The sequence below is a fragment of the Clostridiales bacterium genome, from assembly GCA_025757645.1.
Classification (GTDB): Bacteria; Bacillota; Clostridia; order Oscillospirales; family Oscillospiraceae; genus CAG-103.
On record CP107216.1, the window covers coordinates 2,130,344 to 2,188,014 of the forward strand.

Annotated in this window: 43 protein-coding genes, 1 pseudogene and 1 riboswitch (1 of these 45 cut by a window edge); of the genes and pseudogenes, 29 read left to right on the forward strand and 15 right to left on the reverse strand. The window is 61.6% G+C overall.

Features of this window, described 5'->3' with window-relative positions; all coding sequences use genetic code 11:
• The 3 genes in view from OGM61_10335 to OGM61_10345 are tightly spaced (at most 17 nt apart) and all read right to left on the reverse strand, a layout consistent with a single transcriptional unit that may run on beyond the window.
• Nucleotides 1-567, reverse strand: partial view of a hypothetical protein gene (locus OGM61_10335; protein UYI84232.1) — the 5' end (the start) only. 1,533 nt of this gene lie to the left of the window's left edge; only the first 567 of its 2,100 coding nucleotides appear in the window; the start codon lies at nt 565-567; its stop codon lies off the left edge, out of view.
• Nucleotides 554-1,879, reverse strand: coding sequence for an AAA family ATPase (locus OGM61_10340; protein ID UYI84233.1), 1,326 nt, complete (start codon nt 1,877-1,879; stop codon nt 554-556). The genes OGM61_10335 and OGM61_10340 overlap by 14 nt, the downstream gene beginning before the upstream one ends.
• 17 nt (nt 1,880-1,896) lie before the next feature.
• Nucleotides 1,897-2,772, reverse strand: a complete 876-nt coding sequence (locus OGM61_10345; protein ID UYI84234.1) for a leucine-rich repeat domain-containing protein — start codon at nt 2,770-2,772, stop codon at nt 1,897-1,899.
• Nucleotides 2,773-3,010: 238 nt separating this feature from the next.
• Between OGM61_10345 and ftsH the strand changes: the two genes are divergently transcribed.
• The 7 genes from ftsH to OGM61_10380 all read left to right on the forward strand — a co-directional run bounded on the left by ftsH (nt 3,011) and on the right by OGM61_10380 (nt 11,809).
• The gene (gene ftsH, locus OGM61_10350; GenBank protein ID UYI84235.1) at nt 3,011-4,825 is read left to right on the forward strand and encodes an ATP-dependent zinc metalloprotease FtsH; all 1,815 of its coding nucleotides are present in this window, start codon (nt 3,011-3,013) and stop codon (nt 4,823-4,825) included.
• 65 nt (nt 4,826-4,890) lie between these two features.
• Nucleotides 4,891-6,411 (forward strand): DUF1538 domain-containing protein, encoded by a 1,521-nt coding sequence (locus OGM61_10355; protein UYI84236.1) that lies wholly within the window; start codon nt 4,891-4,893, stop codon nt 6,409-6,411.
• A complete protein-coding gene (locus tag OGM61_10360; GenBank protein ID UYI84237.1) occupies nt 6,408-7,136 on the forward strand; it encodes a transcriptional regulator in 729 nt (242 codons plus the stop codon). The genes OGM61_10355 and OGM61_10360 overlap by 4 nt, the downstream gene beginning before the upstream one ends.
• 150 nt (nt 7,137-7,286) lie before the next feature.
• Complete coding sequence (locus OGM61_10365) at nt 7,287-8,060, forward strand: ABC transporter ATP-binding protein (GenBank protein UYI84238.1); 774 nt, start codon at nt 7,287-7,289, stop codon at nt 8,058-8,060.
• Nucleotides 8,050-10,104, forward strand: a complete 2,055-nt coding sequence (locus OGM61_10370) for an FtsX-like permease family protein (protein UYI84239.1) — start codon at nt 8,050-8,052, stop codon at nt 10,102-10,104. The genes OGM61_10365 and OGM61_10370 overlap by 11 nt, the downstream gene beginning before the upstream one ends.
• Nucleotides 10,105-10,128: 24 nt before the next feature.
• A complete protein-coding gene (locus OGM61_10375; protein ID UYI84240.1) occupies nt 10,129-10,806 on the forward strand; it encodes a response regulator transcription factor in 678 nt (225 codons plus the stop codon).
• Entirely contained in the window at nt 10,796-11,809 is a 1,014-nt protein-coding gene (locus OGM61_10380; GenBank protein UYI84241.1) for a sensor histidine kinase, read from the forward strand. Before OGM61_10375 ends, OGM61_10380 begins: the two co-directional genes overlap by 11 nt.
• A 145-nt stretch (nt 11,810-11,954) precedes the next feature.
• Here the strand turns inward: OGM61_10380 and OGM61_10385 are convergent, their stop codons facing one another.
• The 5 genes from OGM61_10385 to OGM61_10405 all read right to left on the reverse strand — a co-directional run bounded on the left by OGM61_10385 (nt 11,955) and on the right by OGM61_10405 (nt 18,712).
• On the reverse strand, nt 11,955-13,730 hold the full coding sequence (locus OGM61_10385) for an oleate hydratase (GenBank protein UYI84242.1): 1,776 nt from the start codon (nt 13,728-13,730) through the stop codon (nt 11,955-11,957).
• A 364-nt stretch (nt 13,731-14,094) separates the two neighbouring features.
• Nucleotides 14,095-14,826 carry a Crp/Fnr family transcriptional regulator gene (locus OGM61_10390; GenBank protein UYI84243.1) on the reverse strand — a complete coding sequence of 244 codons (732 nt, stop codon included), beginning with the start codon at nt 14,824-14,826 and terminating at the stop codon, nt 14,095-14,097.
• Between the two features lie 74 nt (nt 14,827-14,900).
• Nucleotides 14,901-15,569 carry a TetR/AcrR family transcriptional regulator gene (locus OGM61_10395; GenBank protein UYI84244.1) on the reverse strand — a complete coding sequence of 223 codons (669 nt, stop codon included), beginning with the start codon at nt 15,567-15,569 and terminating at the stop codon, nt 14,901-14,903.
• 889 nt (nt 15,570-16,458) lie between these two features.
• Nucleotides 16,459-18,189, reverse strand: a complete 1,731-nt coding sequence (locus tag OGM61_10400) for a carbon starvation protein A (protein UYI84245.1) — start codon at nt 18,187-18,189, stop codon at nt 16,459-16,461.
• Nucleotides 18,190-18,193: 4 nt separating this feature from the next.
• Complete coding sequence (locus OGM61_10405; protein ID UYI84246.1) at nt 18,194-18,712, reverse strand: hypothetical protein; 519 nt, start codon at nt 18,710-18,712, stop codon at nt 18,194-18,196.
• Between the two features lie 838 nt (nt 18,713-19,550).
• Here OGM61_10405 and OGM61_10410 point away from each other — a divergent pair.
• The 7 genes from OGM61_10410 to OGM61_10440 all read left to right on the forward strand — a co-directional run bounded on the left by OGM61_10410 (nt 19,551) and on the right by OGM61_10440 (nt 29,183).
• Entirely contained in the window at nt 19,551-20,669 is a 1,119-nt protein-coding gene (locus tag OGM61_10410; protein UYI84247.1) for an ABC transporter ATP-binding protein, read from the forward strand.
• Nucleotides 20,666-21,559: an ABC transporter permease gene (locus tag OGM61_10415; protein UYI84248.1), complete on the forward strand. Its 894-nt coding sequence runs from the start codon at nt 20,666-20,668 to the stop codon at nt 21,557-21,559. The genes OGM61_10410 and OGM61_10415 overlap by 4 nt, the downstream gene beginning before the upstream one ends.
• A gap of 1 nt (nt 21,560) precedes the next feature.
• Entirely contained in the window at nt 21,561-23,534 is a 1,974-nt protein-coding gene (locus OGM61_10420) for an extracellular solute-binding protein (GenBank protein ID UYI84249.1), read from the forward strand.
• 209 nt (nt 23,535-23,743) lie between these two features.
• Nucleotides 23,744-24,457 carry an ABC transporter ATP-binding protein gene (locus tag OGM61_10425; protein UYI84250.1) on the forward strand — a complete coding sequence of 238 codons (714 nt, stop codon included), beginning with the start codon at nt 23,744-23,746 and terminating at the stop codon, nt 24,455-24,457.
• A gap of 13 nt (nt 24,458-24,470) precedes the next feature.
• A complete protein-coding gene (locus tag OGM61_10430) occupies nt 24,471-27,170 on the forward strand; it encodes an ABC transporter permease (GenBank protein UYI84251.1) in 2,700 nt (899 codons plus the stop codon).
• A 205-nt stretch (nt 27,171-27,375) separates the two neighbouring features.
• Nucleotides 27,376-28,764, forward strand: a complete 1,389-nt coding sequence (locus OGM61_10435; GenBank protein ID UYI84252.1) for an MATE family efflux transporter — start codon at nt 27,376-27,378, stop codon at nt 28,762-28,764.
• Nucleotides 28,765-28,922: 158 nt separating this feature from the next.
• Nucleotides 28,923-29,183, forward strand: coding sequence for a hypothetical protein (locus tag OGM61_10440; protein ID UYI84253.1), 261 nt, complete (start codon nt 28,923-28,925; stop codon nt 29,181-29,183).
• Nucleotides 29,184-29,254: 71 nt separating this feature from the next.
• On the opposite strand, the gene OGM61_10445 is transcribed toward OGM61_10440, so the two are convergent.
• The 3 genes and pseudogenes from OGM61_10445 to ppdK form a co-directional block, all read right to left on the reverse strand.
• On the reverse strand, nt 29,255-29,473 hold the full coding sequence (locus OGM61_10445) for a hypothetical protein (protein ID UYI84254.1): 219 nt from the start codon (nt 29,471-29,473) through the stop codon (nt 29,255-29,257).
• A 29-nt stretch (nt 29,474-29,502) separates the two neighbouring features.
• A pseudogene (locus OGM61_10450) lies at nt 29,503-29,655 on the reverse strand (transposase).
• Nucleotides 29,656-29,867: 212 nt separating this feature from the next.
• Nucleotides 29,868-32,531, reverse strand: a complete 2,664-nt coding sequence (gene ppdK / locus OGM61_10455; GenBank protein UYI84255.1) for a pyruvate, phosphate dikinase — start codon at nt 32,529-32,531, stop codon at nt 29,868-29,870.
• Between the two features lie 496 nt (nt 32,532-33,027).
• On the opposite strand from ppdK, the gene OGM61_10460 reads away from it, so the two are divergent.
• The 4 genes from OGM61_10460 to OGM61_10475 all read left to right on the forward strand — a co-directional run bounded on the left by OGM61_10460 (nt 33,028) and on the right by OGM61_10475 (nt 40,157).
• The gene (locus tag OGM61_10460) at nt 33,028-34,887 is read left to right on the forward strand and encodes an S-layer homology domain-containing protein (protein UYI84256.1); all 1,860 of its coding nucleotides are present in this window, start codon (nt 33,028-33,030) and stop codon (nt 34,885-34,887) included.
• 235 nt (nt 34,888-35,122) lie between these two features.
• The gene (locus OGM61_10465; GenBank protein UYI84257.1) at nt 35,123-37,003 is read left to right on the forward strand and encodes an S-layer homology domain-containing protein; all 1,881 of its coding nucleotides are present in this window, start codon (nt 35,123-35,125) and stop codon (nt 37,001-37,003) included.
• 469 nt (nt 37,004-37,472) lie between these two features.
• Nucleotides 37,473-38,111: an RluA family pseudouridine synthase gene (locus OGM61_10470; protein ID UYI85590.1), complete on the forward strand. Its 639-nt coding sequence runs from the start codon at nt 37,473-37,475 to the stop codon at nt 38,109-38,111.
• Between the two features lie 159 nt (nt 38,112-38,270).
• Nucleotides 38,271-40,157 carry an S-layer homology domain-containing protein gene (locus OGM61_10475; GenBank protein UYI84258.1) on the forward strand — a complete coding sequence of 629 codons (1,887 nt, stop codon included), beginning with the start codon at nt 38,271-38,273 and terminating at the stop codon, nt 40,155-40,157.
• Nucleotides 40,158-40,266: 109 nt separating this feature from the next.
• Here the strand turns inward: OGM61_10475 and OGM61_10480 are convergent, their stop codons facing one another.
• Entirely contained in the window at nt 40,267-40,932 is a 666-nt protein-coding gene (locus tag OGM61_10480; GenBank protein ID UYI85591.1) for a response regulator, read from the reverse strand.
• A 387-nt stretch (nt 40,933-41,319) separates the two neighbouring features.
• On the opposite strand from OGM61_10480, the gene OGM61_10485 reads away from it, so the two are divergent.
• The 9 genes from OGM61_10485 (at nt 41,320) to OGM61_10525 (ending at nt 51,460) form a co-directional block, all read left to right on the forward strand.
• Nucleotides 41,320-41,781, forward strand: a complete 462-nt coding sequence (locus OGM61_10485) for a helix-turn-helix transcriptional regulator (protein UYI84259.1) — start codon at nt 41,320-41,322, stop codon at nt 41,779-41,781.
• Nucleotides 41,782-41,944: 163 nt separating this feature from the next.
• Nucleotides 41,945-43,378 carry an O-antigen ligase family protein gene (locus OGM61_10490; GenBank protein ID UYI84260.1) on the forward strand — a complete coding sequence of 478 codons (1,434 nt, stop codon included), beginning with the start codon at nt 41,945-41,947 and terminating at the stop codon, nt 43,376-43,378.
• 1 nt (nt 43,379) lies between these two features.
• Nucleotides 43,380-44,852, forward strand: a complete 1,473-nt coding sequence (locus OGM61_10495) for an O-antigen ligase family protein (protein ID UYI84261.1) — start codon at nt 43,380-43,382, stop codon at nt 44,850-44,852.
• On the forward strand, nt 44,849-45,832 hold the full coding sequence (locus tag OGM61_10500) for a glycosyltransferase family 2 protein (protein UYI84262.1): 984 nt from the start codon (nt 44,849-44,851) through the stop codon (nt 45,830-45,832). The genes OGM61_10495 and OGM61_10500 overlap by 4 nt, the downstream gene beginning before the upstream one ends.
• 21 nt (nt 45,833-45,853) lie before the next feature.
• Complete coding sequence (locus OGM61_10505; protein UYI84263.1) at nt 45,854-46,825, forward strand: glycosyltransferase; 972 nt, start codon at nt 45,854-45,856, stop codon at nt 46,823-46,825.
• A 4-nt stretch (nt 46,826-46,829) separates the two neighbouring features.
• On the forward strand, nt 46,830-48,362 hold the full coding sequence (locus OGM61_10510; protein ID UYI84264.1) for an oligosaccharide flippase family protein: 1,533 nt from the start codon (nt 46,830-46,832) through the stop codon (nt 48,360-48,362).
• On the forward strand, nt 48,359-49,507 hold the full coding sequence (locus OGM61_10515) for a CDP-glycerol glycerophosphotransferase family protein (GenBank protein UYI84265.1): 1,149 nt from the start codon (nt 48,359-48,361) through the stop codon (nt 49,505-49,507). Before OGM61_10510 ends, OGM61_10515 begins: the two co-directional genes overlap by 4 nt.
• Nucleotides 49,504-49,893: a glycerol-3-phosphate cytidylyltransferase gene (tagD, locus tag OGM61_10520; GenBank protein UYI84266.1), complete on the forward strand. Its 390-nt coding sequence runs from the start codon at nt 49,504-49,506 to the stop codon at nt 49,891-49,893. The genes OGM61_10515 and tagD overlap by 4 nt, the downstream gene beginning before the upstream one ends.
• 226 nt (nt 49,894-50,119) lie before the next feature.
• Nucleotides 50,120-51,460 carry an MATE family efflux transporter gene (locus OGM61_10525; GenBank protein UYI84267.1) on the forward strand — a complete coding sequence of 447 codons (1,341 nt, stop codon included), beginning with the start codon at nt 50,120-50,122 and terminating at the stop codon, nt 51,458-51,460.
• Between the two features lie 29 nt (nt 51,461-51,489).
• On the opposite strand, the gene OGM61_10530 is transcribed toward OGM61_10525, so the two are convergent.
• A complete protein-coding gene (locus OGM61_10530; GenBank protein ID UYI84268.1) occupies nt 51,490-52,245 on the reverse strand; it encodes an ECF transporter S component in 756 nt (251 codons plus the stop codon).
• Between the two features lie 74 nt (nt 52,246-52,319).
• A riboswitch (FMN riboswitch) is annotated at nt 52,320-52,436 on the reverse strand.
• A gap of 131 nt (nt 52,437-52,567) precedes the next feature.
• Here OGM61_10530 and OGM61_10535 point away from each other — a divergent pair.
• Nucleotides 52,568-53,092, forward strand: coding sequence for a DUF1273 domain-containing protein (locus OGM61_10535; GenBank protein UYI84269.1), 525 nt, complete (start codon nt 52,568-52,570; stop codon nt 53,090-53,092).
• A gap of 50 nt (nt 53,093-53,142) precedes the next feature.
• Here OGM61_10535 and OGM61_10540 read toward each other — a convergent pair whose 3' ends face one another.
• Both OGM61_10540 and OGM61_10545 read right to left on the reverse strand, forming a co-directional pair.
• A complete protein-coding gene (locus tag OGM61_10540; protein UYI84270.1) occupies nt 53,143-53,487 on the reverse strand; it encodes a hydrogenase maturation nickel metallochaperone HypA in 345 nt (114 codons plus the stop codon).
• Nucleotides 53,488-53,507: 20 nt separating this feature from the next.
• Nucleotides 53,508-56,234, reverse strand: a complete 2,727-nt coding sequence (locus OGM61_10545; protein UYI84271.1) for an FAD-dependent oxidoreductase — start codon at nt 56,232-56,234, stop codon at nt 53,508-53,510.
• A gap of 243 nt (nt 56,235-56,477) precedes the next feature.
• On the opposite strand from OGM61_10545, the gene OGM61_10550 reads away from it, so the two are divergent.
• A complete protein-coding gene (locus OGM61_10550; protein ID UYI84272.1) occupies nt 56,478-57,320 on the forward strand; it encodes an MBL fold metallo-hydrolase in 843 nt (280 codons plus the stop codon).
• Nucleotides 57,321-57,671: the final 351 nt, after the last annotated feature.

Here is a 57,671-nt window from a genome sequence, read left to right on the forward strand (position 1 = left end):
GAGCGCCGGAGTCCCGCACGGGATGCCCGTGAGCGCAAAAGCCTCCAGCTCATCGAGCAGCGCCGCGAGCGCGCTGCCGGGTGCGGCCGCCTCGAGCTGCGCATAACACACGAAGCGCAGCAGCGGCAGGTAGCCCGGAAAGCGGCGGCAGAGGATGTTATCCGTGCGCGCCTGCTCCAGAATGTTCAGTATCCGGTGCCCGAGCAGCGCCCCGGTCTCGGGCGCGAGGGCATAGTGCGCGTGAAAATATGTGCCGGCCTCCGCCGCGAACGCCGCGCAGACGTCCCGGTCGGAGCTGCTGTCGTGCTGGATCTCGCGCGCGAGCAGCACGCGCAGCGCGGCCGTCCAGTGGCGGGCGTCAAAATCCGTGCGCAGCAGATATTCCGCCCCGCCGACGGTGACGGCCGTGCCGTCCGTCGTGCAGCGCAGACTATCGTCCGCCGTGACGGTATCGACCCGGATATTCCCCGGGACGAGCAGTGCGAGGCTGCGCCGGAGCAGCGGCGTGATGGGATCATGCGCCAGAAACGCCCGGTAGCGCGCCAGCGCGGCGTCAAATCCGTCCATCCTGCGGCACCATGCTCTCAATGAGCTCGGTCAGCTGGAGGCGGGTGTAGGCGTCCTGCGGCTTGGAGGCCACGTTGTCGAGCAGACCCCAGCGCAGGCCCAGCAGGGGCTCCGCGCGCAGGGCGTCAATAAAGCCGCGGATCGTCATCGCGTCCGGCTCGAGCCCGCCGGCGCTGCGGATGCGGTCGCGGATGGCACAGTAAACATAGTCGCAGATATTCAGGCTGGCGGCGCTCGCCTCGGGCACGACGCGGTGCAGCACATCGACGATGCTCTCCGGCTCGGCGATGTGGATGGGCGTGAAGCGGTCGATCGTCGCCTCGTTCATGAAGTTCGTGCCGGCATAGTCCTCGTTCATCGTGATCGTGAACGCCGAGTGCGGGTGCATCTGCACGAGCCCGTAGCCGGGCACCTGGATCTGGCGCGCGGCGTCGGTCAACGAGTGGAGCACGTCGGCGCACTCGGGCTTTATGGTGTTGCCCTCGTCGAGCACGACGTCCGCGCCCGCCGCGAGATAGCGCAGCATATCGCTCAGGCGGTAGCGCATGGTGCCGTTTTCGATCGTCGGGCCGCCGAGCAGGTCGAGCTTGTCGAGCTCGGCATTGCCCTGCATGCGGTACTGCGGCACGTTGAGCAGCCAGTCGACTGTCTGGATGAGCGTATTCTTGCCGCAGCCCTTGCTGCCGACGAGGCGCAGGTGCATGCCCGAGAGCCGGTAGGCAAGGCAGCGCGTGAGCGCGCCGAAGCCGTCCGCCTGCACATAGCGCACCGGCGGATCGGGCACCAGCTCGGGGTATTCCGGCAGGGAGAACATCTCCGCGAACACGCGCAGGATGATCGGCTCCGGCACTGCCTGCTCGAGCAGATACTCGGCGCGCGCAGTCAGCGCTTCCGGGGACGCGCAGCCGCGCGCGGCCGCGCCGTCGATGGCCGCGCGCACCGCGCCGCTGAGCGGGTCGCCGCAGCGGTATTCGGCGAGAAAGCCCCAGACGTCCGGTGCGCCGCCGTCGCACGGCTCGCCCGCGGAATCGCACAGGGCCGTGACCCGCGCCCGCACGGGCGCGGTGCGCAGCAGCGCCGTGAGCGCCTCCGAGGGCGCTGTCACGATGCCGATGCGCGCAAATGGGTCGCCCGCCGCCGCCTCGGACAGGCAGCACACGGGCAGCGTCTCGCCCTCGACGCGGCAGAGCACGACCTCCGGCCACGCATGGCGCTCCTGCGCGCAGAGCGAGCGCAGGAAGTCGAGCTTCATCGGTGCTTTCAGATTGCTGCCGCCGCAGACGGCGGTCTCAAATTGCCGGGTAGGATGCATATCGGTTTCCGCCTTTCTCAGTTGCCCCGCGTCGCGCCCCAGGGAAAGCCCTTGGCGCTGCCGTGGTAGATCACGCGCCGCACATTCAAAAACGCGCAGCGGCCGATGCGCTCCACGCTGTCGGGGATGACGACCGTGTCCAGATTGCTGCACTGGTAAAATGCCTCGTCGTGGATCTCGCGCACGCTGTCCGGGATGACGATGCCCGTCAGACCGATGCAGCGCGAAAACATCCCCTCCGGAATGACGGCGAGACCGCGCGGCAGATTGGTACTGCGCAGGTGCACCTTATCATAAAATGCATAGGGCTCGGCCGTCTCGATGCTGTCCGGGAGGATGAGCGTGTCCAGATACGTATAGGAAACCATGGCGTAGGACGCCAGACGGCGCACGCGCACCCCGTCGACCGACGACGGCAGCTCGAGCACCGTGCCGCCGTTGAAGCAGCCGTCCGTGCCGATGCGGCCGGTCGCCGCGTCAAAGGCGAAATTCTGCTCCGCCGCCTGCGCCGCCGTCACGGGGTAGGTGTCCCACGGGCGGTCACGCAGCCAGGTCTGGATGTCCGCCTGCGTGCGCGCGCGCTTTTGTGTCAGGTAGTCCTGCATCTGCTGCAGGCCGCACTGCTGCGAAAAAAAGACTGCCAGATCCTCAGCCTCCAACGGAATGGAAAAGCCCTTCGGCAGTGTAAGCCTCAGCTGCATGGTCAGGATGCGGCGGACATCGCTGCACGCATCGTCATACCGCGAGAGCACCTTCTGATCGCAGACGAAGGGCACATCCAGCCGCGAGGCCTCGATGCCGCCGGCCGTCAAAAGCCCTGCAAAGCCGTGGGCGCGGTCCAGGATCTTTTTCACGTCACGAAACTGCGTGCTCTGGTAAAGAAGCATCTCCATACGAGGCCCTCCGTCAAATTGTTATAAAACTATCATACAGGTGCAAGGACCTTTCTTCTGTAACCTTTGCTGCACAGAAGGCGGTTTCCTTGTCTCTTTTCCGGCGCTTTGGGCAAATTTTGTACACGGTGTACATCGTTTATTCACTGGACAGTTCTTTCCTGTTGTGGTAAACTAAAGTTACGTTACACAAGTCCCAAAAGTGCACACATTTTATCAAGATAAAGGAAGCGTTCACATGAATGAAGTGAAAAGCCCCAAAAAGCCGTTGGTGTATTATTACGCCATCGTCATTCTCGTGATTCTGGCGCTCAACTTTCTGGCGGTGCCCTGGCTGAGCCAGCGGCAGGTCAAGGAGGTCGACTACGGCACGTTTATGACCATGACGGAAAATCAGGAGATCGGCCGTGTGGAGGTGCAAAATAACCAGATCCTCTTCACGAACAAAGACGACACGCAGGTATACAAGACCGGCCTGATGGACGATCCTGACCTCATCTACCGCCTGAAGGACTCCGGCGCGGAGTTCTCGAGCGAGATCGTCGAGCAGATGTCGCCGTTTCTGTCGTTTCTGCTGACGTGGCTGCTGCCGATCGTGTTTTTTGTCGCCCTCGGCCAGTTCATGCTCAAGCGCATGACGAACAAGGCCGGCGGGCCGAACTCCATGATGTTCGGGCTCGGCGGCTCGAGCGCGAAGGTCTATGTTAAGTCCGCCGAGGGCATCAAGTTCTCCGATGTCGCCGGTGAGGACGAGGCCAAGGAAAACCTGACCGAGATCGTCAACTACCTGCACGACCCGGCGAAGTATCAGGAGATCGGCGCATCCATGCCCAAGGGCGTTCTGCTCGTCGGCCCTCCGGGAACCGGCAAGACGATGCTGGCCAAGGCCGTCGCCGGCGAGGCGAACGTACCGTTTTTCTCCATGTCCGGCTCGGAATTCGTGGAGATGTTCGTCGGCATGGGCGCGAGCAAGGTGCGCGACCTGTTCCGTCAGGCCAAGGAGAAGGCGCCGTGCATCGTGTTCATCGACGAGATCGATGCCATCGGCAAAAAGCGTGACGGGCAAGTCGGCGGCAACGACGAGCGCGAGCAGACGCTCAACCAGCTGCTGACCGAGATGGACGGCTTCGAGGGAAACAACGGCGTCATCATCCTCGCCGCCACGAACCGGCCCGAGTCGCTCGACCCGGCGCTCACGCGCCCCGGCCGCTTTGACCGGCGCGTGCCCGTGGAGCTGCCCGATCTCAAGGGCCGTGAGGAGATCCTCAAGGTGCACGCCCGCAAGATCAAGGTCGCCGAGGACGTGGACTACAACAAGATCGCGCGCATGGCCTCCGGCGCATCGGGCGCGGAGCTGGCGAACATCGTCAACGAGGCCGCGCTGCGCGCCGTGCGCGACGGCCGCCGCTTTGCCACGCAGTCGGATCTCGAGGAGAGCATCGAGGTCGTCATCGCGGGCTATCAGAAGAAAAACGCCATTCTCACGGATCAGGAGAAATGGACGGTCGCCTACCACGAGATCGGCCACGCGCTCGTCGCCGCGCTGCAGACGCACTCCGCCCCCGTGCAGAAGATCACCATCATCCCCCGCACGTCCGGTGCGCTGGGCTACACGATGCAGGTTGAAGAGGGCAACCACTACCTCATGACGAAAGAGGAGCTGGAAAACAAGATAGCCACACTCACCGGCGGCCGCGCGGCCGAGGAGGTGCGCTTCGGCGTCATCTCCACCGGCGCGTCCAACGACATTGAGCAGGCAACAAAGCTCGCCCGCGGCATGATCACGCGCTACGGCATGAGCGAGGCGTTCGACATGGTCGCGCTCGAGACGGTCACGAACCAGTACCTCGGCGGCGACGCCTCCCTCGCCTGCTCGGCCGAAACGCAGACGCAGATCGACCATCAGGTCGTCGCACTCGTGAAAAAAGAGCACGCCAAGGCCGTCGGCATCCTCACGGAAAACCGTGCCAAGCTCGACGAGCTGGCCAAGTACCTCTATGAAAAGGAGACCATCACCGGCGAGGAGTTCATGGCCATTCTCAACCGCGCCTGACAGGCTGCGATGCGGTCGTGCAGCGATCCTGAATCACCCCGCGAAAGGAGGACCACCGCAACCGTATGAATGAAAAGCTGAAAGAAAAAGTCAAGGAATCTCTCTCGAGCGTGCTGCCCATCACCCTGATCGTGCTGGTGCTGAGCGTCACGCTCGTCCCGATGGAGATCGGCACGCTGGCGCTGTTTCTGACCGGCGCCGTGCTGCTGATCGTCGGCATGGGGTTTTTCCAGCTCGGCGCCGAGATGTCCATGACGCCGCTCGGCGAGGGCGTCGGCAAGACGCTGGCCAAGCGCGAAAAGGTGCTGCTGGTCGTACTCGTGGCGTTCGCGCTCGGGACGATCATCACCATCGCGGAGCCGGACCTGCAGGTGCTGGCAAACCAGGTCGCGTCGATCCCGAACAATGTGCTCATCTGGACGGTCGCCGTCGGCGTGGGCGTCTTTCTGGCGCTGGCCGTGCTGCGCATTTTGTTTCGCGTCTCGCTGGCAAAATGTCTGCTGGCCGCGTATGCGCTGCTGTTTGTGCTGACGCTGTTTTCCCCGAAGGAATTTCTCGCCGTCGCGTTCGATGCCGGCGGCGTCACGACCGGGCCCATCACCGTGCCGTTTATCATGGCGCTGGGCGTCGGCGTGTCGGCCATCCGCAGCACGCAGGGACACGACGACGACAGCTTCGGTCTCGTCGCGCTGTGCAGCATCGGGCCGATTTTGATGGTGCTGCTGCTCGGCATCTTCTACCACCCGACGGACGCGGCCTACTCCGCTGTGGAGATCGCGCCGGTCGTGACGACGCGCGACGTGGCGCGGCAGTTCGCGCTCGGCTTCCCGGGCTATGCCGAGGAAGTGCTGCTGAGCATCCTGCCGATCGTGGCGGTGTTCGTGCTGTTTCAGCTGCTGACGCGCTGCTACCGGCGGCGGCAGCTGCTGCGTACGGGCGTCGGCTTTCTGTACACGGTCATCGGCCTGATCCTGTTTCTGACCGGTGTGAACGTCGGCTTCACGCCCGTGGGCAACCTGCTCGGTTCGGGTCTGGCCGGCAGCGCGTACCGCTGGGTGCTCATCCCGATCGGCGCGCTCATCGGCTACTACATCGTCAAGGCCGAGCCCGCCGTGCAGGTGCTCAACAAGCAGGTCGAGGACGTCACCGGCGGCACCGTGTCACAGAGCATGATGAACACGGCGCTGTCCATCGGCGTCGCCTGCGCGGTGATGCTGTCCATGGTGCGTGTGCTGACCGGCATCAGCATCTACTGGATCCTCGTGCCCGGCTACGCGCTCGCGCTCATCCTCGCGCGGTTCGTGCCGTCCGTGTTCGTGGGCATCGCCTTCGACTCCGGCGGCGTCGCAAGCGGGCCCATGACCTCCACCTTCCTGCTGCCGCTGGCCATGGGCGCGTGCACCGCGCTCGGCGGCAACGTCGTCACGGACGCCTTCGGCGTCGTAGCGCTCGTCGCGCTCGCCCCGCCGGTGGCGATCCAGATCATGGGCGTTCTTTATGTACATAGATCCAAAGCCGTGGCACAAAACAAAGCTGACCTGCTGTCCGATGACGGCGTCATCGACCTGGAGGACGAAGAGATATGATACATGCCGAAAACCGACTCGCACCGCGCATGGTGCTCATCATTACGAATCATGAATACCGCCGCAAGCTCGAACAGACGTTTCAGAATTTCCGCATCCCGATCTATTATCAGTGCCAAGGGCACGGCACCGCGCCGTCGGAGATGCTCGACATCTTCGGCCTGAGCGGCAGCGGCCGCCTGCTCACGATCGGGCTGCTGCCGAAATTTCTCGTGCGCGACCTGCTCGACGCGCTGCAGCAGCGCATCCCGCTGCACAAACGCGGCGGCGGCATCGTGCTGACGATCCCGATCACGGGGCTGCAGCGGCCGATGCTGCAGCTCCTGAACGATCAGATGCGCGAGACGATAGAACAGAAGATCGAAGAAAGGGTGGATAGCGATATGTCCGATATGCAAACCAGCGCCGGTTACACCGCCATCTGGGTCGCGCTCAGCAACGGCTACAGCAGCGACGCGATCGACGCGGCCAGAAGCGCCGGCGCCATGGGCGGAACGATCCTCAAAGGCCGGCGGCAGAACTCCAAACGCATCAGCCAGAAGCTCGGCATCTCCATGCAGGAGGAAGAGGAGTTCGTCGTCATCGTCACGCCGCGCGAGAAAAAGGCCGCCGTCATGAACGCCATCAGCGACGCCTGCGGCCTGCGCACAGACGCGCACGGCATCATCCTCTCGCTCCCGGTGGACGAGGTCATCGGCCTTGAGACCGGAGAAAACACGCTGTAACATTCCGAATAAAAAGCGCAAATGCCGCAGGCAGCCGCCTGCGGCATTTGCGCATCCGCGCGCTTTTGCAAGATTCTTTCAGGCACTGTAAGTGGATTTTGTGCGCCGGGTGTTGTACCATGGCAGCAGAAAGCAAAGGAGGTACATGCAATGGAACCCATTCTCGAAATTGCAGCCCTGAAAAAATATTACGGCAAGGAGCAGAATCTGACCCGCGCGCTCGACGGCATCTCGTTTCAGGTCATGCCGGGCGAGTTTCTCGGCATCATGGGCAGCAGCGGCTCGGGCAAATCGACGCTGCTCAACTGCATTGCGACCGTCATCGCACCGACCGGCGGCGCCGTCGCCCTGCACGACAAGTGCATCACGACGCTGCACGGCAAGGCGCTCGCCGACTACCGCGGCAAGGAGATCGGCTACCTGTTTCAGAGCTTTGAGCTCATCGACAACCTCACCGGTCGGGAGAACATTCTCCTGCCGCTGGCGCTGCACGGCGTGTCCGAGGGCGAGAGCCGCGAGCGGCTGACAAAGCTCGCAGACTATCTGGAAGTGACGGACGTGCTCGACAAGTTCCCGGCGCAGATGTCCGGCGGGCAAAAGCAGCGCATCACGGCGGCGCGCGCGCTCATCCTCGGCCCCGAGATCGTGCTGGCCGACGAGCCGACCGGCGCGCTCGACTCGAAAAACGCGCGCTCGCTCATGGAAAAGCTCTCCGGCCTGAACGCGGACGCCGGCACGACCATCCTCATGGTCACGCACGACTGCAACGCGGCGAGCTACTGCAAGCGTATTCTCTTCATTCAGGACGGCGTGCTCTTCCACGAGCTGCGGCGCGACGTGCCGGACGAGACACAGCAGGAGTTCTATGGGCGCATCCTGGCCGTCATGGCGCAGCTGGGAGGGGGGAGTGCGAATGTTCTCTGAGCTTGTTGCGCGCAACAGCCGCCGCAGCCGCCGGGAAAACGGGCTGTTTTTCACATCGCTGGTCATCTCGATCATCGCGTTTTACATCATCCTCTCCCTGTCGCATCAGGACGTGATGATGTTTCTGCAGCGCATGGAGAGCAGCGCCGTAGACCGGCTGCTGTCGCTCGTCCCGGTGCTGTACGGGCTGACGCTGTTCATTTTGTTTTTCCTCGTATACTACGCCAACCGCTTTCAGCTCGCACGGCGGCGGCACGAATTCGGCGTGTACCTCATGCTGGGCATGCAGCGGCGCAAGCTCTTCGGCATGCTGCTGGCGGAGGATCTGCGCTCCAGCCTCATCGCGCTGGCCATCGGCCTGCCGGCGGCGCTGCTGATCTCAGAGGTCATCAGCCTCGTCACGGCGCGGCTCGTCGGCCTCGGCATCGTGGGGCACCAATTCACGCTCTCCCTGTCCGCCATCGGGTGGACGGCCGTGGGCTTTCTTGCGATCAAGCTGCTGGCCTCGCTCATCCTCAGCGGGAAGATCGTGCGCGAGGAGATCGGCGCGCTGCTCACGGAGACACCCGAGGGCACGAAAAAGCAGCGCCCCGCCGCTGTCTACGCTGCGGCGCTCGTGCTGGGCACGGCGCTGCTCGCCGGAGCGTACACGTTTGCCATCCTCGGGTATGCGTGGAGCGGCCTGCGCTATATGGCGGGCACGATCGCGCTCGGCGTGGCGGGCACGCTGCTGCTGTTTTACGGGCTGCGCGTCATCATCGACCGGCTGGCCCGGCGCGGAGACCGCGCGGGCAGGCTGCGGGTGTTCAACTTCCGTCAGGTCGAGGAGACGGTCATCCACCGCTCCGGCGCGCTGGCGATCTGCTCGCTGCTGATTCTGGCGGCGCTGTGCTGCTTCGGTGCAGGCGTAGCGACCGCGCGCACGTCCCGCGCCGAGACGCACACGCTCGACTACACCTTCCCCACTGACAGCAAAAGCGCCGACACCGTGCGCGAAACGCTGACGGCGCACGGGCTCGACAGCGCATTTTCCGACCTCTTTGAGATGCGCATCGGCCGCGTGCGCACGAGCACTGACTACCAAAACACCGTGAAATTCCCCGCCTTGCAGCGCTCCATCGATGCCATGCCCGTCTCCGACGAGCAGCAGCAGCTGCAATACACGCTGGAGGCCGTGGGCTACCCGTACCTCATCGCGCTCAGCAGCTACAACCGCCTGCTGACGACCGCCGGTCTGCCGGAGCTGACGCTCGCGGACAACGAGGCCGCCGTCTACTGCGACAGCGAGGTCTCCCTGGCCAGCCGCACGGCGCTGATCAACCGCCTGATCGCAGAGGGCTCGTCCATCACGATCGACGGCGCACCGTTCACGCTCTGTGGGCAGGTGCAGTCGGTGAGCGTCGTGACCGACCGGTCGATCACGATGTCGTTTGCGCTCATCGTGCCGGACGCGGTGTTCGACCACTACACGCAGGGCGACTATGACGTCTACCTCGACGGCGTGCTTGCCCCGTCCATGACGGAGGGCAAGAGCCTCATGAACGCCATCGCGGACATGAACGCGCTGCTCGATCCGCTCGGCCTGAAATACGAGAGCTACCTGCAAAATCTCGGCCGCGAGCTGTTTTACATCGTCGCGGCGAGCTACCTGACCATCTACCTCGCCATCATCTTCCTCGTCGTGGCCAACACCATCATCGGCGTGCAGTTTCTCATGGGCCAGCAGAAGGCCGCGCGCCGCTACCGGACGCTCGTGCGTCTCGGTGCGGAGCACGACACGCTCTGCCGCGCGGCAAAGGCGCAGATCAACTGGTATTTTGGTCTGCCGGTCGGCGTGGCGGCAGTCAGCAGCCTGTTTGGCGTGCGCGCGCTCTTTTCCGGCATTCTCTCCGGCAGCGCGCAGAGCGGCATGACGGAAATGATGATCGCCGCCAGTGCTATGATTTTGCTGCTGTGTGTGGTAGAATGGCTGTACATGGCGGCCGTCAAGCGGTCCAGCAGCCGGTATCTGCTGGGGCTGATGGCGCCGGAACGCGAAGAATAACGCATACGGAAAGGGGGCGGCGCGATGAAGCACATCGCCGTCGTGGAGGACGAGGCGCTCATGCGCGAGGAACTGGCGGATATGCTGCGCCGGGCGGGCTACGCCGTCACGGAGGTCACGGACTTTGCGGACGTGACCGGGCAGTTGCTCGCACTCGCCCCCGATCTGGTGCTGCTGGATCTGAACCTGCCGGAGGTGAGCGGATTTCAAATCTGCCGCGATCTCAAGCGGCGCAGCGCCCTGCCCGTGCTCGTGCTGACCTCGCGCGACCAGCTGCGCGACGAGGTGCACGCGCTCGAGCTCGGCGCGGACGAATACCTCACCAAGCCCTATCGGAAGGAGCGGCTGCTCGCGCGCATCGGAAACGTCCTCAAGCGCTACGAGGGGCGGCCGAACCTGCTCGAGGGGGCGGACTTTCTGCTCGACCGGCAGACCTACACGCTCTACATTCACAATCAGTCCGTCGTCCTGCCGCCGAATCAGGGCAAGCTGCTCGAGACGCTGCTGGCACACGGCGGGCAGACCGCCACGAAAGACGAGCTGAACCGCGCGCTTTGGGGCACGACGGAGTTCATCGACGAGAATGCGCTGCAGGTCAACCTCACGCGGCTGAAAAAGACGATGGCGTCCCTCGGCATGTGCCAGCAGCTCGTGTCCGTGCGCGGCGTCGGCTACCGGCTGGAGGTGGCGCATGAAGCGTAACGGAAGCTACCTGCGGCAGTACCTGCCGTGGCTGGGTCTGCTGCTGGGTGTGGACGCGCTCGCCGCGCTGCTGCTCTGGCTGGTGGACGCGCGGGCCTTCGCCGCCATGACGGCCGTGATCGTGCTGGCGACGGTGTTTCTGTTCGCCGGCGTGTGCGCGGTGCTCTGCGCGCGCTCGAAAAAGCGGGAGCGGGCCTTCACGGCCTTTCTGACCGCGCCGGACGCCGCGCACGAACAGGCGCTGTGCCGCCTGCTCTCGGCAAACGAGGCGCAGAGCGTGCACCTGCTCGGCGAGACGCTGCGCGCGCAGCAGCAGGCCATCGCGCAGTTACAGGCGCAGATGGACGACTACGAAAACTACGTGGAGCTCTGGGCGCATGAGGTGAAAACGCCGCTGGCGCTGCTGACGCTCGTGCTCGACAACCGGCGCGACACGCTGCCGGAGGCCGTGGGCTTCAAGCTCGACTACGTGCGCAACCGGATGCAGGCGTTCATCGACCAGATGCTCTACTACGCCCGTCTGCGCGGCGCGCGGCGCGACTATCGCTTTGAGCGGCTGACGCTGCGCGGCTGCATCGACGAGGTGCTCGACGATTACCGCCCGCTGCTGGAGGAAAAAGGCTTCCGGGTCGAGATCCGGCCGACGGACGAGACGGTCTTTGCCGACCGGCGCGGGCTGTGCTTCCTGCTCGGGCAGGTCGTGAGCAACAGCGTGAAGTATGCGCTCGAAAAGCCGGTGCTGACCTTTTCCCTGGAAAACGGCGGCACGGCGACCGTCCTGTCCATCCGCGACAACGGCCCGGGCGTACGCGCGTGCGACCTGCCGTACGTGTTTGAAAAAGGCTTCACCGGAGACTCCGGCCACGAGAAGAACAAAGCCACCGGCATGGGGCTCTATCTCGCGCGCGAGGTCGCAAAGGATCTGGGCCTCACGCTCACCGCCGCGTCCGACTGGGGCGCGGGGTTCGAGGTCCGGGTCACGTTCCCGGTCGTAGAAGAATGAATATTGAAGATCCGGCGCCGCTGTTCGCGGCGCCGGATTTTTTCTGCCATGCCTTCCCCCCTCGAACTCCCCCACCACGCAAAATGCCCCGGCAGCTTTTGCTGCCGGGGCAAAGGGGGGATGCGACATCTAACGGGATGGTACGTCAGACGATGTTATACTTCTTGAGCAGATCCACCACGACGTTGTTGACCAGCGGCTCCTTGACGAGGTCGAGCAGCGGCAGAACCGACGGGAGCAGGAACTCCAGCGGCTTCTTGCCGTCGAGCAGCTTGCTGGTGGCGTAGAGCAGGTCGCGGATATCATACACGCTGCCCCAGACTTCCGGCACGCCGCGGTCGACATTGCAGAGCGTGTAGACCGCTTCCATCGCGGTACGGATGGAGTACTCGGTGGTGAACACGGTGTCGCGCGGGGTATCGGCGAACTGGCCGACGAACGCGAGGTTGACGGAACCATCGGGCACGACCTTCGGGCGGTCGCCTTCGGCTCTGGGCTCAAAGAACGTGGTGACGTAAGGCATCATGCACGGCGTGGTGTTGCATTCGTTCGTGGCCAGATCCATGATCTGATCCTCGGGGATGCCGATGTGGTACAGCCACTCTGCCGCCAGCTCGATGCCGGTGCAGTCGCACATGTTCTTCTTGATGAAGTCGCCCTTGTCGTCCCAGCAGTTGAGGCCGTAGACCCAGATCAGGCAGTGATCCTTCGGCTGCTCCTGGAACTGGCCCTGACGGTTGATGGTCCAGCTGACGAGCCAGCTCGAATCGCGGCAGGTGACGATGCCGCCGGTAACGACCTTGCCGGACAGCGGGTCGCGCTTGCAGATCTTCTGGATGGCGTCGAGGATCTGCTTGTTGGCCGTGTCGACGGTCCAGGACTCCCAGCTGGTCTCCTTGATGTCCTTGAAGAACTTCTCGGGATGGCCGAACGCCGGATCCTGCGCGGCGAGCTTCTTCCACATCTCGATGGACGGGCCTTCGCCGTTCTTGACCTTGATGACCGGAGCGTGCGTCTGATCGCCGTAAGCGGACGCATCGCCCTGGCAGCCATTCGTGCAGATGACGAGATCGTTCTCGGTCAGCTCGATGACCTTTTCCACGCCGCCCTGGGTGTACTCGATCTTCTTGGCGACCTTCTTATCCTCGGTGCAGTCGCAGACGATGTTCGTGACCGTGGTGTCGAAGAGGACCTTTCCGCCGTGGTCGGTGATGTATTTGCACATCGGGAGGATCATGGACTCATACTGGTTGTAGCGGGTGAAACGCAGCGCGCTCAGATCCGGCAGGCCGTCGATGTGGTGGATGTAGCGCTGCAGGTAGAGCTTCATCTCGAGGGCGCTGTGCCACTTCTCGAACGCGAACATGGTCTGCCAGTAGGTCCAGAAGTTCGTGGCGTAGAACTCATCGTCGAACACGTCATCGATCTTCTTGTCCTCGAGGGACTTGTTGGTCGCCATGAACAGCTTCAGCAGCTGGGTGGCGGCGCCGGGCGTCAGGCCGTACTTACGGTCGGTGTGGGCGTCCTGGCCCTGCTTCTCGGTGACACGGCACAGGGAGAAGTTCGGGTCTTCCTTGTTGAGGTAGTAGTACTCGGAGAAGACCGTCTCGCCCGGGTTCACGATCGACGGGATGGACTTGAACAGATCCCACATGCACTCGAAGTGGTTATCCATCTCACGGCCGCCGCGCATGATGAAGCCCTTGGTCGCGTCGTAGATGCCGTCGCAGGAGCCGCCGGCCACCGGCAGGTGCTCAAAGAGCGTGATGTGCTCGCCGGGCATCTGTGCATCGCGGATCAGGAAGCAAGCCGCCGCCAGACCGGCCAGGCCGGTGCCGACGACATATGCCGACTTGTTGTCGATGCCTTCGGGTTTTTTCGGTGTTGCAAACGCCTCGTAGTTACCGCTGCTGTAATACATTCTGTGTACCTCCCATTCATGATGTGTTTTCCGTATTTTTTGTGCAGTCCGCTGCACGAGTTTCTTCTGTTATGGTCACTAACACTTGCCTCCAAAAAAAGAAGCAGCTTCGTTTGACAATTATCAATATAGCGTATTTCGCCGTCTTTACTGCACCATTTGTTACGCAAATGGCGATAATTAAACATAACCATTTGGTTTCGTTGAATGTCACTAAACTGACGATTTGCGATTGTGTATTTTGACCGTTTTTCGCCGAACGTCCAATCAAAATGCGTCAAATAGCACAAAAGAAAGCTGCCAAAAAGCGAAATTCGCTTTTTGACAGCTTCCAGTTTGGACATATATGGTCGTCAAGTGTGCCCTACAAGTTGGCCATGCCCTCCAGCGCAGGGCGGTCGAGCACATAGATCTTGCCGCGGCCGGTGCGCAGAAGGCCCATCTGACGCATCCCCTCCAGCTCCCTGCTGATGACCTCGCGCGTGGTGCCGAGGTGGTGGGAGATCTCCTCATGGGTGATGCGCGCAAAGCCATCCTCGGGGTGGGCATCGGCCTTTTCGAGCACGACGCGGGCGATGCAGCTGCGCAGAGGATGGAAAAAATAATACTCTATGTTATTGAGCACCGTCTGGACATTGCGCGCCTGCGTGCACTGCAAAAACTGCTGCACGACCGGCGATTCCGCGCACAGCGGGCGCAGGGCCACAATGTTGATGTAGGCAAACACGGCGTCGCTGGTCGCCTGCAGGATGGGGACCGTGTCACCCGGCGCTGCACTGTCGAGCGTATTGAGCATGCAGCAGCCGCCGCTGACGATCGACATGAGCGTGATCTCGCGGCCGGTGTCCGTCGCAATAAACACACGCACTCCGCCGGAGAGCACGAGAAACAGGCCGTTTTTTTCCGGCATGGAAAAGATCACGTCGTCCCCCGCGCGGTACGAGCGGACTATCGTATTCAGGCGCAGCATCTGCTGCTGAGAGCCCGTCAGCGAATCCCAGAACGGCAGGCACACCGTAAAGTCATAGGAACGTTTGTTTTTATCCGTGCTGCACACCTCCGCCGTTTTGGAATGATATGTTAGCGCCACTAACATATATGCGCAAAAAAAGAAACTTGCTGCTTCTTCTCACATCTTATCAAATTGACACGTCCGCACCGTATCATTTGTTACATATCTGACGCCTTTTCACGTTTTCCTGCCAGTACGGAGGCGTCTGGTTCATTCTTGATATAGCTCACGAGCAGCTCGCCGGTAAACTGGACGACATCGACCGGAGAAACGCCGAAGGACAGGTTCTCATAGATCGTCGTACCGGTATAAGCGTTGAGCAGACACTGATACACCGCGTAAATATTCACATCCGGGCGGATCGAGCCGTCGGCCACGCCTTCGCGCAGGGCCTTGAGCGCCGGGACGGGGATCTCCTTGTCGTAGTACTTCCAGAACACATTGTTGACGTCGCTGCCGGTGTTCTTCTCGGAATAGGCCGAAAACATCTCGCGCGTGTAGTCGTACCACTCCGGCTGGTCATCATAAATGCGGAAGTAAATGTGCATGCAGACGACGAACTTTTCATACCCCGTCGTACACGCTGCGGACTCTCGCTTGTACTGCTCCATAAAATCAGTAAAAAACGTAGCCAATGCGTCGCGCCAGGCGGCAAACACGAGCGCGTCCTTGTTGCGGAAATAGCGGTACAGCGACGTCGGCGTCAGGCCGGCCGCCTCGGCGATGCGGCTGATGGGCGTCGCGGCGATGCCGTCCGCGATGAACAGCGTCTGCGCCGTGTGGATCACCCGCCGGATGTTCTGTTCCCGTTCCTCACTGCGTTTCACGGTCTGCACCTCCCTGCGCAAAGTTGTTTACAGTATGCCATGTTTTCACGCCGTTTGCAACCGCAAATGTGCCGGGTGGAAACATTTGTGCCTTGCACGGCGCGGCGCAGCGTGGTATGCTCACGGCAGACAGAGAGATTCCTCCCCGCCGGAGCGGATGTCTTGGCCCCGACGGAAGTCGAGGCCTTTTTTTATGACCGGTTTCACCGGTCATAAAAAAAGACCGGATCTCATTCGAGGCGGGCCTTACCCCCTCGAGCTCCCCCGCGACGCTTTATCCGTTTCCCTGCCGCATCTTTCGAACGGCCGCGATAAACCCATTTTGACCGGTTTCACCGGTCATAAAAAAAGACCGGATCTCATTCGAGGCGGGCCTTACCCCCCTCGAGCTCCCCCGCGATGCTTTATCCGTTTCCCCGCCGCATCTTTCGAACGGCCGCGATAAACCCATTTTGACCGGTTTCACCGGTCATAAAAAGACCGGATCTCATTCGAGGCGGGTCTTGCCCCCTCGAGCTCCCCCGCGGCGCTTTATCCGTTTCCCTGCCGCATCTTTCGAACGGCCGTGATAAACCATTTGACCGATTTCACCGGTCATAAAAAAGACCGGATCGCATTCGAGGCGGGCCTTGTCCCCTCGAGCTCCCTAGCGACGCTTTATCCGTTTCCCTGCCGCATCTTTCGAACAGCCGCGATAAACCTATTTTGACCGGTTTCACCGGTCATAAAAAAGACCGGATCGCATTCGAGGCGGGCCTTGTCCCCTCGAGCTCCCTAGCGACACTTTATCCGTTTCCCTGCCGCATCTTGACGATAGACAGCAAAAAGAGCACGTTGCCAAAGCAGCGTGCTCTTTATATGGTTTGCGTTTTGGCTGGTTGGCGCCGAATCAGGCAGCCTTCTTCGCCTTGGCCTGCGCTGCGAGTGCCTTGCTGCCCTCGACGACGAGGTCAATGGCAAGGATGACCAGCAGGATGGCCAGGATCGCGCGGATGTAGCACCATGCAAGGCCGGTGCCGCCGGCGATGATCGCAGTGATCTGGGACTTGATGGTGAAGACCAGAGACGTCAGCGTCACGAGGATCATGAAGATCATCGGGAAGTAGAACATCTTGTTGTTTCTGCCCATCTTGCCGAGCCATGCGGCGACGGCCAGCAGGCCGAGGCCGGCCAGGAGCTGGTTGGCAGCGCCGAACAGGGGCCAGATCTTTGCGTAACCGGTCATGCCAAGGGCAATGCCGAGCACGACGGTGATTGCGGTGGAGACGTACGGATTGCAGAGGACCTTGCGAGCGCCGGTCACGGTCGGATCGCCGGCCTTCTCACCGGGCTTGAGCCAGAATTCCTGGAACATGTAGCGAGCCAGACGGGTCGCGGTATCCAGAGAGGTCAGGCAGAACACGGACACGGCCAGGACCATCAGCGTGTAGGTGACGGACACGGCGCCGGAGCCGAAGATCTTGCCGAGCATCTGGGACAGGCCGGTCGCGAACACGACGGTCGGGGTGACAGTCGTGCCGGCTTTGTAATCCTGCCAGATGTACGCAACCGCGCACAGGGAGACGAGCGCGAGCACACACTCAATGAGCATGCCGCCGTAGGCGATGGGCTGTGCGTCCTTCTCATTGTTGAGCTGCTTGGCCGTCGTGCCGGAACCAACGAGGGAGTGGAAGCCGGAGATGGCACCGCAGGCAATGGTGACGAACAGAGCCGGGAACATATAGCCAAGGGAGCTGCCCGTCGGGGCGATGGTGTCTTTGAAGCCGGTGAACGCAGGCATATCCAGCGTCGGGTGGCAGCCAATGACACCGACGATCGCGAGGATCATCATCGCATACAGCAGGAACGAGCTGAGGTAGTCACGCGGCTGGAGCAGGATCCAAACAGGCGTGACGGAAGCGACCAGAATGTAGATGCCGCAGATGATCATCCAGGTCTGGTAGCTCAGGTAGATCGGATGCCACTTGATGCCAAGCCACATCACCAAGGCAATGGCCACAACACCGATGATCGTGGACACGCCGATCGGCGCATTTCTGCGGTACACGAAGAAACCGAAGAAGATGGCCAGGACGATGAACAGCAGCGAGATGATCGCCGTCGTGGCGTTGGCCGCGGAAGCCGCCATATCCACAACACCATCCACATAGGTGGCCTTGAACGTGTTGGCAACGATGGACGCGAACGCGGCCACGACCAGGATCAGGGTCAGGTAAGAGAAGATGAGGAACAGGCGCTTGGCCTTCTTGCTGATGCTGGTCTCGACAACGGTGCCGATGGACTGGCCGTCATTGCGGACAGAGGCAAACAGCGCGCCGTAGTCATGCACACCACCGAAGAAGATGCCGCCGATGAGAACCCACAGCAGCACCGGAACCCAGCCGAAAACAGCGGCCTGGATCGGGCCGTTGATCGGGCCGGCGCCCGCGATGGAGGAGAAGTGGTGACCCATCAAAACAGGGGCCTTTGCAGGGCAGTAGTCCATGCCGTCTTCCAGCTCGTGAGCCGGCGTCGAGCGGGACGGGTCGATGCCCCACTGTTTGGACAGCCATCCGCCGTAGAAAACGTAGCCCAGGGCGAGAATGACAATGCCAACAATCAGAATTACAGCAGCATTCATTGAATTAACTCCCTTCTTTCATATTCTTAAACAGTGTTGTCTTCAACAACTGTGCTGTACTGCGTCCGCTGCCATTGGCAGCCGTTTTGCCGGTGCTGAGCTCCACGACGCCGGTGTGGTAATCCATCCAGCCGTGGAACGCAAGCTTGAAGCTCTTATAAATACGCGTGCGGCGCAGGGCGCGCAGCGCATCCGGCTCACAGGTGTCACACAAGAAGATCGCCGTGATATAAGAGCACATATGATTCGGGCCCGGCTCGATCCGCTGCATGCCGTCGGCACGCGCCTGCTCGCGGCACTGCTCGAAGATCTCCTTCGTGAGCACGGGGGCCGAGAAAATGTAGACATATTCGTTGTTGTCCGCTTCCCAGAGCTTGGCGGCCTTGACCAGCACATACTTCTCGGAGTGGATGTGCAGCCCGGCCTCTGCGACGAGATAACCCTTCGGTTCCTCGTGGCGCACAACATCAAAATATCCCGAATAACTGTGGCACAGTTTGTCGAGCGCTTCCTCGCGGGTCATACGCCGTCCTCCCTGTTTGATGCAAAATTTTCATGGTATGATTTCACCAATTTCATGAACAAACTAAGAACAAAGTGTAAACATACCGCTAGTGTTATGATAGCGCGCCACCCGGGATCTTTCAAGTGAAATTAATGACAAATATCCACATCCGTTTTTGTCAACTTTTCATAACGTACGCACAAAAATGTCGAAGAACTTGGAATTATGTAAATCATTTTCCGCAAGGAACAGACAAACGTTTCACCTGTGCGGACACTGATTTTTCAGCGAAAATGTGGCTGCGTTTTTTGCTTGACGATCTTTTCCTGCAGTAAAATATAATTATGTAAACCATCTTGCAAAGTCGCTCTGCCGCCCTCAGTGCAGGTACGGACGGCAAGTGCGATTCTTGTCGAAAAGTGATTGACAGGACGTGCAAATCTTGCTACAATGAATCGTCTCAATTGGAATGATGCCTAGAGTCTTTCCGAAGCAAGATGCGACCGCCGCCGCGCCCCGCGCGACGGCCAAGGCCATACGGACAGCCGGGTCGAATGCCGCAAACCGCACCGCGTGCGGTGGCAACTTCTGTTGCCTTATTGATTGAGTTAAAAGCTCGAGTTTTATAAGTTGGTCACTTAAAACCAGGCTGCTTTCAGCATCCAAACTTGTGAAATGGTCAATAAGAGTAGTAAAAGTAATCTTTGCTATATAGACTCTCAAGACACAACATCCTGTTGGGAACGGTGCGCACGGGCCGCGGACGGCCGCTGCGCGCCCAATGGCATATGTTTGTTCACAAGCGCCGCTGCTGATCTGCAGCGGCGTTTTTTGTGCACAAGGGGGAAACACAGCCATGAAAAAAGTCATTGAACTCCGCAACGTCAGCAAACAGTTTGACGGCGAGACCGTTCTCGACAGCATCAACCTCGACATTTACGACAACGAATTTCTGACGCTGCTCGGCCCGTCCGGCTGCGGCAAGACCACGACCCTGCGCATGATCGGCGGCTTTGAAACGCCGGACCAGGGCGACATCCTCTTTCTCGGTGAGCGCATCAACGACATTCCGCCGCACAAGCGCAACATCAACACCGTTTTCCAGCGCTACGCACTCTTCCCCCACCTGAACGTGTTTGAAAACGTGGCGTTTCCGCTGCGCGAGCAGAAGCTGCCGCGCAACGAGATCGAGCAGAAGGTCAACGAGATGCTCGCGCTCGTCAAGCTCACGGGCTTCGAGCGCCGCAACGTCACGCGTCTGTCCGGCGGACAGCAGCAGCGCGTCGCCATTGCGCGCGCGCTCGTGAGCCGGCCGCGCGTGCTGCTACTCGACGAGCCGCTCGCCGCGCTCGACCTGAAGCTGCGCAAGGACATGCAGCAGGAGCTCAAGAACATCCAGAAGGCCACCGGCATCACGTTCGTGTTCGTCACGCACGATCAGGAAGAAGCCCTGAGCATGTCCGACACGATCGTCGTCATGTCCGAGGGCAAGATCCAGCAGATCGGCACGCCGCTCGATATTTATAATGAGCCGCAGAATGCTTTCGTGGCGGATTTCATCGGCGAGAGCAACATTGTCGACGGCATTATGCGGCAGGACTTCCGCGTGACGTTCTCGGGCCATACGTTCACATGCGTGGACAAGGGCTTTGCCAAAAACGAGAACGTGGACGTCGTCATCCGCCCCGAGGATGTGGACATCGTGCCCATCGAAAAGGGCATGCTGCGCGGCACGGTCACGTCCGTCACGTTCATGGGCGTGCACTATGAGATCATCATCGACATCAACGGCTTCAAGTGGATGATCCAGACGACGGACTACGTCGACGAGGGCGCGGAGGTCGGCCTGTATATCGAGCCGGACGCCATCCACATCATGAAAAAGTCCGAGTATTCGGGCATGTACGGCGACTACTCCTCGTTCAGCAACGAGCTGGACGAGCTCTCGGACGCGGAAAGCGAGCCGGACGAATGAACAATCGCATCCATTCCGAAAACCGCCGCGCCTCGCTGGCGCATCGTCTGGCGCTCGCACCGTATTCCGTGTGGGCGGTCATCTTCGTGGCCGTGCCGCTCGTGTTCGTGGCCTACTATGCGTTCACGGACGAGAGCTTCCGGTTCACGACCGAAAACCTGACGAAGTTTTTCACCGCCGTGAGCACGATCACCGACGACAGCGGCGCTGCGCGCGAGGTGCATACGTACCTGCTCATCTTCTGGCGCTCGGTGAAGCTGGCCGTCATCTCCACGGCCATCTGCCTGCTCATGGGCTACCCCATCGCGTATATCATCGCCCGCGCCGCCCCGCGCACGCAGAAGACGATCATCACGCTCATCATGATCCCGATGTGGATGAACTTCCTCATCCGCACCTATGCGTGGATGACCATCCTGCAGGACTCTGGCCTGCTCAACATGCTCTTTTCCGCGCTGCACCTCGGCCAGGCGCACATCATCGGCACCGAGGGCGCCGTCGTCGTCGGCATGGTGTACGACTACTTCCCGTATATGATCCTGCCGATCTACTCGGTCATGGCCAAGATGGACACGCGCCTGATCGAGGCCGCGCGCGACCTCGGCTGCAACAGTCTCGGCGTGCTGCGGCGGGTCATCTTCCCGCTGAGCCTGCCGGGCGTCATGTCCGGCATCACGATGGTGCTCATCCCGTCGATCAGCACCTTTTATATCTCGCAGAAACTCGGCAACGGCAAGTTTTTCCTCATCGGAGACGCGATCGAGGGGCAGTACGTGGCCAATAACCTGCACTTTGCCGCCGCCATCGCCTTCATCCTCATGCTGATCCTGCTGGCCGCCATGGCCCTGATGAAACGCGGCACGAACAAGCGCGTCTACGGAGGTGTGTGACATGAAACGAGCTGCTAAGATCTATACCGCCCTCATCTTCGTGTTCCTGTTCGCGCCGATCGTGATCCTGCTGGTATTCTCGTTCAACGAGGCCAAGAGCCTGTCGGTGTTCTCCGGCTTCTCATTAAAATGGTATCAGGAGCTGTTCCGCGACGGGGAAACGCTCAACGCGCTCAAAAACACGCTCATCCTCGCCGTGATTGCCTCGGTCGTCTCGACCGCGATGGGCACGGCTGCCGCCGTGGGCATGAACCGGATGCGCAACAAATATCTGCGCGCCGCGCTCGACACGGCGACCGACATCCCCATGATGAATCCGGACATCATCACCGGCATTTCGCTGATGCTCATGTTCGTGTTCTTCGGCCGGCTGCTCGGCACGTCCACGAGTCTCGGCTTCTGGTCGATGCTCGCGGCGCACATCACGTTCTGCCTGCCGTATGTCATCATGCAGGTGCTGCCGAAGCTGCAGCAGATGGACCGCTCGCTGCCCGAGGCCGCGATGGATCTCGGCTGCACGCCGGTGCGTGCGTTTTTCCGCGTGGAAGTGCCGGAGATCCTGCCCGGCATCATCACCGGCATGATCATGGCCTTCACGCTCTCGCTTGATGACTTCGTCATCAGCTACTTCACGCAGGGCAGCGGCTTCCAGACGCTCCCGATCCGCATCTACAACATGACGAAAAAGACCGTCACGCCGAAAATGTACGCCCTGGCGACGATCATCTTCTTCGTCATTCTCGCGCTGCTGCTGCTGACGAACCTCGTCGACGAGGACGACACGCAGCGCATCCGCGACGCCCGCCGTGCCAAGCGCGCGGGCAAGCCCGCCCGCGCCAAGCGCAGCGGCAGCGGCCGCCGCCCCGTGCGCGCCGCCGTGGGCATCCTCACCGCCGCCGCGCTGCTCATCGCCGGCATCAGCATCTACAGCAGCCGGCAGGAGACGCGCGTGCTCAACGTCTACAACTGGGGCGAATATATCTCCGACGGCTCGGACGATTCGCTCGACACCATCGCCGCGTTCGAGGACTGGTACAAGGCGACCTACGGCGTGCCCGTCAAGGTCAACTATGACACCTACGCCAGCAACGAGGACATGTACGCCAAGCTCAAGAGCGGCGCCGTGAGCTACGACGTGGTCATCCCGTCTGACTACATGATCGCGCGCATGGAAGCCGAGGACATGCTCCTGCCGCTCAACTACGACAACATCCCGAACTATCAGTATATCTCCGAGGACTTCCGCGGCCTGTACTATGACCCCGACGACACCTACACCGTGCCGTACACCTACGGCATCGTGGGCGTGATCTACAACGCCAATGTCGTGGACGAGGCCGACACCGGCGGCTGGGATCTGATGTGGAACCCGAAATACGCAGGCAACATCCTGCAGTTCAACAACGCGCGCGACGCGCTCGGCACGGCCATGTACCGCGCCGGCATCGACGTCAACACGACCGACCACGCCGACTGGCAGCAGGCACTGCAGGCACTCGTCGACCAGCGCCCGCTCGTCAAGAGCTACGTCATGGATGAGATCTACAACATGATGGAGTCCGGCGAGGCCGCCGTGGCCGCCTACTACGCAGGCGACTACTTCACGATGTGCGACGCACAGGCCGACAGCGTGGATCTGCAGTTTTACTACCCCGAGAACACGAACTACTTCATTGACGCCATGTGCATCCCGACAAGCTGCCGGGATCAGGAGCTGGCCGAGTGCTTCATCAACTTCATGCTCAGCCGCGAGGCCGCCGTGGCCAACGCCGAGTATATCTACTACGCCTCGCCGAACCGGCTCGTGTATGACGACCCGGAGTATATCGACGACATGGGCGAGGACACGATGGCCATCCTCTACCCCGACATCGGTTCGTTCCGCGATGCATACAACCGCAGCGCCTACCGCAACCTCGACCAGGACACGCTGACCTATGTCAACAGTCTCTGGGAGACGCTCAAGATCAACTGACCCCTCCGTCATGGGCAGACACCGGGCACGGTGCCTGCCCATTTTTCTGCCATTTTGGGGCTTGCCATCCGCGGGCGGATATGCTATACTCTTTCACCGGTTAGTCTACTTTAACCATAAACATTGGTTAGATGTATCTAACGAAATACCACATGACAACACGCCGCTTCCCTCCGCATCCCGGCGCGCTTGCATAGAAAGAGGATGTCATGGCAGAAGAAAACAAATTTCTGGAGATCGTGGACCTGAAAAAGGGCTACGGCAGCGGTGAGACCCGGCAGGAGGTCCTGCGTGGGATGACGTTTTCGGTCGCGCGCGGCGAGATCTGCGTCCTGCTCGGCCCTTCCGGCTCGGGCAAGTCCACCCTGCTGAACATCATCGGCGGGATCGACAGCGCCGACGCGGGCTTCATCTCCATCGGCGGCGACAAGCTCGAGGACATGGGCGAGAAAGCGCTCACGCAGTACCGCCGCAAGCACCTGGGCTACGTCTTTCAGCTCTATAACCTGATCGCCAACCTGAACGTCAAGGAGAACATCGAGGTCGGCGCCTATCTCTCGGACGCGCCGCTGGATATTGACGAGCTGCTGCACACGCTCGGGCTCTACGAGCACCGGCACAAGCTGCCCAACCAGCTCTCCGGCGGCCAGCAGCAGCGCGTGTCCATCGGCCGCGCCATCGTGAAGAATCCGGACATTCTCCTCTGCGACGAGCCGACCGGCGCGCTGGACTATGCCACGTCCAAGGAGATCCTGCAGCTGATCGAAAACGTCAACAAAAAGTACGGCAACACCGTCATCATGGTCACGCACAACGAGGCCATCCGCAACATGGCCGACCACGTCATCAAGCTGCGCGACGGCACCGTGCGCAGCAACGAGAGCAACAGCCGCAGGATTCCGGCCGCCGAGCTCGAATGGTAAGGGGCGTGACAGGATGAAAAAGAGGACCAATCCCCTGACCCGGCGCATCCCGCGCGAGCTCGCCGGAGACTGGCGCAAGTATCTGGTCGTGTTCCTGTTTCTGGTGCTGACGATCGGCTTCGTGTCCGGCATGTACGTTGCCAACGAGAGCATGATGCGCGCATCCGTCGACGGTGTGACGACCTACAAGCTCGAGTACGGCCACTTCGAGCTCAGCCGCGCCGCGGACGATACGCTGCTCGCCGCGATCGAGACCGGCGACAAGGCGGACGTCCGGCAGTTTTACACCGACAAGGCGCGCCGGGAGCTCGACGAAAAATTCCCTGGGGAATTCCGCGGCCAGTTCGACAGCGAATTCCGCACGAAGTTTGACGCGGAGTTTCAAAACCAGGTGAAGCAGACGCTGCTCGCCGGCGGGCTTGACGCCGACACGGCCGCCGCCATGCTCGACACCGCCGTCGCGCAGGCGAAGGCGGACGGGACATACCAGAGCGCCTATTCCTCCGCCTACCAGAGCGCGTATACTTCCGCCTACAATGAGGCTTATAACGAGGCGTGGGCAAAGATCGCCGACGAGATCGACGAAAAGTATGCCGACGCGGAGGAAAAATACGACCTCAACGACCCGGATTTTCAGGCCGTGCCGGTGACGCTGTATGAAAACTTCTACCGCAACGAGGACGAGGATCACGACAACGACGGCACGTCGGACGGGACCATCCGCGTCTATACCCAGACGAACGATGTGAACCTCGCCTGCCTCATCGACGGCGCGTTCCCGGTGCGCGACGATGAGATTGCCATCGACCGCATGCACGCCGACAACGTCGGTCTGCGCACCGGCGACACGATCACCGTCGGCGGCAAGACCTACCGCATCTCCGGCCTGATCGCCTACGTCAACTACGCCACTCTGCACGAAAAGGCGACGGATCTCATGTTCGACGCGCTGAAGTTTGACGTCGCCATGGTCGCGCCCGGCGGCTTTGCCCGCCTGCAGAAGCCGGTGCACTATGTCTACGCCTGGCAGTATGCCGACGTGCCCGCGGACGAGACGGCCGAGAAGGCGCTGTCGGACGACTTTCTGCGCGCGCTGCTGACGCAAACGGTCGTGGCGGAAAATGATCTCGAGGACTACACGCCGCGCTACGCCAACCCCGCCATCAACTTCGCGCCCGACGACATGGGCTCGGACGAGGCGATGGGCGGCGTGCTGCTCGACATCCTCATCGTGATCATCGCCTTCATCTTCGCCGTCACGATCAACAACACCATCACGAAGGAAGCCTCCGCCATCGGCACGCTGCGCGCCTCCGGCTATACGCGCGGCGAGCTGGTGCGGCACTATCTGGCCATGCCCGTCATCGTGACGCTGGCCGCCGCCTGCGTCGGCAACGCGCTGGGCTACACGGTGTTCAAAAACGTCGTCGTGTCCATGTACTACAACAGCTACAGCCTGCCGACGTACAAGACCGTCTGGAATCCGGACGCTTTCCTGCGCACGACGCTGATCCCGGTCGTGCTGATGTTCGTGGTGAACTTTCTCATCATCACGCGCATGATGCGCCATACGCCGCTGCAGTTTCTGCGCCACGACCTGAAAAAGGCCCGGCGCAAAAAGGCGCTCCGCCTGCCAAACTGGAGCTTCTTCGCCCGCTTCCGGCTGCGCATCATCTACCAGAACATCGCAAACTACCTCATTTTGTTCGCCGGCGTGTTCTTCATCATGGTCATGCTGGCCATGGCCATCGGTATGCCCAGCACGCTCAAGTATTACCAGAGCCGGACGGCCGACATGATGTTTACAAACTACCAGTACGTGCTCAAATCCTGCGAGGACGAAAATGGCGACGCCGTCACGACGCAAAACCCGGACGCGGAAGCCTTCTGCATGACCTCCCTCGTGCGCAAGAGCGACGTGCTCGACGAGGAAGTCAGCGTCTACGGCATCGCGGACGGCAGCCGCTACGTGCAGATCGATAACCTCTCCGGGCTGGAAGGCAATAAGGTCTACATCTCCGCGCCCTATGCCGACAAATACCGTCTGGCCGTCGGCGACACGTTCACGCTGGACGAAAAGTACGAGAGCAAGCAGTACACCTTCACGGTCGCCGGCATCTATGACCGCTGCCAGAGCATCGCCGTGTTCCTGCCGATGGATCATTACCGCGACATCTTCGACCTCGACGCGGATGCTTTCTCGGGCTTTCTGTCCGACACGGAGATCACGGACATCGACGAGGACAACGTTGCGACCGTCATCACCGAGCGCGACATCACGAAGATGGCCGATCAGCTCGACCACTCGATGGGCTCCTACATGACCTATTTCCAGTACCTGTGCGTGCTGCTGTCGGCCGTACTGATCTACCTGCTGACCAAGCTCATCATTGAAAAGAACGAAAACGCCATCTCCATGGTGAAGATCCTCGGCTATGAAAACCGGGAGATCGCGCGGCTGTACCTGCTGTCGACGACGATCGTGCTCGTGCTCATCGACGCCGTCAGCGTCTGGCTCGGCGCCGCCGCCATGAAGCTGGCCTGGCGGGAGATCATGTTCTCCTACAGCGGCTGGTTCGCCTTCCACATGGAGCCGGCCGGATATGTCAAGATGTTCGTGTTCGTGCTCCTCGGCTACGCCATCGTGACGATCTTCGATTTCCGCCGCATCCGGAAGATCCCCATGGATGAAGCACTCAAGAGCGCGGAATAAGCGGCGGACACCGTCCGCAGTCCTCCTTCGGGAAAAAACAGCGCCCGGACAAACACAGCCGCGTTTGTCCGGGCACTTTCCTGCTGTATCCGAGCGGAAGCGGCCGCTAAGAAATTGTATATTTTTGCTCTTGCATCCGTGCCGCCTTTGGCATATCATAGGGCCTTGGAACTTTACCCATTTGTAAGAAAAGGTGAGAAGATCTATGCAGACAGCGACCAAGCCGCAGCATCTGGACATGCTCAACGGCCCGATCTGGAATAAACTCCCGCGCTATGCCCTGCCCGTCGCCGCGACCGGCATCCTCGGGCAGCTGTTCAACGCGGCCGACATCGCCGTCGTCGGCAACTTCACGGGCGATATGCGCACGGCCGCCGTGGCCGCCGTCGGCGCGAACAGCCCGGTCATCGGCCTGCTTTTGAATCTGTTCATCGGCATCGCGCTCGGCGCGAACGTCGTCATCGCCAACGCCATCGGCCGCGGCGACCGCGAGACCGTGCACCGCGCCGTGCACACCTCCATCGTCACGGCGCTCATCGGCGGCGTGATCGTAGCGGTCTTCGGCCAGTTCATCGCGGCCGGACTCATGGGCCTGCTCAACGTGCCGGAGGATGTGTACCCGCTCGCGCTCGCGTATCTGCGCATCTACCTGCTGGGCATGCCGGTCATTTTGCTGTATAACTTCGAGGCGGCCATCTTCCGCAGCGTCGGCGACACGAAGGTGCCGCTCATCGCGCTGACGGTCTCCGGCGTCCTGAACGTGATCCTCAACCTGTTTTTCGTCATCGTGCTCAAGATGAACGTCAACGGCGTCGCCATTGCGACGGTGCTCTCCAACGCGGTCAGTTCCGTGCTGCTGCTGCGCCGTCTGCTGCACGGCGATCTGGTGCGCGTGGAGCTGAAGCAGCTGCGCATCGACCCCGCCATCTTCCGCAAGATCATGCGCATCGGTCTGCCGGCCGGTATTCAGAGCGCGATCTTCTCGGTGTCGAACATCATCATCCAGTCGGCCATCAACAGCCTCGGCACCGTCGTCATGGCCGCCTCGAGCGCCGCGTTCAACATCGAGATCATCGCCTATGACGTGCTCAACTCCTTCAGCCAGGCGTGCACGACCTTTGTCGGCCAGAACTACGGCGCCGGCAAGATCGACCGCTGCAAAAAAACCATGCTTCTGTCCCTCGGCGAGGACATCATCGCCTCGGCCATCGCCATCGTGATCGTGCTGCTGACGGGCAAGTATCTGCTGGCCATTTTCAACAACGACCCGCAGGTCATTGAGATCGGCTACAGCCGGCTGCTCATTCTCTTCGGATCGTATATCTTCAGCCTGACGTATGAGATCCTGTCCGGCTACCTGCGCGGCTTTGGCATCTCGCTCGTTCCGGCGATCCTGACGCTCTTCGGCGTGTGCGGCGTGCGCATCGTGTGGATCAACACCGTGTTCCCGCTGCACCACACGTTCCGGTCGATCATGCTCGTGTATCCGATCAGTCTTGCGACCACGGCGGTGCTCATCTTCATCGCGCTGCTCATCTACCGGCCGTCGCGCCGGTTCGCGGCGGCGCACAGCAAAAAAAATCCGCAGGCATGATCCATGCAGCCGGCGCGCCCCGCACGGGGCGCGCCGGCCGCATTTGCAATGGCGATGTAAAGAAATTTACATCGCCGGCATGAAGTGATATAATAAAATCCAATATTTTGCATCCTCCCCATTCGGGGCTCATCCTGCATGACCGGAGGATCACTGCCATGCCCAACAGATTGTATCGTCTGAGCCACGGCATTATGACGGTGCTGGCCTGTCTGTTCACGGTACTGGTCTTTTTGCTCAACGTGCTGTACCAATCCGAAGTAAGCTGTACCGCACATGAGGTAACGACCATTTCCGGCAGTCTGAAATTCAGCCTGCTTGTGCTTGTCGTCTGGGCCGTCCTGATCGTCGCGGCCGCTTTTGTGCGCGGCCGATTTCCGGTGCGCAGCATCGAGGAAAAAAGCTGTTTTGCCTGCTGACGGCGCTCTATGCGGTCGCCGCCCTCTACCTGATCCTGAACGTAGATACCACGCTGCGCGCAGACGCCAAATCAGTCTTCAATGCCGCAAAGGCGTTCCGGCTCGGCGACTGCTCCATGTTGCAAAAAGGCGGATATATATACCGCTATCCGCATCAGCTCGGTCTGATGCTGTATGACTGCATCCTGATGCTCTTTCGTGCGGATCCGGCGCTCAATTTCGTCATGAACTTTGTGTTTGTCATCGGCATCAACCATCTGAGCTGCAAAATTTCGGACGCGCTCTTTCACGACAAAGCCGTCAACCTCCTCACAATCGTCTGCACCTTTGCATTTTTGCCGACGGTATCCACGTAGTATTCTCTGCACCAGAACTCCCTATTTCTATACTTATACTTCAGTTCCGGGTATTTCTCGTATATCATCAGACTGCTCTTTCCTTTCAAGTACCCCATAAAACTGGACACCGACATGTAATGACCTCCTTTTGCTTTTTCGTGCAGTTGGCAGACCGCACGCTCATTCTAAAGCAAAAGGAGTTTTTTGTCTTCATGATCGCCACAAGGCTTTTTTTGAACCACTCGCCTAGCGAGTGGTTTTCGCTATACAAAAAACGGCCGCATTCCCAATCTGGGAATGCGGCCGTTTGAAGCGGGGCTGCGATTGGTGCGCGCAAAGCGCCGGGTCACTGTTCCTCGCGGATGGCAGCCTGCGCGGCGGCGAGGCGGGCGATGGGCACGCGGAACGGCGAACAGGACACGTAGTCCAGGCCGACCTTGTGGCAGAACGCGATGGACGACGGATCGCCGCCGTGCTCGCCGCAGATGCCGAGCTCGAGCCCCGGATTCGTCTGGCGGCCGAGCTTGCAGGCCATCTCCACGAGCTTGCCGACACCGTTGACGTCCAGGTGCTGGAACGGGTCGTTCTCGTAAATCTTCGTATCGTAGTACGCGCCGAGGAACTTCGCGGCGTCGTCACGGCTGAAGCCGAAGGTCATCTGCGTCAGGTCGTTCGTGCCGAAGCTGAAGAAGTCCGCCTCCTTGGCGATCTCGTCGGCCGTGAGCGCGGCGCGCGGGATCTCGATCATCGTGCCGACGTGGTACTTCATGTCCACGCCAGCATCTTTAATCAGCGCGTCCGCCGTGCGGACAACGATGTCCTTGATGAACTTGAGCTCCTTACGCTCGCCGACCAGCGGGATCATGATGTACGGCGTGATCATCGTGCCGGTCTCGGCGCTGACCTTGAGCGCCGCTTTGATGACGGCGTTGGTCTGCATCTCGGCGATCTCCGGATAGGTGACGCACAGGCGGCAGCCGCGGTGGCCCATCATGGGGTTGAACTCGTGCAGGGACACGACGACGTCCTGCAGCTCGTCAAACGTCATGCCCATCTCCTGCGCCAGCTCCTCAATGTCCGCCTTCTGGGTGGGCAGAAACTCGTGCAGCGGGGGATCGAGATAGCGGATGGTCATCGGGCGCGTGCCCATGATGCGGTACATGGCCTCAAAGTCACCCTGCTGGAACGGCTCGACCTTCGCCAGCGCGACCTTGCGCGCCTCGACGGTGCGGGCACAGATCATCTCGCGGACGGCCTTGATGCGGTCCTCGGCGAAGAACATATGCTCGGTGCGGCACAGACCGATGCCCTCGGCGCCGAGATCGACCGCCTGCTGCGCATCGCGCGGGTTGTCGGCGTTGGCCTCAACGTTCAGGCGGCGGGCCGCGTCGGCCCAGCCCATGAGGCGGTTGAAGTTCTTGTTGCCGGTGGCGGCGACGGTCGGGATCTGGCCGGCGTAGATGTTGCCGGTGCTGCCGTCGAGCGAGATCCAGTCGCCCTCCGTGAAGCGGTGGCCGTTGATCTCAAAAACTTTATCCGCATAGCTGATGTGGACGGTGTTGTCGTTGCCGCAGCCGGAGACGCAGCACGTGCCCATGCCGCGGGCGACGACGGCCGCGTGGCTGGTCATGCCGCCGCGCACGGTCAGGATGCCCTGCGAGACCTGCATACCCACGATGTCCTCGGGGCTGGTCTCGAGGCGGACGAGCACGACCTTCGGCATGGTCTTGTTCTTGACGGCTTCCTCGGCCTCCTCGGCGGAGAACACGATCTGGCCACAGGCAGAGCCGGGGGATGCGGCAAGGCCCTTGCCGATGGCGTCGGCTTTTTTGAGCGCCTCGGCGTCAAACTGCGGGTGCAGGAGCGTATCGAGCTGCTTGGGCTCGACGCGCAGCACGGCCTCGCGCTCGGTGATCATGCCCTCGTCGACGAGGTCGCACGCGATCTGCAGCGCCGCCTGCGCGGTGCGCTTGCCGTTGCGGGTCTGGAGCATGTAGAGCTTACCGTCCTCGATGGTGAACTCCATGTCCTGCATATCCTGAAAATAGTGCTCGAGCCGGTTGGCGATGGCGACGAACTCGTCGTACACCTCCGGCATCTGATCCTGCAGGTGGCTGATCGGGCTCGGCGTACGCACGCCGGCGACGACGTCCTCGCCCTGCGCGTTGATGAGGTACTCGCCCATGAGCCGCTTCGCGCCCGTGGCCGGGTCGCGCGTGAAGGCCACGCCCGTGCCGGAACGGTCGCCGGAGTTGCCGAACGCCATCTGCTGGACATTGACGGCGGTGCCCCACTCATAGGGGATCTCGTTCATCTTGCGGTAGACGTTCGCGCGCGGGTTATCCCAGCTGCGGAACACGGCCTTGACCGCCTCGATGAGCTGCTCGTTCGGGTCCTGCGGGAAGGGCTTGTGCTCATTGTCCTCATAGATCTTCTTGAAGATGACGACGAGCTGCTTGAGATCATCGGCGTCCAGATCGACGTCGTTCGTGACGCCCTTGGCGGCCTTCATCTTGTCGATCTCTTCCTCAAACAGGCTCTTGGACACGCCCATGACGACGTCCGCAAACATCTGCACGAAGCGGCGGTAGCTGTCGTAAGCGAAGCGGGGGTTGCCGGTCTTTTTGGCCAGGCCCTCGACGGATGCGTCGTTCAGGCCGAGGTTGAGGATGGTGTCCATCATGCCGGGCATGGACTGGCGCGCGCCGGAGCGCACGGACACCAGCAGCGGGTTTTCCACGTCGCCGAGCTTTTTGCCGGTCAGATCCTCCAGACCCTTAACGTGCGCGAAAATGTCTGCCTGGATCTCCGCATTGATCTGGCGGCCGTCCGCGTAGTACTGCGTGCAGGCCTCGGTCGTGATCGTGAAGCCCTGCGGCACCGGCATACCGGCCGCGGTCATCTCCGCAAGGCCGGAGCCCTTGCCGCCGAGAATGTTGCGCATCGCGGTCTTGTCGCCGCCGAACGCCTGGCTGCCTTCGCTGAAATAATACAGATACTTTTTGCTCATTCCATTACCTCCATCTGTTCTGGTTTTTGGCGATTTCTTTTCGTTATTATTATAGCAAAACCGGGGCGACCCCGCCAGAATGAATGTGCGCAAAGTCGTCCAAATCTTCACAATGTCAGGAGCCGGTTTTTATGCAGTTTGCAAGATTGTGCCCATATTCGTAGAATTTTCCGAAACCAAATACAGAATTTATGAATTTTTGTGAATGATGACAGACAAAAATGCAAAAATATCCTTCCCTGCTTTTTCTCACACACGCCTGTCGAGTGACACAGTTTGGAAATTTTCGCAGTCCCAATGCATTATAACTGCGTTGTAAAACATTAGAGTAATATACAGCAACTGTGCGCGAAGTACAAAAACAGGATTTCCTTTGGATTATGTGCTATAACATACACAACCGCAATTCCCCGACTTTCGTCCGTTTTACGTCATTTGGCGGAGTTTGTGATGATAAGAAAGCATGAAAACTGATATACTTTGGAGGGAAAACATGATGAAACACAGCAAACGTTTTCTGTGCCTGCTGCTGACGCTCATTCTGGCCGCGAGCCTGTGCGTCTTTCCGGCGGCGGCCGCAGACCAGACCTGCCCGAGCAGCAAGGACGACCCGGTCGTGTTCGTGCACGGCCTGATGGGCTGGGGCCAGCGCGCCGGCATCAACGCCGTGCTGCCCTACTGGGGCATGACCACCGGCAGCCTGACAAGCTACCTCAACTCGCTCGGCTATGAGACGTACTCGGCCACCGTCGGCCCGATCTCCAGCGCATGGGACCGCGCGTGCGAGCTCTATGCCCAACTGACCGGCACGACGGTCGATTACGGCGCGGCGCACGCTGCGGCGCACGACCACGCGCGCTACGGCATCACCTATGACCAGCCGCTCTTTGCCGGCTGGGGCACGAAGCGCGCCGTCAACCTCGTCGGCCACAGCTTCGGCGGCGCGACCACGCGCCAGTTCCTCGAGCTGATGGCCAACGGCAGCGCCGAGGAAGTTGCCGCGGCCAAGGCGGCCGGCACTGCGCCGAGCCCGCTGTTCACCGGCGGCAAGCGCAGCTGGGTGCACTCCATGACCGAGATCGCCGCGCCCCACAACGGCACGACCTTCATCGAGTCCAACGGCGCGATCATGGACGCGGCAACAAATCTGGCCGAGACGCTCGCCAAGGGCTTCGGCATCACGGAGATCAAGAATCTCTATGACTTCCAGCTTGAGCAGTTCGGCATCTACAAGGATCCGAACGAGACCGTGCTCGAGACGCTGCAGCGCGTGTTCAGCACCGACTTCATGTCGCACAACGACAACGCTTTTCTCGACCTGACGATCGACCGATCGCTCGAGATCAACGACGGCATCGGCATCGAGCCGAACGTCTACTACTTCTCCTACGCCGGCAACCAGACCGTGCAGGACCCGGTCTCCGGCAACTACATCCCGTCGGCCAGGATGTGGACGCTGTTCTACCCCGGCGCGATCAACATGGGCAAATACTATGACAAGTACACCGCCGGCGGCTTCTACATCGACCAGAGCTGGCGGCCGAACGACGGCATGGTCAACACCGTATCCGCCTTCTACCCCATCCACAGCGACGGCACCTGCCTGACGCGCGACGGCAGGCAGGGCTGGACGAATTACGACGGCTACTCCAACATCCATTTTAAGCCCGGCATCTGGTATGTCATGCCCGTGCAGTCGTTTGACCACATCCAGTTCGTCGGCGGCATGCTCAACGGCAGCCTTGTCAAGACGCACGCGCTCTACCGCGGCGTCATGGAGGATATCTACAACACCTATACCACCGCGCCGAGCGGCGGCAGCTTCCCGTTCACGGACGTGGCCGAGAGCCGCTGGAGCTATCCGTACATCCGGGAGATGTATGAAGCCGGCGTGATCGACGGCATGACGCCGACGACCTTCGAGCCGGCCGGCAATGTCACGCGCGCGCAGTTTGTGAAGATGCTTGCCCTGCTGCAGAGCGCGGACGTGTCCGCCTATGCGTCCGGCCCATTCACCGACGTGCCGGGCGACGCCTGGTATGCGCGCTACGTCAACTGGGCGGCCGCGAACGCGATCGTCAACGGCACGAGCGAGACGACCTTCGATCCGAACGCGGCGATCTCGCGGCAGGATATGGCCGTCATGCTCTACCGTTATGCGCAGCAGTACGGCATCGCACTTCCGGAGCAGACCACAGCCCCGTTCACGGACGAGGGCAGCGTCGCGGCCTACGCCCTGCCCGCCGTGCAGGCGCTGCACCGCGCCGGCGTCATCAACGGTATGCCGGACGGCAGCTTCCGCCCCTACGACACCGCGACCCGCGAGCAGGCCTGCGCCGTGCTGTGCGCGCTCTGAGCACCAGAACGCAAACGTCTCCCGGCTTCGGCCGGGGGACGTTTTTTGCATTTGTGCACAGCTGTCCGCGCGGTTGTGCGACAGATGCGGCCGTGTGTCCAAAAACCTCACACACATCCGAATCTGATACAAAATCTTCTGCGTTCCCCGGATTGCAAACCGGTGCGGTTGGAATTATAATACTCAAAAAATAAATGCGCGCTCCGGCGCGCCGGAAAGGAATGTACGCAATACCATGAAAAAGAGCAAGAAGTTTCTGTGTCTGCTGCTCGCGCTGGTGATGGCCGGAAGCCTGCTGCTTCTGCCGGCCGCCGCCGCAAACACGGAGCAGTCCGGTGCCGAACGCTACCCGACCGTTTACGTCCACGGCCTGATGGGTTGGGGCGCACGCGACCAGATCTACGCCGTGACTCCGTACTGGGGCCTGACGAGCGACCTGATGCCGTACCTGACGGGCAAGGGCTATGAGAGCTATGCCGCCTCCGTCGGCCCGCTCTCGAGCGCGTGGGATCGCGCGTGCGAGCTCTATGCCCAGCTCACCGGCACGACCGTTGACTACGGCGCGGCTCACGCTGCCGAATACGGCCACGCGCGCTACGGCGTGACGTATGACAAGCCGCTGTTTGAAGGCTGGAGCGCGGACAAGAAGATCAACCTCGTCGGCCACAGCTTCGGCGGCGCAACGATCCGCCTGTTTCTGGACATTCTGGCCGACGGCTCTGCACAGGAGCAGGCTGCGGCCAAGGCCGACGGCACGGAGGTCTCCCCGTTTTTCCAGGGCGGCAAGGCCGACTGGGTCTATTCGCTGACGACGCTGGCAGCCCCGCACAACGGCACGACCTTCCTCGAATGCTGCGGCGACATGACGCAGTTCGCCGCCGAGGTCTCGACCACCATGGCAAAGCTGCTCGGCATCTCGGACTTCAAGGGCGTGTACGACTTCCAGCTCGAGCAGTTCGGCTTCTACCGCAAGGACGGCGAGACCGTGCTCGAGGCGCTCGACCGCGTGCTGCACTCGGACTTTTTGTCGCACAACGACAACGTGTTCCGTGACCTGACGATCGACCGCGCGCTGGAGCTCAACGACGACATTGAGATCCAGCCGAATGTGTACTACTTCTCCTACGCCGGCGACAAGACGCGCCAGAGTGCCCTCACCGGCGAGCGCACGTCGGCCGCCGATATGACGCCGCTGTTCGTGCCGTTTGCAAACCAGATGTGCAGCTATTATAACCAGACGACTGCCGGCGGTTTCCAGATCGACAAGAGCTGGGCGCCAAACGACGGCCTTGTGAACACCGTCTCGGCCCTGTACCCGACCAACAGCGCCGGAAAGTGCCTGACCAAGAGCGGCCAGACCGGCTATATCCAGCGCGACGGCTACTCCAACGTCAGCTATCAGCCCGGCGTGTGGAACGTAATGCCCGTGCGCCACTATGACCACGGCAACTTCATCGCCGGTATGCCGGTGCCCAACCTGTCCTCGCAGAGCACAACGGCCCTGCGCCAGTTCTACCTGAGCCTGATGGGCAATCTCTCCCACGTGACCTCGGCGCCGACCACGCCGGATCAGCCCGCCGGCCTGCCGTTCACGGACGTGGCCGAGAGCCGCTGGAGCTATTCGTACATCAAGGAAATGTATGATGCCGGCGTCATCAACGGCATGACCGCCACGACCTTTGCCCCGGCCGCGAACGTCACGCGCGCGCAGTTCGTGACCATGATCGCCCGGCTCGCCGACGCGGACGTGTCCGGCTATGCGTCCGGCCCGTTTGCCGATGTGCCGGCAGGCAGCTGGTACGCGCCCTACGTCAACTGGGCGGCCGCGAACGGCATCGTCAACGGCACGAGCGCCACGACGTTTGATCCGAATACGACGATCTCGCGTCAGGACATGGCCGTCATGCTCTATAACTACACGCAGCACTTCGGCGTGCAGCTTGACCAGAAGACGGTCACTGCCTTCACGGACGAGGGCAGCGTCGCGGCCTACGCCCTGCCCGCCGTGCAGGCGCTGCACCGCGCCGGCGTCATCAACGGCATGCCGGACGGCAGCTTCCAGCCGTACGCCACCGCGACACGCGAGCAGGCCTGCATCGTGCTGTGCGCGCTGTAACGCATCCCACAAGCCAGAATTTTGCCCATCCGGAGCGATCCGGATGGGCATTTTTCCTATCCTGCGCACACTCCCCTTGGATTCTCCCGGCGGCGGTGCGTAAAATCTCTCTGCATACACGCAGCGGAGGGAGACGCCATGGGAAACGATCTGCAGAAAAAATACGGTCTGCCGACGGCGATCGCGCTCGTCGTCGGCATCGTCATCGGCAGCGGCGTGTTTTTCAAAGCCGAGAAGATCCTCACCGCGACCGGCGGCAACGGCCGCGTGCTGCATCTTCTTTTGCGCGGCGGCCGTCGTGTCGCACGGCCGGGATGTACTCACCTACCTGAGCGTGTTCGCGGTCATCATGGCGCTGAGCATCCCGTTTTACCGGCCGGAGGCGAAAACGCAATGACCGCCGCTTTTTCATTGCCCGCGCGCCGCCGGTGTGGTATACTCACGGCAGACACCGAAACGAGGCGACGACATGGACATTCTCTATCAGGACAACAGCATCCTCGTGTGCATCAAGCCGGCAGGCGTGCTGTCCACGGACGAACCGGGCGGCGTGCCCGAGCTGGTGCGGCAGGCGCTCGGCGACCCGAAGGCCTGCGTGCGCACCGTGCACCGGCTCGACCGCGTGGTCAGCGGACTGATGGTACTCGCGCGCACCCCGGCGGCCGCGTCGAAGCTCTCGGCGCAGATCCGCGAGCACGACTTCGGCAAGACCTATCTCGCCGTCGTGCACGGAGAGCCGGACGCCCTGCAGGGCACGTACCGCGACCTGCTGCGGCGCGACCCGAACGAGCGTAAGACCTACGTCACGGATAAAATGGCCAAGGGCGTGCAGGAGGCCGTGCTCGACTATGACGTGCTCGGCACGCGCGCGGAGCTCTCGCTCGTGCGCATTTACCTGCAGACCGGGCGCACGCACCAGATCCGCTGCCAGTTTTCCGCACGCGGTCTGCCGCTCTGGGGCGACAAAAAGTACAGCACGCTGCCCGATGACGGGCCGATCGCACTCTGGTCGCACTGCCTGCACTTTGCCCATCCGGACACCGGCGAGGTGCTCTATTTCGAGCAGCAGCCGCCGGACATTTCCCCCTGGAGCCTGTTTGCAGACTAAGCACCCCGCGCCGCGGCGCGGGGCGTTTTTTGCGCAAGTGCGCGACAGTTTTCCGTCAAAGTGTCTTGCAATCGCCGGCTGCGCCCGGTATAATATGGGTATATCGCCGGCTTTGTGAGAAGGAAAACCATATGGATCTATGAGACAGGGGGGAAAACCATGAAAAAAACACGTCGATTTTTGTGCCTGCTGCTGACGCTCGTGCTGGCGCTGAGCCTGTGCGCCATCCCGGCCGCCGCGGCAGATACGCAGACCCGCTCGGACGACCCGGTCGTGTTCGTGCACGGCCTGTTCGGCTGGGGTCAGCGCGACAAAATTTTCAGCATCATGCCCTACTGGGGCATGACCACCGGCAGCCTGCCGGACTATCTGGCCACGCAGGGCTATGAGACCTACGCCGCCTCCGTCGGCCCGCTCTCGAGCGCGTGGGACCGCGCGTGCGAGCTGTACGCGCAGCTCGTCGGTGCGCGCACGGACTACGGCGTCAAGCACGCGCAGGACTTCGGCCACGAGCGCTACGGCATCGACTATGAGACGCCGCTGTTCGAAGGCTGGGGCACACAGCGCGCCGCGAACCTCGTCGGCCACAGCTTCGGCGGCGCGACGACGCGCCTGTTCCTCGAGATCCTTACCAACGGCTGCCCGGAGGAGGTCGCTGCGGCCAAAGCCGCCGGTGTGGCCCCGAGCCCGTTTTTCCTCGGCGGCAAGGGCAGCTGGGTCCACTCGCTGACCGCCATCGCCGCGCCGCACAACGGCACGACGTTCATTGAGGCCAACAGCAATTTCACAAAGCTCGCCGCCAACCTGGCCACAGGCGCCGCCAAGGCGCTGGGCCTGTCGTCGCTCAAGGGCGTGTACGACTTCCAGCTCGACCAGTTCGGCATCCGCAAGGACGACAACGAGACATTTGCCCAGGCGCTTGACCGCGTGCTGAGATCCGACTTTTTGTCGCACAACGACAACGCCTTCCTCGACCTGACGATCGACAAATCGCTCGAGATCAACAAGGGCATCGAGATCCAGCCGAACGTCTACTATTTCTCCTACGCGGGCGACCAGACCTCGGCCGATCCGCTCACCGGCAACCACTACCCCACCGTGTCGGCCATCCCGTCGAACGGTATGTCCGCGCTGATGATGCCCGGCTCGATCAACATGGGCAAGTACTGCGACAAGTACACCGCCGGCGGCATCTACATCGACCGGAGCTGGCTGCCGAACGACGGCCTTGTCAACACCGTGTCCGCGCTCTACCCGACCACGACGGACAAAAACACCACCGAGTGCCTCAAGCGCGACGGTACGCAGGGCTGGATTAACTATGACGGCTATTCCGACATCACCTTCCGGCCCGGCATCTGGTACGTCATGCCTGTCACGCGCGCCGACCATATGCAGTTCGTCGGCGGCATCGCCAACAAGAGCGTCATCGAGACGCACCTGTTCTATCGAAACCTGATGGACGATATCTACGGCACCTACGGCTCCGGGCAGCCGGAGGAGCAGCCCTTCCCGTTCACGGACGTGGCGGCCGGCCGCTGGAGCTATTCGTATATCAGGCAGCTCTATGAAGCCGGCGTGATCGACGGCATGACCCCGACGACCTTCGTCCCGACCGGCGACGTCACGCGCGCCCAGTTCGTGAAGATGCTCGCCAGACTGCAGGGCGCGGACGTCTCCGAATACCGGAGTGCCGGGTTTGAGGACGTGCCGGCCGACGCATGGTATGCGCCCTACGTCAACTGGGCGGCTGCCAACGGCATCGTCTACGGCATTTCGAGCACCGAATTTGCGCCGAATGCCAATATTTCGCGCCAGGACATGGCCGTGATGCTCGACCGCTATGCGCAGCAGTTCGGCATCGTGCTCGGCACGGACAATGCGGCCGTGACGTTCACGGATGAAGCCGACATTGCCGCCTATGCACTGCCCGCCGTGCAGGCGCTGCAGCGTGCCGGCGTCATCAACGGCATGCCCGACGGCAGCTTCTGCCCGCGCGGTAGCGCGACCCGCGAGCAGGCGTGCGCCATGCTCTGCCGGCTCTGAAGGACAAAACAAGACAACAAAAGGACGCATCCGAATGGATGCGTCCTTCCGCTTGGATAACAGGAAGAGAAAGCAAAATCAGAAAGAGAAAGCAAAAAGCGCTGTCGGATCAGGGGTGCGGCTTGCCCTCGCGGTAGTTTTTCATGACGTCGCGGAACAGCTCGCCGCTGGTCGGCGGCGTCCAGATGATGGCGTTGGCGCCGGCGCGGATGGTGGCGCGGATGCTCTCGTCATCCGCGCCGCCGGTCGCAAGGATCGGGTAGTCCGGGAAACGCTCGCGGATCTCGGCCACGATCTCCGGCGTCTGCGCGCCGGCGGCTACGTTCAGGATCGCGGCGCCGTCCTCGATGCGGTGGCGGTAGTTCGTGTCGGCATTGGCCACCGTGACCACGACCGGCACGTCGACGCTGCTGCGGATGCGGTTGAGGATGCGGCCCGGCGTCGGCGCGTTGACGACGACCCCGGTCGCGCCCTGCATCTCGGCGTACATGGCGAGGTTCACGACGCGCTTGCCCGTCGTCAGCCCGCCGCCGACACCGACGAACACCGGCAGGTCGCTCGCCATGAGCAGCGCCTGCGTGATGACCGGCTGCGGCGTGAACGGGTAGACCGCAAACACCGCGTCGGCGTTGACATTGCGGATGATGGCCAGGTCGGTCGAGAACACCAGCGACTTGATGCGCTTGCCGAACACCATGATGCCGCTGCACTCGTCGATCACGCTCGGTACGCGCAGCGCAAACTGGCGCAGCGTGCCGTCGATCGGCGCAGGCATCTGCGGGGCGACGTGCACGTCGCCCGGCGTCGTCACCTGGCGGTCCGCGGCGGAGGCCGCATCGTCGCCCACACCACCGAGCTGCAGCGGTTCATTATCCGCTGCGGGGTACGTCAGGACCTCCGGGTCCTCGGTCATATCAAAAATGAGATCACGATCTTTGCTCATAGCGATACCTCCTTGTCGTTTTGGGGGAGTATGTCTTGACTTTTGCGGCCGGTTGTGCTTTACTGAGGGGCAGAAAAGCTTGATTCGGCCTGTAGCGAGAAACCAAAGTTTCGTTTTTGATTAACGTAACTTTGGTATAAACCATTTCTACGGGTTTGTCAAGCCTTTTTCCGAAAAAAGTTTGAAAAAATTTACTTTACGGAATGGGAGGTCATTTTCATGGGCAAAGACAACGACGAGGCCGCCGGCGGTTTCGGCAGCGTGTTCCGTGACCGGCTGACCTATCTGATGAATGGCAACAACGTGTACGGCAAGCCCGTCAACACGCAGGAGCTGGCCGATGAGATCAACATCAGCCGCCCGGCCGTGCGCAAGTATCTCAAGCCGAACGACCGGCGCGAGGTCACGGTGCCGTCGGCACTGGTCGTGAGCCGCATCGCGCGGTATTTCCGCACGACGCCGAACTTCCTGCTCGGCTTTGACGAGGCGGCCGACGACGCCGATGCGCAGCGCGCCGGCGAGAGCGACGTCTACAGCTCCCTCGGCCTGAGCCAGGAGGCCATCGACGGCCTGCACCGCCTGCATGCACAGGCGGTCACAGACCCGAAGGCCGCCGACCTGCAGCGCCTGCTCGACAAGCTCATCTGCAGCTATGCACACGAGGCGGACAAGCTGCTGTGATCCGACACGACAGACACCCCCGACCGGAGTTTATCTCCGTCCGGGGGTGTCTGCATACTATATTCTCTAAAAATATATGAACAAACGGCCGCGCAGGTTGACCTGACCGGGAAAAAAGCGTATGATGGAGTGTAACTATCCTGAGAGAAAAAGAGGAAAAACTATGCAACCGATATCGTCGCAGGAAGCGGCCCGTCCGCGCTGGCTGCCCGGTGTGCTCATCAGCCTGTGTGCCGCGCAGCCGCTGCTGGATGTGCTGTCATTCTGGACGCAGGATCTGGCCTGGGGCAGCAAGCTGACGCTGTCGCTGCGCCTGCTGATCTTTCTCGGCGTCATGCTCACGGGCTTCGTGCTCTCGGAACGCCGGCGCTTTTACTGGATCGCCGCTGCCGTGTGCGCCGCACTCTATGCGGGGCACGTGCTGGCGTGCCTGCGCGCCAACGCTCCATTCACGACCGCGAACCTGATCTCCGACGCGACCAACTTCATCCGCTTCGCGCAGCTGCCGCTGTTTACGATCGCTTTTATCACATTCCTGCGCTGCTGCCGGCAAGGCTTTGCCAGCCTGGAGCGCGGCATCACCATCGCCTTCTGGATCATCGCCGCCGTCGAGCTGCTCAGCGCCCTGACCGGCACGGATCCTTATACGTATCCGGACAAGCGCATCGGCCTGTGCGGGTGGTTTTACTTTGCCAACAGCCAGAGCGCGATTTTGTCGATGCTCGTGCCGCTCGCGCTGTGTCCGGCACTGCGCAGCGGGCAGATCCGGCGCTGGCTGCCCATCGCCGTCGTCGGCTTCGCGGAACTATTCTGCTTTGCGACACGTCTGGCCTATATGTCCCTGTTCGTGACGGCGATCGGCATGGTCATCACGCTTGCGCTCACAAAGCGCGGCAGCGCAAAGGTCTGCGCCGTGCTGCTGCTGTGTGCCGCCGTCTGTGCGGCGGGCTACACCGTGTCCCCCATACACCGCAACCAGCAGGCCGTTGCGGCCAACGCCGTGCGCAAGCAGGAGAACATCGACCGGCTGGTCGCGCAGGGCAAGGCGGAATTCGGCGATCAGGGGTATGCCTACCTCACCTATGCCTATGATGAGTACCTCGGCGGGACTGTCGAGCGCTACGGACTCGAGGCCACGGCGGAAATGTACGGATACTCCACCAAAGCTGCCGACATCACGAATGTCCGCACGATCAAGATCAACTACTGCCGCCTGATGCTGAACACCGAGCCGCTTACCAGCCGCCTGTTCGGCCTGAGCTACGACGAGATGACCTACCATGGGTACTGCTATGACGTGGAAAATGACTTCCACGGCATCGCGTATCTGTACGGCTGGGCGGGGCTTGCGTGCCTGTTGGCTTTTCTGGGGTATTTCCTGGTCATCATCGTGTGCGCGCTCATCCGCAATGCCAGGCGTTACTTCACGGTCGAGGCCGGCGCCTGCGGCGTTGCGCTGTGCACCGCCCTCGCCCACATTTATAACACCGCCGGCGTACTGCGCCGCCCAAATGCATCTTTTTATCTCTGCCTGATTCTGGCATCCATCTGGTACCTGATCTATATCAGAGATTACGACGACTCAAAGGAGAACTGATATGTCCGAAGAAAAACACTCCCTGCGCGAGCGGCTCGCGCCGATGCTGCCGAAGTTTCTGATGATCCTTCTGATCCTGCAGCCGCTGATGGACATCCTATCCTTCTGGACGGACCGGCTCGGTATGAGCAACACGATCACATTGCTGCTGCGCTTCGCCGTATTCGCCGTTGTGTGCGTGCTCGGGTTTGTGACCTCGTCGCGCAAAAAGGTCTACGGCATCGCCATCGCCGCCTGTGCCTTCCTGCTCGTCGGACACTGCATCTCCTGCTTCATCGTCGGCTACCAGCGCATCGTCTACGACCTGACCAACTTTGTGCGCGTCGTGCAGATGCCGCTGTTCGTGCTGTGCTTCATCTCGTTTCTGCGGGCGAACAACAAGTGCTACCGCGCGTTTGAGACCGGCCTGATGCTCAACTTCTGGATCATCACGGCCTCGGTCGTCGTGAGCGTGCTCACACACACCTCCTCGGCGACCTATCAGTCCACCAACGTTGGCATTCTCGGCTGGTACTCGTTCGGCAATGCACAGAGCGCGATCATGAGCATTCTCGCGCCCATCGTCATCCTGCTGTGCTACCGCAGAAAGAACTTCCTGCTGTTCACGGTCACGAGCGTCGCCGCGCTGGCGCAGCTCTATCTCATGGGCACGCGTCTGGCATTCTTCTCGATCGCCGTGGCCGCGCTGGGCGTGCCGGTCGTGCTGGTGCTGACTGGCAAGGCCCGCACCTCCAAGCGCTACATTGCCGTGCTGGTGCTCATCCTCATCGCATGCTGTGCGACCTACAAGCAGTCGCCCATGTATATCAACCAGAACCGCTACAACGAGGCCATGAGCTACAAGCAGAACGACGCCGAGCGCATGATCAAGCGCGCCGAGGGCAACAAAACCGGCACTTCCACCGTCACGCCCGAAGAGCGCTACCACGCCCTGTGCACGATCTATAATTTCTACTCCCCGAATATGTGCCAGCGCTTCGGCACGGCGCGCGTCATGTCCGCCTACGGCTATTCCGATCAGGTCACGGACATCACGGCGACCCGCCACCGCAAGATCGTCTTCTGCGAGATGCTGCTCGACGAGCAGCCGTTCACCTCTCGCCTGTTCGGCATGGAGCTCGGCCGCATGGCCTTTGACGGCGAGATTTATGACGTGGAGAACGATTTTCACGGCATCTGCTTCCTCTACGGCTGGGTAGGTCTGGCCATGATGGTCGCCTTCATCGGCTATTTCCTGTACCTGATCGTCAAGTGCCTGATCAAAGATTTCCGCAAATACTTCACGGTGGAGGCCGGTGCCTTCGGCATCGGGCTGTGCCTGTGTCTGGTGTACGCCTACTTCACTGCCGGCGTACTGCGGCGACCGAACGCCTCGATCTACATGTCGGTGCTGCTGGCCGTGGTCTATTACCTGACGCAGATGCGCAGTGAACAGCCGGACGCCCTGCCGGACGGAGAGGAGAAACGCGCATGATTTTCAGTGTTGTCATCCCGGTCTACAACGTCAAGGACTACCTGCCCAAGTGCATCGACTCCGTGCTGGCGCAGGATTTTGAAGACTACGAGGTCATCCTCATCGACGACGGCTCGACCGACGGCGAGAGCGGCGCGATCTGCGACCGCTATGCTGCGGCGCACCCGGAGCGCATCCGCGCCATCCACAAGCCGAACGGCGGCGTGGGTGAGGCGCGCAACGTCGGCATCGAGGCGGCGCAGGGCGAGTACCTGATCTTCATCGACAGTGACGACTACATCGCCCCCGACATGTTCCGCGTTCTTGCCGACGCCGTCGCCCGCTTCGGCAGCGACATCATCGGCTTCGGCGCGGCGCTCGAGGCAGACGGCGTCGTGGTCAAGGAGCTCGTGGATCACCTGCCGACCGACCGCACCTTCACGCTCGCCGACACGCCCGAGCTGATGCAGACCATGCCCTCCCCCTGGAGCCGCATCTGGCGGCGCAGCCTGTTTCTGGATTCCGGCGTGCGCTACCCGGCGCGCATCTGGTACGAGGATCTGTGCACATCCGTGAAGCTGCTGGCATTGGCCAAAAGCGCCGCCTTCGTGCCGGACATCCTGTATTACTACGTTGACCGCACCAACTCCATCACGCGCAACACGAACACGGCGCGCAACGCCGAGCTGTTCACAGCCTTTGACAACCTGCTCGACTGGTACCGCGAAAACGGCCTGTTCGAGCGCTACTACAACGAGCTGTCGCGCCTGGCGGTAGATCACGTGCTGCTCGCGGCCTCGGTGCGCGTGCTGCGCGTGGACCCGGAGAGCGAACTGCTCGACCGCTTTCAGGACTATGTGCAGACGCAGTTCCCGGACTATCTCGACAATCCCCTGCTTGCGCAGCTCTCCCGCAGCCACAAGCTGATCCTGCGCCTGCTGCGGCAGCGCAAATACCGCACCGTGCGGGCACTTTTTGCCGTCAAGGACAAGCTCGGCTGAGCGCCCGGACTGGAGGAAGCTATGAAATTCAGTGTCATCATCCCGGTCTATAATGGCTGGGAATACCTGCGCGAGGGCGTAGACTCCGTGCTGGGACAGACCGGCGCGGACTTTGAGGTTCTGCTCGTGGACGACGGCTCAACCGACGGCGAGAGTGGCGCGCTGTGCGACACGCTCGCGCGCGAACATCCGGACTGCATCCGCGTGCTGCACAAGCCCAACGGCGGCGCAGGCGACGCGCGCAACGCGGCGCTCCCGCTCGCGCAGGGCGACTATGTGCTCTTTCTCGACAGTGACGACAGCTATACGCCGGAGGCGTTCACCGTGCTGGCCGCCGCACTGGACGAGACGCAGGCCGACGTGTGCTATTTCGGTCTGCGCATGACCGGCGACAACGACGGCGCGGTGTTCACCGACGACCTGCCGCTGCATACGCCGCTGACACTTCAGGAGACGCCTGCCCTGCTGCTCAACCGCCCGTCGGCCTGCATCGCGGCCTGGCGGCGCACCCTGTTCACGGACACGGGCATCCGCTTTCGCGCCCGCGGCTGGGGCGAGGATCTGTGCATGACGCGCAAGATGCTCACGGCGGCAAGATCCGTTGTGATCCTGCCGGACGTGCTCTACCTCTACCGGCAGCACGAGGGCTCCGTGACCAAGCGCGCGCTCGACGCCAACGCCGAAATCATGGACGCGATCGACGACGTGCTGACGTGGTATCAGGCGCGCGGCCTGTTCGAGCAGTATGAAAACGAGCTCGGTAAGCTCTGCGTGGACAATGTGCTCTACGATGCGTCCGTGCGCATTCTCAAGGCGCAGAGCGCGCACCCACTGCTGCCGCAGCTGCTGGACTTTACCGCCGCGCGCTTCCCCGACTACCGGCACAACCCCTATCTGAAAGGCTATCCGGCGCGCAAGAAGCTGGTGCTGTCCCTGCTCGGGAAGAAGCAGTACCGGGCGGTGCACCTGCTGTTCGCCGCCGCCGGACACTGACACTATGAAGCATCACAATCAACTGCGTTCCGGCTCTCTGCTCACGTATGTGCAGATGACGCTCAACATCATCGTCTCGGTCGCCTACACGCCGTTCATGCTGCGCATCCTCGGCAAGAGCGAGTACGGCCTGTACTCCACCGTCGCCTCGACGATCGCCATTTTGTCGGTGCTCAGTCTCGGCTTCGGCGGCAGCTACGTGCGCTATTACATCCTCTACCGCAAGGAAAAGGCGGACGATAAGATTGCGCGGCTCAACGGCCTGTTCCTGATCGTGTTTTCCGTCATCGGGCTCGTTGCGCTCGCGTGCGGCCTGTACCTGACGTTCCATCTGGAGATGGTGTTCAAGACCGGCCTGACGGACGCCGAGTACCACACGGCGCGCATCCTCATGCTGCTGCTGACGGCGAACCTCGCCGTGAGCTTCCCGATGAGCGTGTTCAGCAACATCATCAGCGCGCAGGAGCAGTTCGTGTTCCTGAAGGCGACGGAGATCCTGCGCACGGTCGTGTCCCCGCTCGTGACGCTGCCGGTGCTGCTGGCGGGCTACGGCTCGATCGGCATGGTCGTCGTCACGGTGACGATCTCGGTATTCGTGGACGTGCTGCGGCTGATCTACTGCTTCGGCAAGCTGCACATTTGGGTCTCGTTCCGGAACTTTGACGGCGCCGTGCTCAAGGACATTGCTGTGTTCTCTGGCTTCATCGCCATCAACATGGTCGTCGACCAGGTCAACAACAACCTCGACAAGCTCATCATCACGCGCTACTGCGGCACGGCCGCCACGGCGGTCTACGCCGTCGGCCAGCAGCTGCACACGTACTTCATCTCGTTTTCGACGGCGGTGTCGTCCGTGTTCACGCCGCGCATCCATCAGCTCGTGCAGGACAACAAGGACGACAAAGCGCGCCTGCGCACCGTGCTCACGGAGCTGTTCGTGCGCGTGGGGCGCATCCAGTTTCTAATCCTGTCGCTCGTGTGCACGGGCATCATCTTCTTTGGCAAGCCGTTTATCTATTTCTGGGCCGGACCGGGCTATGACGATGCGTATATCATCGTGCTGCTGCTCATCATCCCCGGCATGGTGCCGCTGACGCAAAACCTCGGCATCGAGATGCAGCGCGCGCAGAATCTGCACAAGTACCGCTCGATCATCTACGGGGCGATGGCCATCGGCAACCTCGCCATCAGCATCTGGCTGTGCCAGTACCTCGGCGCGATCGGCTGCGCGATCGGCACGGCCGTCGCCGTCGCGCTGGCAAACGGACTCGTGATGAACATCTTCTATCAGCGGCGGCTGAACATCGACGTGACCGTGTTCTGGAAAAATATCGGGCGCATGACGCTCGGCCTGCTGCCGCCCGCCGCGTGCGGCGTGCTGATGATGCTGTTTGTAAACCTCTACAGTATTCCGATGCTGCTCGGCGGCATCATCGTCTACACAGCGATCTACTGTGCCTCCGTGTGGCTGCTGTCCATGAACGGATATGAAAAGGCCCTCGTCGGCGGCATGGTGCGAAAGGTGCTGAGAAAATGAAACAACGCTTGAAACGCCTGCTCGTGCGGCTGCTGAGCCTGCTGCCCGGCAAGCCGGTCATCCTGCTCGAGAGCGCGCCGCCCCTCGGTGACAACACCGGCGCCCTGTACCGGACGCTGCTGGCCCAGGGCTGGAACGACCGATACCGGCTCGTGTGGGTCGTGCCGGATCCGGCCGCTTTTCGGAACGTACATGAAAAGAACGTGTCCTTTGCCGGCACGCGGGGAACATGGGCGCTGCTGCGGCTGTTCTGGCTGCGCGCCCGCGCCGCTGCCATCGTGGACTGCAACGGCCAGCTCCAGAAGCTCCGACCGGAGACTGTGCATCTGTACCTGACGCACGGCAGCCCGCTCAAGAGCGTGCACGACTACTATTTCTGCGACCCGACGACCGACTGGGCGCTGAGTCAGGCCCCGTTTTTTGACGCCGTGAACAGCTATGAATTTCACATCCCACCGGAAAAGCTCGTCACGCTCGGCTTCCCGCGCAACGACGACCTGTTCACGCACAAATGCGACCTGAAGGACATCTTCGGCGCGGAGTTTGACCGCTTCGTCGTCTGGTATCCCACGTACCGGCAGCACAAGAACAACCTCGTTGCGACGACGGACATCTCCGTCCCCGTCATCCATGACCCGGCGGCGGCCGCGGCCGTGAACGAGGCCGCGCGGGCGACGAACACGCTCGTGATCGTCAAGCCCCACCCGGCGCAGGACCTGTCGCACATCCGCGCGCTGGAGCTGAGCCACCTCCGCTTCATCGACGACGGGCTCTTCGCCGCGCACGGCATCACGTCCTACGAATTTCTCGCCTGCACGGATGCCCTCATCACGGACTATTCCTCCGTGCTGTTTGACTATCTGCTCACGGGCAAGCCCGTGGGGCTGACGTTCGAGGATATCGACGCCTACGCCAAGCAGCCGGGCTTTGCCATCGACCCGCAGCCGCTGCGCGAAAGCGCGGCCATGCTCGACACGCCGGACGATTTCCGCGTGTTTTTTGAGCAGCTTGCCGCGGGCGACGATCCGCTGCGGGCCAAACGCATGCAGCTCACGAAGCTGACCAACCAATACACAGACGGACACTCCGCCGAGCGCGTCGCCGCGTTTCTGGCCGAGCGCCTCCGGGAAAGGGAGCACACATGAGACGTGTCATCACTTACGGCACCTTTGACCTGCTGCACTACGGGCACATCAACCTCCTGCGCCGCGCCAGGGAGCAGGGCGATTACCTGATCGTGGCCCTGAGCACGGACGAATTCAACTGGAACGAAAAGCAAAAAAAGAGCTACTTCTCCTATGAGGACCGCAAGCGGATGCTCGAGGCGATCCGCTATGTCGATCTCGTCATCCCGGAGGAGAGCTGGGATCAGAAGATCACCGACGTGGACAAATACCACGTGGATGTGTTCGTCATGGGCGACGACTGGAAGGGCAAGTTCGACTTCCTGAAGGACAAATGCGAGGTCGTCTACCTCCCCCGCACGCCCGAGATCTCCACGACGAAGATCAAGACCGATCTGCACACCTGAATGAGCACAAAACGCATGCCGCCCGGCGAACGCCGGGCGGCATGCGTTTTGTCCCAAAGTCCTGCTCGGGCTTTGAGACAAGCGCTGGATTTTATCCGAGACGGGCCTTGCCCCCTCGGGCTCCCCCGCTGCTCCATGATTTTGTCCTTGTGCATAGGTTTGCAGGCGGCATGTTTTTCCCTCCCGCGCCATAGAGTGGTACAAACTGCGTCGGGAGGTCGCGCGCGTGCACACAAATCGCAGGCTCATCGTCAACACCGCGCTCATGACCGGCTCGTCGATCGTGATGCGCTGCATCGGGCTCGTCTTTCAGGCATGGATCGTCGGGCGCATCGGCGCGGCCGGCATCGGGCTGTACCAGCTCGTCATGTCGGTGAGCGTGCTGTTTGCAACCTTCGCCATCTCAGGCATCCGCTTTGCTACCACACGCCTGATCTCTGAGGAGATGGGGCTCGAGCGCGGCGCGGGCGTCACGGGCGCGATGCGCCGGTGCGCGTGCTACGCGCTGTTTTTCGGCCTGTGCGCGGGTACGATGGTGTATTTTCTGGCCGAGCCCGTGGGCTTTCTCTGGATCGGCGACGCGCGCACGGTGCGCTCGCTGCGCATCACGAGCATCAGCCTACCGTGCATCGCGCTCTCGTCGGTCATGGACGGGTATTTCACCGCCTCCGGCCGCGTGTGGAAGCCGACGCTCGTGCACCTGATCGAGCAGTTGGTGAGCATCACGTGCGTGATGTGGTTTTTGTCCTTTGCGGCCGCCGGCGACCTGGAGCAGAGCTGCGCCGCCGTCACGGCGGGCGGTGCGTGCGCGGACGTGGTGTCGCTGCTGATGATGGCGGCAGTGTATCTCCTCGACCGGCGCAAATACCGCACGGGCGGTGACACCGTGCCGCACCTGACGCGGCGGATGCTCTCCGTGGCGCTGCCGCTGGCGGTGTCGGCCTATGCGCGCACATCGCTCACGACGCTGGAGCACCTGCTCATCCCGCGCGGGCTCAAAAGCTCCGGCCTGACGGCCGACCGCGCGCTCGCGGGCTACGGCATCGTGCACGGCATGGCGCTGCCGGTGGTGCTCTTCCCCTCGTGCCTGCTGTACGCGCTGGCGGATCTGCTCGTGCCGGAGCTGACGACGGCGCAGGTCTCCGGCCGGTGCGGGGACATCCGGCGGCTGGTACGCGCACTGCTGTACCGGTGCCTGCTGTTCGCGTGCGGTACGGCCGTGCTGCTGCTGGCGTTTTCCGGGCCGCTCGGGCAGTTGATCTACCACTCGGACGACGCGGGACGGTACATCCGGCTGCTGGCGCCGCTCGTGCCGGTGATGTATCTCGACACCGTGACCGACGGCTGCCTGCGCGGGCTCGGCCAGCAGACACGCTGCATGGCCATCAATGTGCTCGACGCCACGCTCGGCGTAGTGCTCGTGTGGGTGCTGCTGCCGCGGTTCGGGCTGGCGGGGTACATCTTCATTTTGTATTTCAACGAGTGCGTGAACTTCACGCTCAGCTTCACCTTGCTGCTGCGCACGGTGCGCCGCATCTGCACAGATGAAAAACCGCCCGCAGGCTGATGCCTGCAGGCGGTTCTTTATGTACGATCTCAGTGCTGCGGGGTGGGATTCTTCGACTGGACCTGCGGCTGGACTTTCTCCTTCTTGCGCAGCTCCGGGAAGAGCAAAAACTCCACGCGCTTATACAGCAGATACGTCAGCGCCGAGTCCACAACGCCCTTGATGAGGTTGAACGGGACGACGGCGAACAGCACGAGCGTCGGCACACTGGTGATGCCCTTGTTCACAGCCGTGCCCATGGCGACGATCTGATCGATCGGCAGGTGGAACAGCTCGGCGAACTTCGGGATCAGGTACAGGGCATTGAAGAGGCTGCCGAAGACCGTCATGCACAGCGTGCCGACGGCCATGCCGATGATGGCGGTGCGGCGAGTCTTGTGGTGGTGGTAGATGACAGCGGCGGGAAGGACGAACGTGCAGCCGACGACGAAGTTGGCAAAGTCGCCGACAAAAGCTGTGCTCGTGCCCTTGAGCAGGAGCTTGAGCAGCACCTTGAGCAGCTCGGTGATAACACCGGCCACAGGTCCGAGATAGAACGCGCTCATGAGCACCGGCAGCTCGCTCAGGTCCATCTTATAGAAGCCGGGCGCAAAAAACAGCGGGATCTCGAGCAGCATCAGCACGCCGCCGAGGGCGGAGAACATGGCCACATAGCTGATGTTGCGGCTGCGGCTGCGGCGCTGCAGATCGTGGCAGACCGTGCGCTCAAACAGATACGCAAGGCCGAGCAATGCCGCGAACACAAGCGCGCAGACACCGATAAAGGACAGGTTTTCTTTCAACATGACAAAGCACCTCCATGGAATGAAAAACACCTGAAAGAACATGTCCTTCAGGCGCTGCGAACAATGGAGGTTCGTAACATCTTCTATCATCCAGACTATACTGTCGGTATCGGAATTGCACCGATTCAACCTTGCTCGGCTCGCGGACTATCACCGCCGGTCGGGAATTACACCCTGCCCCGAAGACATCTCGATTCAGTTGTTTTACTGTCTGCATTATAGCACAGTGGGAAAAGAATGCAAGTACTTTTTTGCAGGAAAGGTTTGACAGCAGCGCTCCGGGCGCGTACAATGGAGGCCACCACCGAAAGGAGGCACCGCCATGCCCGAGCGCGAAAACACCTGCTGCTTCACCGGCCACCGGGAATACAAGCTGCCCTGGGGCAGCGACGAGAACGACCCCCGCTGCCGCAAGCTGCAGCAGCAGCTCTTCGACGCCGTGGACGCCGTCTACGCCGCCGGCATCCGCCACTTCATCTGCGGCATGGCCAACGGCTGCGACCTGTATTTTTTCGACGCTGCGCGCTATCTGCGCCTGCAGCACCCGGAGGTCACGATCGAGGCGGCCATCCCCTTCGCCGGCCAGGCCGACCGCTGGCGGCCGGAGCTGCGCGAACGCTACGCCTACGACCTGCGCCAGTGCGACTATCAGACGCTCGTGCAGGAGGCCTACACCCCCGGGTGCATGATGCGCCGCAACCGCTACATGGTCGATGCCTCGCGCATCCTCATCGCGGCATTTGACGGCCGGCCCGGCGGCACGGCCCGCACGCTCGAATACGCCGCCCGCCGCCGGCTGGAGATCATCCAGATCCCGATCGACAGCGCGCCGGCAGACGAGATATAAAAACACGGGGAACGCCGAAAAGCGTTCCCCGTTTGCTCTTTTTGCGGCTGCTAGCAGGCTTCGATCTCCTTGATGGTGTACTCGTTGCCGCTGAGCAGATAGGTATGCTCACTCTTGCAGTGCGGGCATATCTTGGCGTATTTGACCGTTGGATATGTCTGTTTGCAGTCCTCGCAGTAGGTCACGGCGGGGAGCGTCTCGATCTTCAGCTCCGCGCCCTTGAGATACTGCGATTTTTCCACCGCCCACTTCCAGCAGTCGGTCAGGTAATACGGGATGATGCCGCTGACCTCGCCGACCTCCAGCGTGACGCTGGCGACCTGGGTCAGGTGGTTTTCCTCGACGACCTTTTCGACCTCCTGGATGACATAGAACACGGTTCCCAGTTCGTGCATCGCGTTTTCCTCCGGTCGGCTTACTTCGCGCGCTTGCCCTTGATGTCCTTGATGGTGAGCTTGGCTGCGCGCTTGACCATGTGCGGCAGGATGGCCTTCATCTTGTCCTCGGTGCGGTACATACGGCTGGCCTCCGGCATATCGCGCTGCAGGTGGATCGCATCAAACTCGCAGCGGGTGGTGCACAGGCCGCAGCCGATGCACTTGTTCTGGTCGACGACGGACACGCCGCAGCCGAGGCAGCGGGACGCCTCTGCCTTGACCTGCGCCTCGGTGAAGGTGATGCGGTCGTTCGAGAACGTCTTGGCCTTGCTCGCGTCGTGGGCGACGGTCTGGCGCGCCGGGGCGTCAAAGCAGTCGATGGGCACAACGGCCTGCTTCTTGTCGAGCTCGTAGAATTCACGCGGGTCACGCGCCAGCGTCAGGCTCTGGCCCTCATGCACGTAGCGGTGCAGGGAGATAGCGCCCTCGCGGCCGGCCGCGATCGCGTCGATGGCAAACTTCGGGCCGGTGACCACGTCGCCGCCGGCGAAGATGTCGGGCTGCGCGGTCTGATACGTCACGCCGTCGGCCTGGACGGTGCCGTTGCGGTTGAAGGCCATGGCCTCCGGCGCGATATGGCCGAGGTCAACGCGCTGGCCGATAGCGCCGATGACGGACGTGACCTCGATGGTCTCGAACTTGCCGGTGCCGACAGGCTTGCGGCGGCCCTTCGCGTCGGGCTCGCCCAGCTCCATGAGCTCGACCTTGAGGGCCTTGACCTTGCCGTTTTCGCCGAGGATCTCGGCCGGTGCGCTCAGGAAGCGGAACTGCACGCCCTCTTCCATGGCTTCCGCGACTTCCTCCGCGTCCGCCGGCATCTCGGCCTGGCTGCGGCGGTAGATGATGTAAGTATCCTTCGCGCCAAGGCGGATGGCCGTGCGGCAGACGTCCATGGCGACGTTGCCGCCGCCGATGACGGCGCACTTTTTGCCGATACGCGGCTTCTTGCCGAGGTTGACCCTGCGCAGGAAGTCCACACCGCCGTACACGCCGGAGAGCTCTTCGCCGGGCACGCCGATGGGTGCGCTCTTCTGCGCGCCGATGGCAAGGTAGAAGCCCTTATAGCCCTGCTCGCGCAGCTGGTCGATGGTGAGATCCTTGCCGATCTCGACGCCGCACTGGAAGTGCACGCCCATCTCACGAAGCACCTCGATCTCGGCGTTGACAACATCCTTCTCGAGGCGGAAGCTCGGGATGCCGAGGGTCAGCATGCCGCCGGGCACCTCGTTTTTATCAAACACGGTGACGTTTTCATAGCCCATGTTCGCCAGATAGTAGGCGCACGACAGGCCGGCCGGGCCGGCGCCGATGATGGCGATCTTCTCCGGGTAGGGATCGGCGATGCCGCGGTGGGTGATGACCTTCGGGATGTAGCGCTTGTCGGCCTGGAGCTCCTGCTCGGCGACAAACTTCTTGATCTCGTCGATGGCGACAGCGCGGTCGACATCGCCGCGGGTGCAGGCTTCCTCGCAGCGGCGGTTGCAGATGCTGCCGCAGACGGCCGGGAGCGGGTTATCCTGCTTGATGAGCTTGAGCGCGTCCAGATAGCGGCCCTGCGCGGCCAGATTGATGTAGCCCTGCACGGCGATGTGCGCCGGGCAGGCGGTCTTGCACGGGGCGGTGCCGGACTCGTGGCACTGCTTCTGGTTGTCGTCCTTATAGTTCGGACTCCACATGTGCTCGCCCCAGTGGTTGTCATCCGGCAGGGGCTGCTTCGGATACGTCACCGGGCCGGTCTTGGTGCACAGCTTCTGGCCGAGCTTGGCAGCACCGGCCGGGCAGACCTCGGCGCACTTGCCGCAGGCGACGCACTTTTCGGCGTCGACATGGGCGCGGTAAGCGGAGGCGGACATGTTCGGCGTGTTGAACAGCTGGCTCGTTCTCAGCGCGAAGCAGGAGCCGAGCGCGCAGTTGCAGATGGCAAAGATCTTATCCTCGCCGTCGATGTTCGTGATCTGGTGGACATAGCCGTTGTCCTCGGCGCGCTGGAGGATCTCCATCGCCTCATCATAGGTGATCTTGCGGCCCTTGCCGGTCTCGAGACAGTAGTCACAAAACTGACCGACGGCGATGCACATCTCATCCTGCAGCTCGCCGCAGCCCTCGCCCTGAATGCGCATGGCATTGCGGCAGGAGCAGTAGCCGACGCCGAGCTGATCCTCGTACTTTTTCAGCCAGTGGGAGATGTGCTCGACATCGACCGACTCGTTCGTGGCCGGGATGGCCTTCTCGACCGGGATGACGTGCATGCCGACGCCGGCGCCTCCGGGAGGCACCATGCAGGTGATCTTCGTCAGCGGCAGAAACGACATGCGCTCGAAAAACTGCGCGATCTCCGGGTGCGTCTCCACCTGCTGGAGGTTCATGTTCATCAGCTCGGCAGAACCGGGCACGAAGATCGGCAGCGTCCACTGCTTGTGATGGTCGGCGTTCTCCCAGTTGTACTCGAGCAGGCCGATCATGGACATCTGGTCAAACAGCTGCTCCACGTAGACGGGATCCTTGCCGACCTTTTTGCCGATTTCGGCCGGTGTGGTCGGGACACGGACCTTCATCGCGAGCGCAAGTTCCGCCATCTCGTCGGTGACGACGCTGGCCAGGCCGTAATACTCGGGCGAATTCTCGTCGAGCTTGGTCATGCCGAGCTTCACGTCCACGCGGTCCGTGATCTTTTTGCCCAGCTTCAGGATCAGTTCTCTTGCCATGTTTCAGGCTCCTTTCTTCCCCTTAAAATGTTTTGTTTTCATTCCCTGGTTTGTGAATAGATGCGCAATCTATTGTAGCACATCTCACGCATACAATTCAATACGCAAATGCACAGCACATTGTTGAAGATTGCAAAATCCCGGTCGTTTTCCCCGCCTGTCTTGACATTCTGCACAGGCGGTGATATGCTTTTTAGTAACCATTTGGTCAATATCGCGTACATTCACGAGGAGGGAACGGCCATGGCTCAGATCCGGATCCATGTTCTGCACTGCGGGAAGATTGGCGTGGCGCCGAACCTGCCGGCGAGTGCCCAGTGGCGCTGGCCGGCAAAAGCGGACGCGCGGCGGCTCAAGAGCGGCGCGCGCATCTGGCTGCCGGTGTCGGCGTATCTGGTGGAGCACCCGAAGGGCCTGTTTCTGGTGGACGCCGGTCTGCCGCGCACCGTGAGCCCGACCGGCATCGAGGACCGCGCGGCGCAGCTGCGGATGTTCGGCCGCGGGTGGTACACGCTCGTGCACAGCGTCGTGGAGCCGGGGCAGTCGATCGGCGAGCAGCTGGCCGCGCGCGGCATCCGGCCGCAGGATCTGGACTATGTGCTCTTTTCCCACCTCGACCCGGATCATGTCGCGGGCATCAGCGAGGTGCGGGGCGCAAAGCGTCTGCTGGTGGCGGAGGAGGAATACTTCTGGTCGTGCCGCGTGAACCTGCGCTACACCTCGCGCAAGCTGTGGATGGACGAGCCGCCGGAGCGGTTCTGGTACCGCGTGAACCACATCGGGCCGGAGAGCCGCTCGTACGACCTGTTCGGGGACGACTCGGTGCATCTCGTGCACATCGCCGGGCACACGGAGGGCATGTTCGCCACGCTCATCCGCAATGGCGGCCGGTACGTGCTGCTCAACGCCGACGGCGCGGCAAGTCCCCGCTCCTGGGCGGAGGGCACCGTGCCCGGCATCTGTGAAAACAGCGTGCGCGCGAAAAAGGCGCTCGACTGGATCGGCGAGATGAGCCGAGACGGCGCCTGCGCGGCGTCTCTGTGCAGCCACGACCCGGACGTAACGCCGCAAACGATCAAATTTTAGAATCGATGGATTTGCTTTTTCTAATGCGCGTTTCATACTGCTTTTGTGGATTTTGGGGTTGACAAGCGCAGAAAACTGCGTTATACTGCGCTCGTTTCCACCGGAAACCGTGATTTTTAACGAAAGGAGACGCGTCGTATTATGAAGTTTGCTCAGACGAACAACATGATGATGGCTATGATGATGTACATGCCCGGCTGCATGTGCATGTCTCGTCGTGCTCAGAAATATGACTCGTCTTGTGTTCGCTTCCAATAACGGCTGATCCAGAATTCCAAGCCGTATCCGCAGAGGCCGGAAGACAACGAGTCTTCCGGCCTCTGTTTTTTGTACCGAAAAATTATTCTGCGA

Coding starts and splice junctions, on each gene's coding strand:
- OGM61_10405 (UYI84246.1), bottom strand. CDS start 18,712: ATGACCCGCGAGGAAGCGCTCGACAAACTGTGCCACAGTTATTCGGGA.
- OGM61_10370 (UYI84239.1), top strand. CDS start 8,050: ATGTTCTCTGAGCTTGTTGCGCGCAACAGCCGCCGCAGCCGCCGGGAA.
- OGM61_10500 (UYI84262.1), top strand. CDS start 44,849: ATGATTTTCAGTGTTGTCATCCCGGTCTACAACGTCAAGGACTACCTG.
- OGM61_10495 (UYI84261.1), top strand. CDS start 43,380: ATGTCCGAAGAAAAACACTCCCTGCGCGAGCGGCTCGCGCCGATGCTG.
- OGM61_10475 (UYI84258.1), top strand. CDS start 38,271: ATGAAAAAAACACGTCGATTTTTGTGCCTGCTGCTGACGCTCGTGCTG.
- OGM61_10355 (UYI84236.1), top strand. CDS start 4,891: ATGAATGAAAAGCTGAAAGAAAAAGTCAAGGAATCTCTCTCGAGCGTG.
- OGM61_10465 (UYI84257.1), top strand. CDS start 35,123: ATGAAAAAGAGCAAGAAGTTTCTGTGTCTGCTGCTCGCGCTGGTGATG.
- OGM61_10505 (UYI84263.1), top strand. CDS start 45,854: ATGAAATTCAGTGTCATCATCCCGGTCTATAATGGCTGGGAATACCTG.
- OGM61_10490 (UYI84260.1), top strand. CDS start 41,945: ATGCAACCGATATCGTCGCAGGAAGCGGCCCGTCCGCGCTGGCTGCCC.
- ftsH (UYI84235.1), top strand. CDS start 3,011: ATGAATGAAGTGAAAAGCCCCAAAAAGCCGTTGGTGTATTATTACGCC.
- OGM61_10365 (UYI84238.1), top strand. CDS start 7,287: ATGGAACCCATTCTCGAAATTGCAGCCCTGAAAAAATATTACGGCAAG.
- OGM61_10385 (UYI84242.1), bottom strand. CDS start 13,730: ATGTATTACAGCAGCGGTAACTACGAGGCGTTTGCAACACCGAAAAAA.
- OGM61_10400 (UYI84245.1), bottom strand. CDS start 18,189: ATGAATGCTGCTGTAATTCTGATTGTTGGCATTGTCATTCTCGCCCTG.
- ppdK (UYI84255.1), bottom strand. CDS start 32,531: ATGAGCAAAAAGTATCTGTATTATTTCAGCGAAGGCAGCCAGGCGTTC.
- OGM61_10425 (UYI84250.1), top strand. CDS start 23,744: ATGGCAGAAGAAAACAAATTTCTGGAGATCGTGGACCTGAAAAAGGGC.
- tagD (UYI84266.1), top strand. CDS start 49,504: ATGAGACGTGTCATCACTTACGGCACCTTTGACCTGCTGCACTACGGG.
- OGM61_10545 (UYI84271.1), bottom strand. CDS start 56,234: ATGGCAAGAGAACTGATCCTGAAGCTGGGCAAAAAGATCACGGACCGC.
- OGM61_10535 (UYI84269.1), top strand. CDS start 52,568: ATGCCCGAGCGCGAAAACACCTGCTGCTTCACCGGCCACCGGGAATAC.
- OGM61_10540 (UYI84270.1), bottom strand. CDS start 53,487: ATGCACGAACTGGGAACCGTGTTCTATGTCATCCAGGAGGTCGAAAAG.
- OGM61_10460 (UYI84256.1), top strand. CDS start 33,028: ATGAAACACAGCAAACGTTTTCTGTGCCTGCTGCTGACGCTCATTCTG.
- OGM61_10420 (UYI84249.1), top strand. CDS start 21,561: ATGAAACGAGCTGCTAAGATCTATACCGCCCTCATCTTCGTGTTCCTG.
- OGM61_10515 (UYI84265.1), top strand. CDS start 48,359: ATGAAACAACGCTTGAAACGCCTGCTCGTGCGGCTGCTGAGCCTGCTG.
- OGM61_10340 (UYI84233.1), bottom strand. CDS start 1,879: ATGCATCCTACCCGGCAATTTGAGACCGCCGTCTGCGGCGGCAGCAAT.
- OGM61_10410 (UYI84247.1), top strand. CDS start 19,551: ATGAAAAAAGTCATTGAACTCCGCAACGTCAGCAAACAGTTTGACGGC.
- OGM61_10510 (UYI84264.1), top strand. CDS start 46,830: ATGAAGCATCACAATCAACTGCGTTCCGGCTCTCTGCTCACGTATGTG.
- OGM61_10550 (UYI84272.1), top strand. CDS start 56,478: ATGGCTCAGATCCGGATCCATGTTCTGCACTGCGGGAAGATTGGCGTG.
- OGM61_10435 (UYI84252.1), top strand. CDS start 27,376: ATGCAGACAGCGACCAAGCCGCAGCATCTGGACATGCTCAACGGCCCG.
- OGM61_10530 (UYI84268.1), bottom strand. CDS start 52,245: ATGTTGAAAGAAAACCTGTCCTTTATCGGTGTCTGCGCGCTTGTGTTC.
- OGM61_10360 (UYI84237.1), top strand. CDS start 6,408: ATGATACATGCCGAAAACCGACTCGCACCGCGCATGGTGCTCATCATT.
- OGM61_10380 (UYI84241.1), top strand. CDS start 10,796: ATGAAGCGTAACGGAAGCTACCTGCGGCAGTACCTGCCGTGGCTGGGT.
- OGM61_10470 (UYI85590.1), top strand. CDS start 37,473: ATGGACATTCTCTATCAGGACAACAGCATCCTCGTGTGCATCAAGCCG.
- OGM61_10430 (UYI84251.1), top strand. CDS start 24,471: ATGAAAAAGAGGACCAATCCCCTGACCCGGCGCATCCCGCGCGAGCTC.
- OGM61_10375 (UYI84240.1), top strand. CDS start 10,129: ATGAAGCACATCGCCGTCGTGGAGGACGAGGCGCTCATGCGCGAGGAA.
- OGM61_10345 (UYI84234.1), bottom strand. CDS start 2,772: ATGGAGATGCTTCTTTACCAGAGCACGCAGTTTCGTGACGTGAAAAAG.
- OGM61_10440 (UYI84253.1), top strand. CDS start 28,923: ATGCCCAACAGATTGTATCGTCTGAGCCACGGCATTATGACGGTGCTG.
- OGM61_10485 (UYI84259.1), top strand. CDS start 41,320: ATGGGCAAAGACAACGACGAGGCCGCCGGCGGTTTCGGCAGCGTGTTC.
- OGM61_10415 (UYI84248.1), top strand. CDS start 20,666: ATGAACAATCGCATCCATTCCGAAAACCGCCGCGCCTCGCTGGCGCAT.
- OGM61_10390 (UYI84243.1), bottom strand. CDS start 14,826: ATGTTAGTGGCGCTAACATATCATTCCAAAACGGCGGAGGTGTGCAGC.
- OGM61_10480 (UYI85591.1), bottom strand. CDS start 40,932: ATGCCTGCGCCGATCGACGGCACGCTGCGCCAGTTTGCGCTGCGCGTA.